The organism is Undibacterium sp. Ji49W (assembly GCF_049340205.1).
GTDB lineage: Bacteria > Pseudomonadota > Gammaproteobacteria > Burkholderiales > Burkholderiaceae_D > Undibacterium.
Window position 1 is genome coordinate 1 of the sequence record NZ_JBMPOW010000010.1, and the last position, 57,671, is coordinate 57,671.

56 protein-coding genes, 1 tRNA gene and 1 pseudogene (1 of these 58 running past the window's edge) are annotated in these 57,671 nt (G+C 51.8%); 7 read left to right on the forward strand and 51 right to left on the reverse strand.

Annotated elements, in window-relative coordinates; all coding sequences use genetic code 11:
• Nucleotides 1–217, reverse strand: a pseudogene (locus ACO0LK_RS13580) (hypothetical protein); the annotation flags it as partial.
• A 484-nt stretch (nt 218–701) separates the two neighbouring features.
• Between ACO0LK_RS13580 and ACO0LK_RS13585 the strand changes: the two are divergent.
• Entirely contained in the window at nt 702–1,553 is an 852-nt protein-coding gene (locus tag ACO0LK_RS13585) for a polysaccharide deacetylase family protein (protein ID WP_422975890.1), read from the forward strand.
• On the opposite strand, the gene ACO0LK_RS13590 is transcribed toward ACO0LK_RS13585, so the two are convergent.
• The 25 genes from ACO0LK_RS13590 to ACO0LK_RS13710 form a co-directional block, all read right to left on the reverse strand.
• The gene (locus ACO0LK_RS13590; RefSeq protein WP_422975892.1) at nt 1,542–2,150 is read right to left on the reverse strand and encodes a 4-phosphopantetheinyl transferase; all 609 of its coding nucleotides are present in this window, start codon (nt 2,148–2,150) and stop codon (nt 1,542–1,544) included. The two genes, ACO0LK_RS13585 and ACO0LK_RS13590, sit on opposite strands and share 12 nt — an antisense overlap.
• A 51-nt stretch (nt 2,151–2,201) precedes the next feature.
• Nucleotides 2,202–2,822 (reverse strand): hypothetical protein, encoded by a 621-nt coding sequence (locus ACO0LK_RS13595; RefSeq protein WP_422975894.1) that lies wholly within the window; start codon nt 2,820–2,822, stop codon nt 2,202–2,204.
• A gap of 168 nt (nt 2,823–2,990) precedes the next feature.
• Nucleotides 2,991–3,440, reverse strand: a complete 450-nt coding sequence (locus ACO0LK_RS13600; protein ID WP_422975896.1) for an excinuclease ATPase subunit — start codon at nt 3,438–3,440, stop codon at nt 2,991–2,993.
• Nucleotides 3,441–3,486: 46 nt separating this feature from the next.
• Nucleotides 3,487–4,731: a beta-ketoacyl-ACP synthase gene (locus ACO0LK_RS13605; protein WP_422975897.1), complete on the reverse strand. Its 1,245-nt coding sequence runs from the start codon at nt 4,729–4,731 to the stop codon at nt 3,487–3,489.
• Between the two features lie 14 nt (nt 4,732–4,745).
• A complete protein-coding gene (fabG, locus tag ACO0LK_RS13610; RefSeq protein ID WP_422975899.1) occupies nt 4,746–5,471 on the reverse strand; it encodes a 3-oxoacyl-ACP reductase FabG in 726 nt (241 codons plus the stop codon).
• A gap of 2 nt (nt 5,472–5,473) precedes the next feature.
• Nucleotides 5,474–5,956 (reverse strand): 3-hydroxylacyl-ACP dehydratase, encoded by a 483-nt coding sequence (locus ACO0LK_RS13615; RefSeq protein ID WP_422975901.1) that lies wholly within the window; start codon nt 5,954–5,956, stop codon nt 5,474–5,476.
• Entirely contained in the window at nt 5,953–7,143 is a 1,191-nt protein-coding gene (locus ACO0LK_RS13620) for a beta-ketoacyl-ACP synthase (protein WP_422975903.1), read from the reverse strand. The genes ACO0LK_RS13615 and ACO0LK_RS13620 overlap by 4 nt, the downstream gene beginning before the upstream one ends.
• 13 nt (nt 7,144–7,156) lie before the next feature.
• Nucleotides 7,157–7,720, reverse strand: a complete 564-nt coding sequence (locus ACO0LK_RS13625) for a DUF3261 domain-containing protein (protein ID WP_422975905.1) — start codon at nt 7,718–7,720, stop codon at nt 7,157–7,159.
• Complete coding sequence (locus ACO0LK_RS13630) at nt 7,698–10,100, reverse strand: MMPL family transporter (RefSeq protein ID WP_422975907.1); 2,403 nt, start codon at nt 10,098–10,100, stop codon at nt 7,698–7,700. Before ACO0LK_RS13630 ends, ACO0LK_RS13625 begins: the two co-directional genes overlap by 23 nt.
• A gap of 67 nt (nt 10,101–10,167) precedes the next feature.
• Nucleotides 10,168–10,749, reverse strand: a complete 582-nt coding sequence (locus tag ACO0LK_RS13635) for an outer membrane lipoprotein carrier protein LolA (protein WP_422976248.1) — start codon at nt 10,747–10,749, stop codon at nt 10,168–10,170.
• A 29-nt stretch (nt 10,750–10,778) separates the two neighbouring features.
• The gene (locus ACO0LK_RS13640) at nt 10,779–11,213 is read right to left on the reverse strand and encodes an acyl-CoA thioesterase (RefSeq protein WP_422975909.1); all 435 of its coding nucleotides are present in this window, start codon (nt 11,211–11,213) and stop codon (nt 10,779–10,781) included.
• Nucleotides 11,206–12,789 carry an HAL/PAL/TAL family ammonia-lyase gene (locus tag ACO0LK_RS13645; protein ID WP_422975911.1) on the reverse strand — a complete coding sequence of 528 codons (1,584 nt, stop codon included), beginning with the start codon at nt 12,787–12,789 and terminating at the stop codon, nt 11,206–11,208. Before ACO0LK_RS13645 ends, ACO0LK_RS13640 begins: the two co-directional genes overlap by 8 nt.
• Nucleotides 12,776–13,732, reverse strand: coding sequence for an acyltransferase (locus ACO0LK_RS13650; protein WP_422975913.1), 957 nt, complete (start codon nt 13,730–13,732; stop codon nt 12,776–12,778). The genes ACO0LK_RS13645 and ACO0LK_RS13650 overlap by 14 nt, the downstream gene beginning before the upstream one ends.
• A complete protein-coding gene (locus ACO0LK_RS13655; RefSeq protein ID WP_422975915.1) occupies nt 13,729–14,475 on the reverse strand; it encodes a glycosyltransferase family 2 protein in 747 nt (248 codons plus the stop codon). Before ACO0LK_RS13655 ends, ACO0LK_RS13650 begins: the two co-directional genes overlap by 4 nt.
• A gap of 1 nt (nt 14,476) precedes the next feature.
• Complete coding sequence (locus ACO0LK_RS13660) at nt 14,477–15,556, reverse strand: class I SAM-dependent methyltransferase (RefSeq protein WP_422975917.1); 1,080 nt, start codon at nt 15,554–15,556, stop codon at nt 14,477–14,479.
• A complete protein-coding gene (locus ACO0LK_RS13665; RefSeq protein ID WP_422975919.1) occupies nt 15,550–17,292 on the reverse strand; it encodes an AMP-binding protein in 1,743 nt (580 codons plus the stop codon). The genes ACO0LK_RS13660 and ACO0LK_RS13665 overlap by 7 nt, the downstream gene beginning before the upstream one ends.
• Nucleotides 17,285–17,815: a hypothetical protein gene (locus ACO0LK_RS13670; protein ID WP_422975921.1), complete on the reverse strand. Its 531-nt coding sequence runs from the start codon at nt 17,813–17,815 to the stop codon at nt 17,285–17,287. Before ACO0LK_RS13670 ends, ACO0LK_RS13665 begins: the two co-directional genes overlap by 8 nt.
• 29 nt (nt 17,816–17,844) lie before the next feature.
• Nucleotides 17,845–18,090, reverse strand: coding sequence for an acyl carrier protein (locus ACO0LK_RS13675; RefSeq protein WP_186949075.1), 246 nt, complete (start codon nt 18,088–18,090; stop codon nt 17,845–17,847).
• Between the two features lie 28 nt (nt 18,091–18,118).
• On the reverse strand, nt 18,119–18,373 hold the full coding sequence (locus ACO0LK_RS13680; RefSeq protein WP_186949074.1) for a phosphopantetheine-binding protein: 255 nt from the start codon (nt 18,371–18,373) through the stop codon (nt 18,119–18,121).
• Entirely contained in the window at nt 18,366–19,139 is a 774-nt protein-coding gene (locus ACO0LK_RS13685) for a lysophospholipid acyltransferase family protein (protein WP_422975923.1), read from the reverse strand. Before ACO0LK_RS13685 ends, ACO0LK_RS13680 begins: the two co-directional genes overlap by 8 nt.
• Complete coding sequence (locus ACO0LK_RS13690) at nt 19,132–19,914, reverse strand: beta-ketoacyl synthase chain length factor (RefSeq protein ID WP_422975925.1); 783 nt, start codon at nt 19,912–19,914, stop codon at nt 19,132–19,134. The genes ACO0LK_RS13685 and ACO0LK_RS13690 overlap by 8 nt, the downstream gene beginning before the upstream one ends.
• 336 nt (nt 19,915–20,250) lie before the next feature.
• Nucleotides 20,251–23,400, reverse strand: coding sequence for an efflux RND transporter permease subunit (locus tag ACO0LK_RS13695; protein ID WP_422975927.1), 3,150 nt, complete (start codon nt 23,398–23,400; stop codon nt 20,251–20,253).
• 9 nt (nt 23,401–23,409) lie between these two features.
• The gene (locus tag ACO0LK_RS13700) at nt 23,410–24,672 is read right to left on the reverse strand and encodes an efflux RND transporter periplasmic adaptor subunit (protein ID WP_422975929.1); all 1,263 of its coding nucleotides are present in this window, start codon (nt 24,670–24,672) and stop codon (nt 23,410–23,412) included.
• A gap of 30 nt (nt 24,673–24,702) precedes the next feature.
• Nucleotides 24,703–26,184 carry an efflux transporter outer membrane subunit gene (locus tag ACO0LK_RS13705; protein ID WP_422975931.1) on the reverse strand — a complete coding sequence of 494 codons (1,482 nt, stop codon included), beginning with the start codon at nt 26,182–26,184 and terminating at the stop codon, nt 24,703–24,705.
• A gap of 8 nt (nt 26,185–26,192) precedes the next feature.
• Nucleotides 26,193–26,948: a CerR family C-terminal domain-containing protein gene (locus ACO0LK_RS13710; protein WP_422975933.1), complete on the reverse strand. Its 756-nt coding sequence runs from the start codon at nt 26,946–26,948 to the stop codon at nt 26,193–26,195.
• 288 nt (nt 26,949–27,236) lie between these two features.
• On the opposite strand from ACO0LK_RS13710, the gene ACO0LK_RS13715 reads away from it, so the two are divergent.
• A complete protein-coding gene (locus ACO0LK_RS13715) occupies nt 27,237–29,225 on the forward strand; it encodes a methyl-accepting chemotaxis protein (RefSeq protein WP_422975935.1) in 1,989 nt (662 codons plus the stop codon).
• 152 nt (nt 29,226–29,377) lie between these two features.
• On the opposite strand, the gene ACO0LK_RS13720 is transcribed toward ACO0LK_RS13715, so the two are convergent.
• From ACO0LK_RS13720 to ACO0LK_RS13760, 9 genes are all read right to left on the reverse strand, one after another.
• On the reverse strand, nt 29,378–29,746 hold the full coding sequence (locus ACO0LK_RS13720) for a MerR family transcriptional regulator (protein ID WP_186949067.1): 369 nt from the start codon (nt 29,744–29,746) through the stop codon (nt 29,378–29,380).
• A gap of 8 nt (nt 29,747–29,754) precedes the next feature.
• Nucleotides 29,755–30,168, reverse strand: a complete 414-nt coding sequence (locus tag ACO0LK_RS13725; protein ID WP_186949066.1) for an integration host factor subunit alpha — start codon at nt 30,166–30,168, stop codon at nt 29,755–29,757.
• Between the two features lie 42 nt (nt 30,169–30,210).
• The gene (gene pheT / locus ACO0LK_RS13730; protein ID WP_422975938.1) at nt 30,211–32,637 is read right to left on the reverse strand and encodes a phenylalanine--tRNA ligase subunit beta; all 2,427 of its coding nucleotides are present in this window, start codon (nt 32,635–32,637) and stop codon (nt 30,211–30,213) included.
• Between the two features lie 74 nt (nt 32,638–32,711).
• A complete protein-coding gene (gene pheS / locus ACO0LK_RS13735) occupies nt 32,712–33,728 on the reverse strand; it encodes a phenylalanine--tRNA ligase subunit alpha (RefSeq protein WP_186949064.1) in 1,017 nt (338 codons plus the stop codon).
• Nucleotides 33,729–33,855: 127 nt separating this feature from the next.
• Nucleotides 33,856–34,215: a 50S ribosomal protein L20 gene (rplT, locus tag ACO0LK_RS13740; protein WP_186949063.1), complete on the reverse strand. Its 360-nt coding sequence runs from the start codon at nt 34,213–34,215 to the stop codon at nt 33,856–33,858.
• Nucleotides 34,216–34,243: 28 nt separating this feature from the next.
• The gene (gene rpmI, locus ACO0LK_RS13745; protein ID WP_110253942.1) at nt 34,244–34,441 is read right to left on the reverse strand and encodes a 50S ribosomal protein L35; all 198 of its coding nucleotides are present in this window, start codon (nt 34,439–34,441) and stop codon (nt 34,244–34,246) included.
• A gap of 185 nt (nt 34,442–34,626) precedes the next feature.
• On the reverse strand, nt 34,627–35,163 hold the full coding sequence (gene infC / locus ACO0LK_RS13750; RefSeq protein ID WP_186949062.1) for a translation initiation factor IF-3: 537 nt from the start codon (nt 35,161–35,163) through the stop codon (nt 34,627–34,629).
• Nucleotides 35,164–35,216: 53 nt separating this feature from the next.
• Nucleotides 35,217–37,124, reverse strand: coding sequence for a threonine--tRNA ligase (gene thrS, locus ACO0LK_RS13755; RefSeq protein ID WP_186949061.1), 1,908 nt, complete (start codon nt 37,122–37,124; stop codon nt 35,217–35,219).
• Nucleotides 37,125–37,360: 236 nt separating this feature from the next.
• A tRNA-Val gene (locus ACO0LK_RS13760) sits at nt 37,361–37,437 on the reverse strand.
• Between the two features lie 295 nt (nt 37,438–37,732).
• On the opposite strand from ACO0LK_RS13760, the gene ACO0LK_RS13765 reads away from it, so the two are divergent.
• Nucleotides 37,733–38,665, forward strand: a complete 933-nt coding sequence (locus tag ACO0LK_RS13765; RefSeq protein WP_422976250.1) for a cation diffusion facilitator family transporter — start codon at nt 37,733–37,735, stop codon at nt 38,663–38,665.
• Nucleotides 38,666–38,713: 48 nt separating this feature from the next.
• On the opposite strand, the gene ACO0LK_RS13770 is transcribed toward ACO0LK_RS13765, so the two are convergent.
• The 3 genes from ACO0LK_RS13770 to ACO0LK_RS13780 are packed head-to-tail and all read right to left on the reverse strand — an operon-like array spanning nt 38,714 to nt 42,185.
• Nucleotides 38,714–40,951, reverse strand: coding sequence for a RelA/SpoT family protein (locus ACO0LK_RS13770; protein WP_422975941.1), 2,238 nt, complete (start codon nt 40,949–40,951; stop codon nt 38,714–38,716).
• Nucleotides 40,952–40,956: 5 nt separating this feature from the next.
• The gene (locus ACO0LK_RS13775; RefSeq protein WP_422975943.1) at nt 40,957–41,307 is read right to left on the reverse strand and encodes a RidA family protein; all 351 of its coding nucleotides are present in this window, start codon (nt 41,305–41,307) and stop codon (nt 40,957–40,959) included.
• 8 nt (nt 41,308–41,315) lie between these two features.
• Nucleotides 41,316–42,185, reverse strand: coding sequence for an alpha/beta fold hydrolase (locus ACO0LK_RS13780; protein WP_422975945.1), 870 nt, complete (start codon nt 42,183–42,185; stop codon nt 41,316–41,318).
• 267 nt (nt 42,186–42,452) lie between these two features.
• Between ACO0LK_RS13780 and ACO0LK_RS13785 the strand changes: the two genes are divergently transcribed.
• Nucleotides 42,453–43,247: a 3-hydroxybutyrate dehydrogenase gene (locus tag ACO0LK_RS13785; protein ID WP_422975947.1), complete on the forward strand. Its 795-nt coding sequence runs from the start codon at nt 42,453–42,455 to the stop codon at nt 43,245–43,247.
• 198 nt (nt 43,248–43,445) lie between these two features.
• Nucleotides 43,446–43,895 (forward strand): DUF3617 domain-containing protein, encoded by a 450-nt coding sequence (locus ACO0LK_RS13790; RefSeq protein ID WP_422975949.1) that lies wholly within the window; start codon nt 43,446–43,448, stop codon nt 43,893–43,895.
• Between the two features lie 99 nt (nt 43,896–43,994).
• Here ACO0LK_RS13790 and ACO0LK_RS13795 read toward each other — a convergent pair whose 3' ends face one another.
• Together ACO0LK_RS13795 and ACO0LK_RS13800 are read right to left on the reverse strand one after the other, a co-directional pair.
• Nucleotides 43,995–44,636 (reverse strand): CoA transferase subunit B, encoded by a 642-nt coding sequence (locus ACO0LK_RS13795; RefSeq protein ID WP_422975951.1) that lies wholly within the window; start codon nt 44,634–44,636, stop codon nt 43,995–43,997.
• A 19-nt stretch (nt 44,637–44,655) separates the two neighbouring features.
• Complete coding sequence (locus ACO0LK_RS13800; RefSeq protein ID WP_186949055.1) at nt 44,656–45,357, reverse strand: CoA transferase subunit A; 702 nt, start codon at nt 45,355–45,357, stop codon at nt 44,656–44,658.
• A gap of 170 nt (nt 45,358–45,527) precedes the next feature.
• On the opposite strand from ACO0LK_RS13800, the gene ACO0LK_RS13805 reads away from it, so the two are divergent.
• Entirely contained in the window at nt 45,528–46,088 is a 561-nt protein-coding gene (locus ACO0LK_RS13805; RefSeq protein ID WP_422975953.1) for a LuxR C-terminal-related transcriptional regulator, read from the forward strand.
• A 44-nt stretch (nt 46,089–46,132) separates the two neighbouring features.
• On the opposite strand, the gene ACO0LK_RS13810 is transcribed toward ACO0LK_RS13805, so the two are convergent.
• Both ACO0LK_RS13810 and ACO0LK_RS13815 read right to left on the reverse strand, forming a co-directional pair.
• Nucleotides 46,133–46,579 (reverse strand): acyl-CoA thioesterase, encoded by a 447-nt coding sequence (locus ACO0LK_RS13810; RefSeq protein WP_422975955.1) that lies wholly within the window; start codon nt 46,577–46,579, stop codon nt 46,133–46,135.
• Nucleotides 46,576–47,352 (reverse strand): SDR family oxidoreductase, encoded by a 777-nt coding sequence (locus tag ACO0LK_RS13815; RefSeq protein ID WP_422975957.1) that lies wholly within the window; start codon nt 47,350–47,352, stop codon nt 46,576–46,578. Before ACO0LK_RS13815 ends, ACO0LK_RS13810 begins: the two co-directional genes overlap by 4 nt.
• Nucleotides 47,353–47,858: 506 nt before the next feature.
• Between ACO0LK_RS13815 and ACO0LK_RS13820 the strand changes: the two genes are divergently transcribed.
• Nucleotides 47,859–49,481 (forward strand): electron transfer flavoprotein-ubiquinone oxidoreductase, encoded by a 1,623-nt coding sequence (locus ACO0LK_RS13820; protein ID WP_422976252.1) that lies wholly within the window; start codon nt 47,859–47,861, stop codon nt 49,479–49,481.
• A 216-nt stretch (nt 49,482–49,697) separates the two neighbouring features.
• On the opposite strand, the gene ACO0LK_RS13825 is transcribed toward ACO0LK_RS13820, so the two are convergent.
• The 9 genes from ACO0LK_RS13825 to nuoH all read right to left on the reverse strand — a co-directional run.
• Complete coding sequence (locus tag ACO0LK_RS13825) at nt 49,698–50,264, reverse strand: NUDIX domain-containing protein (protein ID WP_422975959.1); 567 nt, start codon at nt 50,262–50,264, stop codon at nt 49,698–49,700.
• Nucleotides 50,257–50,568, reverse strand: a complete 312-nt coding sequence (locus tag ACO0LK_RS13830; protein WP_186949051.1) for a DUF2818 family protein — start codon at nt 50,566–50,568, stop codon at nt 50,257–50,259. The genes ACO0LK_RS13825 and ACO0LK_RS13830 overlap by 8 nt, the downstream gene beginning before the upstream one ends.
• 2 nt (nt 50,569–50,570) lie before the next feature.
• Nucleotides 50,571–52,055: an NADH-quinone oxidoreductase subunit NuoN gene (gene nuoN, locus ACO0LK_RS13835; protein ID WP_422975962.1), complete on the reverse strand. Its 1,485-nt coding sequence runs from the start codon at nt 52,053–52,055 to the stop codon at nt 50,571–50,573.
• 71 nt (nt 52,056–52,126) lie between these two features.
• Nucleotides 52,127–53,620, reverse strand: a complete 1,494-nt coding sequence (locus tag ACO0LK_RS13840) for an NADH-quinone oxidoreductase subunit M (RefSeq protein WP_422975964.1) — start codon at nt 53,618–53,620, stop codon at nt 52,127–52,129.
• Between the two features lie 26 nt (nt 53,621–53,646).
• Entirely contained in the window at nt 53,647–55,749 is a 2,103-nt protein-coding gene (gene nuoL, locus ACO0LK_RS13845) for an NADH-quinone oxidoreductase subunit L (protein ID WP_422975966.1), read from the reverse strand.
• A gap of 87 nt (nt 55,750–55,836) precedes the next feature.
• A complete protein-coding gene (nuoK, locus tag ACO0LK_RS13850) occupies nt 55,837–56,151 on the reverse strand; it encodes an NADH-quinone oxidoreductase subunit NuoK (RefSeq protein WP_162041807.1) in 315 nt (104 codons plus the stop codon).
• Complete coding sequence (locus ACO0LK_RS13855; protein ID WP_422976254.1) at nt 56,152–56,799, reverse strand: NADH-quinone oxidoreductase subunit J; 648 nt, start codon at nt 56,797–56,799, stop codon at nt 56,152–56,154. It lies immediately after the preceding gene.
• A gap of 16 nt (nt 56,800–56,815) precedes the next feature.
• Complete coding sequence (gene nuoI / locus ACO0LK_RS13860; RefSeq protein ID WP_422975968.1) at nt 56,816–57,304, reverse strand: NADH-quinone oxidoreductase subunit NuoI; 489 nt, start codon at nt 57,302–57,304, stop codon at nt 56,816–56,818.
• A gap of 12 nt (nt 57,305–57,316) precedes the next feature.
• On the reverse strand, nt 57,317–57,671 hold the end of the coding sequence (gene nuoH / locus ACO0LK_RS13865; RefSeq protein ID WP_222619426.1) for an NADH-quinone oxidoreductase subunit NuoH. It continues 710 nt past the right edge of the window; the window shows 355 of its 1,065 coding nt (coding positions 711–1,065); its start codon lies beyond the right edge, outside the window — the gene reads right to left on this strand; it ends in the stop codon at nt 57,317–57,319.

Here is a 57,671-nt window from a genome sequence, read left to right on the forward strand (position 1 = left end):
CTTCGTGGCCGAACAGGTTTTTGTAGATGGTGTTGACGGTTTGCGCTGTGGTCAGGTTGGCATACGTGTCTGCGTATTCTTTCTGAACGGAGAAGCTTTGCGCGATGTCTTTGAGGGACAGGTTGGATGCTGTCCAGTATGCCAGGCCCAATGGGTCCGCTGGACGGTTGAAATAAGCGATGTAAAGCTTTTGGATGTCTGCAGCGGGGTTGGCCATGAATATCTCTGATTAATTTAAAAATGTTAAATTACAATAGTTACACAATATTACAAATTTTAGCGACGCAAGATTAACACGTCAATCCTGATTTACCTGTGATTCGAATCACAAATACTCTTCCTGCTAAAGACTTGATCAAGAATTTACATTATCGCGATAGTGATCTCAACGTTTTCAGGCCAGGACTGGTAAATTAAACCCCTTTTGCGAGCTTTTTCTGTTGTTTAAGAGGTCATCAGATCAGGCACAAGGAAAACAGAAACAAGGTCTGGCGCTAAGGCTTATCTTTCCGTTATTTCCACATGGAAATAATTGTATTTACCTGGCAGTCATCGCCACCATTACAAGGGCTTGTCAATCATGGACGTCAGCAGGAAGGACAAGAAAAATTCCGGGAGGGCAGATACAATACGGGCCTTCTACCCCAAACGGCATTCCGACTTTGTTTACCTTCTGTAACAGGCAATTCGCTACCCCCTGCTTGCTGGCTCTGCTGTTGGCTGGTTTTTATAATCCCTCTTCAGCGGCCGATACCTGTGTGGGCAATCCTGCGCCGATTCGTTATCTGCTGACCTTTGATGACGGCCCCAGTGCCGTGCAGCCAGACAATCCGACAGAAACAGTATTGCGGACTTTGTCGAAAAACCCGTATCAGTCAGATATCAAGGCGATCTTCTTTACCCAGACACGCGCGGTCAATGGCGGTGGAACCGAGTACGGCCGCAGCCTGTTGAAACATGAAGTGGAAGAAGGTCATTTACTGGCCTTTCATACTGCGACGCCACGGCACTCCAACCACCGCTATCTGAAAGAGGATGAGTTTAATGCTTCACTGGCATCAGGCATTGCTGATCTGACCGGTATCACGGGTATTGCTCCCAAGCTGGTGCGGCCACCGTTCTGGAACTATGATGCACGCACGCTGGATACCTATCATAGCCATGGCTTACAAATGCTGTTGACGGATTTAAGTGCCAATGACGGCATTATTTACGGCATCAATTTCAGCCTGACCAAGCACCGCAACATGCGCAAGCTGTTGTTGGCAGCACGCCCGCACTGGTGCAACAACGAGATGCCTGTTGTGGATGGGGTAACGCCCATCGTCGTGACTTTTCACGATATCAATTCTTACACTGCCAGTCATCTGGAAGAGTATCTGGACATTCTGCTGGATGTCGCCAAAGAGCTGGACATCCCCACCAGTGAAAAACCATTTTACGATAACCGTGAAGAACTGGAACGGGCCGCCCTGGCGAGGGTAGTGAAAGACGCCAGCAATCCGCCAGAGTTGCCGGGTATATGGAACTGGTTCTGGAGTTTATTCCGCTGACAGAAGATCAATGTGCAAAAGTTGCGGTGGAGATGTTAGCTGCCCTGCACTGCACAGCGTGATGGACAATTCTGGATGTGGAAAGTGCAGGCATTCTGCATTTTCCATATTGAGTTTAGCATTAAGTTTTATACGTGCTTCCCTGCTAGTCCATAGCCGATAAAAATCATGCATACGATTGCCAACATCCTGTTGCTGCAACCAGGCATTTTCAACCGCATCAGCGGCATCAAATGCATGTAATGCCAATGCAGGAAAATCGCGATCAGGGTTCAACAATTCAATATCCAGACCGAGCCTGGTGCTGGCACTGAGCGCGCAGGCAACCCAGTTGCCGCTATGCGAAAGGCTGAAGCCAAGATCAGGACAAACCGGAAAATCCAGTTGCGGCGCATTGCCCGGACGCTCGGTCAATTGCAGCACACTGACAGGTACGTCCAGCAATTGGCTCAGACTGTGACGCAACAAAATGCGTCCAAGCAGAAATTGCCGCTGACGCTCTGATCTGACAAAGCGCTGGTAACGCTGTAATTCCGTTGGACCAAGCCATGATGTATAGCAAGCCAGTTCCCTATCTTCGATAAGGGAACTATCCACAAGCCAGATCTTAGCGACTGACATTACCAAGTGACTTGGCTATTTTTAAATTTAATTACCTTGATCAAAGCCTGACAAAATTTTATAAGTGATTTCAGTATTTGTTGCTTTGATTATTTCTATGCGCGCGCCCTTATAACCAAGTATCGACGACTCACCCAAATCGTACGTTACTTCGTTGTTATAGGCTGGTCGCGCATTGTCATTAAAAAACTCTCTGTATGCAAGCGTGATTCGATTTCCTATTTTTCCGTTATAAAATAAAGTTTGTTGAGAGATAGTCCCTGATTTTTTTATAACCTTGTTATTGAGTGAATATTTGATATCTGCACATTGCTCTTTACTAAAGCAAATTTTATTTTCGGCCTTATATAGATAAACTTCTTTTTTATCTTTCACAAACTTAATGCGTGTCGCATTTTCTGCATCGAATGGATACTCACCTTTGAGTAAAGGAATAGCACCAATCAACTCATCTTGTGCAATAACGAGTGATGGCTCCAATTGCCCCATTCCCTGCCTTAATAAACTCTCTCCTACACCTCTTGTCGCAATAGTGCCTATATCCGGATCAGTAAAAAAAGTTATTTCGGGTTTCTTTCTTGAGGCACATCCTGACAGCAAAAGAACCGACACCATCGCCACGGGTAGAATTTTTTTCCAGATACTCATATGGTTTTTCCAATATTAAAGAGTCTTCGACTAATACGTAATTTGTAATTCACAACATCATTTCAGGATGAATAAGTCTGGATCACAACTGAAATACGTTAATCAAATATTTAAATAATTTCAACATCCACAAAGATAACGCATGTGAGAATAAAATTACAATACTTTTTATTTATCATCAATCTTCACAAAATCTGCCTTGAGAACAACGCCAGCCATCAAGGCATTCACATGGCATTCAAATTCTGTTTCACTCGATTTTTCAACATTGTCATAGTTGCTGACGATATTGACCACAGCGTTGGCGCCCGAACTTTCAGCGCGCTTTTTCAGTTGCAACATGGCAGACAGGAATACCCAGTTGCAAGCCTGCTCCGTCGACTTGTTCAGGGCATTTGTTTTTTTATTTGTCTGATCGTTGAGGATTTTTTTCAGCACGGGCGGCGTAGCCTGCGAGCCAAAATAATATTTGACCTTGTCGCCCAGTCTGTACTGCGCATTATTGGTGGCCATCGCGGTTGCGATAGGCAACATCACTACATTGTCAGCAGCCACAGCCGGCAATGCAAATCCAGCCAATGTGGTCAGTGCAATTACAGTAGAAAGCAATTTTTTCATGTTCCATCTCCCGGTTAAAAAAACACGCTATCAGCACACGTGACTATCACGCATATTTTTTGAAAATCAAAGAGGTATTGATGCCGCCAAATGCGAAATTGTTCGACATGACGTATTCGCAATCAATGGCCCTGCCCTCGCCTGTGATGTAATCCAGTTCTGCGCATTGCGGATCAAGCTCCTGCAAATTGATGGTGGGGGCGAACCAGCCTTCACGCATCATTTCTATGCTGATCCAGGCTTCCAGTGCGCCGCATGCACCAAGGGTATGTCCCATATAGCTTTTCAGTGAACTGATGGGTATGGCATTGCCAAACACCTGGGCAGTGGCCTGGGTTTCGGCAATATCACCCTGTTGCGTACCGGTACCATGTGCATTGACATAGGCGATATCGGACGGCTGCAATTGCGCATCTTCCAGTGCCAGTTGCATGGCGATCTTCATGGTTTCTGCATTCGGTTGCGTCACATGGCAGCCGTCACTGTTGGTACCAAAACCGACCAGTTCTGCATAAATTCTTGCACCACGTGCCTGTGCATGTTCCAGCTCTTCCAGTATCAGGCTGCCGGCCCCCTCACCTATCACCAGACCATCACGACCGGCATCAAAGGGGCGTGGTGTATCTTGCGGATTGTCGTTACGCACGCTGGTGGCAAACAGGGTGTCAAACACGGCTGCTTCGGTGGCACATAATTCTTCGGCACCACCGGCAATCATGGCAATTTGCTTGCCGCTGCGTATAGCTTCATAGGCATAGCCTATGCCCTGGCTACCTGAAGTGCAGGCGGATGAAGTCGTGATCACACGACCGGTCAAACCAAAAAACACGCCGATATTGACTGGTGCCGTATGTGCCATCATTTTGATATAGGTGGTCGCATTGATGCCTTTGGTGGTACGTTCTTCCATCATGCGGCCAAAATCCCCGATGGCACTGGGCGTGCCTGCCGATGAACCGAAAGAGATTCCCATCTTCCCGCTGGTCAGCAAGGGGTCATCCAGCAAGCCTGCATCGATCAATGCCATTTCGCTGGCGCGGGTTGCCATCAGGGCGACTCTACCCATGCTGCGGGTGGCTTTGCGGTGGTAGCGTTCATTCAGTTCAAATGGCGCAGCCGGTACGCCCAACTGTGTATTCAGGCCATCATAGTCGCTCCATTCCTGCATGCGCACAACGGCATTGCGGAATTCACCCAATTGCTTGCGGATAGCCGGCCAGTCATTACCCAAAGGGCTGATGCCAGCCATGCCGGTCACGACGACGCGGCGATTCTGTCGATTAATGCTCATACTCATACCCAAACTCATGCCATACCTCCATTAACCGATATCACCTGTCGTGTCACATAAGCGGCATCTTCATGCATGAGAAAACTGACGACGGCGGCCACCTCTTCCGGCTTGCCGACACGACGTGCAGGTATCATTTTCAAGGCTTCTTCCAGTGGTACTTCGCTGATCATGTCGGTTTCTATCAAGCCTGGTGCCACACAGTTGACGGTGATGGCACGCTTGGCCAATTCTACGGCCAGTGCCTTGCTGGCACCGATGATACCCGCCTTGGCGGCGCTATAGTTGACCTGGCCACGATTGCCCACCAGGCCAGACACTGAAGCCATGGTAACGATGCGGCCCGGTTTGCGGCGCTGTACCATGGGCATGACCAGAGGATTGAGCACATTATAAAAACCGTCCAGATTGGTATTGAGGACAATATCCCAGTCTTCGCCCGACATGGCCGGAAAAGCATTATCCCTGGCCACGCCAGCATTGCAGACGACGCCGTAATAGCAACCATGTGCTTCCACATCTGCCAGCAGCAGCGCTGCGGCATTGTCCCGTTCGCTGATATCAAACTGCAATACGCGGGCTGCACGGCCCATGGCAATAATTTCAGCCGCGACAAGCTCAGCCTCTTCACGCTGGGTACGGCAATGCAATACGATATCGTAGCCATCACGGGCCAGACGCAAGGCAATGGCCTTGCCTATGCCGCGTGAAGATCCGGTTACCAGCACACTCTTACTCATCTCTAACTCCGTTGCAGAAATTCTTTGGCATCAGCCGGTTGAAATACCGTGATGGTGGCAACAGCCAGCGACACACCGCTTGCCTGGTCACGGATGGCACACTCAAATGCCCCTAATCCATTGTCCCCTTGCAAGACCCGCTGTATCTGCACTTCCAGCACGCTGCCGGTGGCAAATACCGGCTGGCTGCAATCGTAACGCCGGGTTCCCAGCAAAAAACCGACCTTCACCGGTTCATTGCCCAGGCTGGCAAGATAGCCAGCATGGGCGGCTATCGCCTGCGCCATGTATTCGATACCGACCCAGGCATCCACGCCTTGCGGTTTGCAAAACAGAGTTTCTGGCCGGATAGCCACTTCAGCAGTCAGGGTTTCGGCATCGGCCGCCAGCACCCGGTCCAGCAAGACCATCTCGCCATCATGCGGGACCAGGCTACGAACCGGAGGAAACACCGGCGGAAATACACTTACGTCGGTTTGATTCATTCTGTTTTCCCCAACACCAGGCATGCGTTCGATCCGCCAAAAGCAAAAGAATTGCTGACTATCCAGCGCAAGGGCTTACCTGTCTGCTGCCGTGGTGCCACAATATGCAGGGCAGGCAATTGTGGATCGGCAATGCCATCCCACAGATGCGGCGGCAACAGACCTTGCGGATTATCATCCTGCATTGCCAGCCAGCATAGTGCCGCCTCAATGGCAGCGGCAGCCCCCAGGGCATGTCCGGTAAATGGCTTGGTGGAACTGACAGCAACGGCAGAACCGAATATGTCTTGGATCACGCGTGATTCCATCGCGTCATTTTGCACCGTGGCAGTACCATGCAGGTTGATATAGTCAACCTCGGACGCTGCAATACCGGCACGCTGCAAGGCCTGGTTAATCGCCATACGGGCACCACCACCAGCGGGGTCAGGTGCAGACATGTGGTGCCCATCCGACGATTCACCCCAGCCGCACAGCGCCACGGCACCGGGTGCAGCTTCAGCAGTCATCAGGAAGAAGGCAGCGCCTTCGCCGATATTGATGCCTTTGCGATTGGCACTTAGCGGGTTACAGAATTCCGTACTGACTGATTCGAGCGCAGAAAAACCGGCCACGGTGAATTCGCAAAGGGTATCCACACCGCCGGTCACCACTGCATCACACAAACCCATCCTGATCAGACGGGCAGCACTTGCCATCGCCTTGGCACTGGAAGAACAGGCGCTGGAATGGGTATAGGCTGGTCCACCAGTGCCCAGTTCATGGGCCAGCATGGCTGCCGGTGATCCCATTTCTTGCACCGCATACTGAAACGACGCTGGCAGGCTGCCATGTTCGTAATAAGCCCGCAATGCAGTCTCTGTGCCGGCAATGCCGGACGTACTGGTACCAACGACGATGCCGACACGATCAGCGCCAAAGCGCTGTATTGCAGCATCAACCGCCTGACGTATCTGTGCCAGTGCTGCCAGCGCCAGTTGATTATTGCGGCTGCGCATAGTCACCGGCAAATGGCTGATATCGGGCAAGATAGCGCGCACCTGGCCTACCGGCAATACCCGTCCTGGCGACCAGGCATCAGTCATCTGCAGGCCGGTATTGGCCTCGTCCAGCAATCGGCGCCTGATCTCCTGGTGATTGTCACCCAGGGCACAGACTACGCCACAGTGATGTAAATACAGCTTCATAAATAAAATAGCTTCAAGGTGCCGACTGTATGGTCAGGCGATATTGATAACGCAGATTGTTCAGGACAACCGTGCCGCTCCAGCGCGGCATGCGGCTGTAGTCTATGCTGGTCACCAGTTCATTATCCAGATACAGTGTCCGGCGCAAACCCTGTTCTTCAATGCGCCAGCCTGCCGGCAGAGCCTGGGCAATCGCCTGTACTGGCCACAAACTCAATTGCATATCTTCCAGCACATCTTCGGCTCTGACCTGTGCCGGCAGCATCATGTGACGCCAGGATTTGAGTTCCTTGCCATCATAGCTGAGACTTAACACACGCTGACCAAAAGCCAGACCTACCAGTTCCAGTTGCCCGGCATCCACTTCCAGCGCGGCATCCAGTTCATCGATGCGGCCATTGCGTTCCACCTTCAGATGTTGCTGCACGCTGAAATTTTCACCCAGACTGGCAGGTGCCAGCTTTAAACCCAGGCGGGCCTGCTTGGTGGCTGGTGGCGCACTGGCGCACCCAGACAGTATGGCCAACATCAGCAACACAGATAGCCCGACGATTTTACGATTGAACAGGTGGCGCATGATGGCTTTCTGAAGAGGTAAAACACGGCACGATCAACCAGACCAGGCTGGTACCGATGAGCATGGTCAGTCCAAATGCCTGCAATGCAGGGGTACGGCTCAGGCCCAGCAAACCGAAGGACAAAATGGTATTCGCTGCTGACAAACCCACCGCCAGCCAGGGTGTGGCATTGCGTCGGTCTGCGTGTTCCTGCATAAAAATGCCATAGTCAACCCCGACACCCAACAGCAGCATCAGCGCCAGCACATGGAATAATTGCAGGCTTTGTCCGGTTAGTCCAAACAGTGCCAGCGTGGTCAGGCTGGCGACCATGGTCGGTGCCAATACGCGCCACGCGTGACGGCGATAGCGTGGCCACAACAGCGCAAACACCAGCACATAGGCGGCACAGACTACCCAGCCCATATAGACGCGATAGCGCCCCAATACCGAAGAAATTTCACTGACTTTATCCACCCACTGCACGCCATCCAGACCATCGGCAGTATGTTGTAGGGATGCCAGACCACCGTTGGCATAATTCAAACCACGCAGGGCGACAATGCTGGCATATTCATTACCAATACGGCCCAGCCACAGGTGGCGCCAGGGTTCGCCTGCGGCTGTTTTCAGGAAACTGTCTACGCTCATGCCTTCAGAGGGTCGCAGTAAATGCGTACGGATACCGGCCGCCCAGCTCGCCTCTTCATCCACCTTGATGGCTAGTTGTGACAGGGGGCCGCCATCGGCCAGCAGTTTTTCTTCTATCAACTGACGCCGTGCAGCCTGTGTCTGTGCAGAAGGCACCCAGTTGGACAGCGCCTGATAGCCGGAGATAGTGTGTTTCTCTATCATCGCTTCCAGCTTGCGCTTCAGGATTTCTTCGCGTTGCAACACCATTTCTGTCGAAGCACCACGCACCAGGAAATACTGCACTGGTGTCGGTGCATCCAGCAATTTACCAAGCCTGATCTGGTCTGCTACCAACTGTTTTGGTGGCGTTTGCAAGAGCCTGATATCGTCATTCGCACCCAGTCTGGAACAGGCAAACAGCACCAGCAGTGAAAACCCCACCAGCAAGCCTATACCATAGCGTTTCATGGTCAGGCGCGGCCAATGCCACAATGCTGCACTGTACCAGGCCACCAGTTTGCCACTTTTCAAACTACCGCCACGCACCAGATGCGGAAACCAGCACACCACGGTCAGCCAGGCGAATATCAGGCCCAGGGCAGAAAATGCTGCCATATGTCGCAAGCCGGGGAATGGTGTCAGACCCAGGCCCAGGTAACCGATCACAGCAGCCAGCAAAGTCAGGCCCAGGCCAGGCAACAGGCGCTTCAGCAATTGATGGGAATCGAGTTCAGCATCGGCATTCAGGCGGTTACATAAAAAGTAAATGCCGTAATCCTGCGCCACCCCAATCAGGCTGGCACCAAATACCAGTGTCAGCAAATGGATACCGCCAAACAGCAGCCAGCATACGGACATCGCCCCCAGAAAACCTATGCCTATCGACATCAGGATCAGCAGGATAGGTTTCAGTGAACGAAAACTGAACCACATCAGTAAAATGATACCGGCCAGGGAACCGACGCCAATGGTCGATACTTCTGCATTCGCTTGCTGCCCCGCAGCGGCGGCATGCAATACCACACCAGCGCTGATGATCTGCAAGCCTGGCGTTGCCGGGGTTGCCAGCCTTGCTGCGTCAGCAGCCCTGGTCAGCAGTGGCAGCACAGCTTCCTGTGCGGTCAATGAAAATGCCGCTGGTTTCAGGCTCATGGGCAGCAACACATACTGGTTTTCTGCATCGGCAACAAACAGCATGCCATCACGCGGCCTTACCGGCGTTTCCTGCGCCCTCTCCTGTACCCAGCCAGTGAAAAGACCAAAGGGATCATCCTGAAAAGAACCTAGCTTGGGGCCGGAAAAAGCACCATACATTTTGACCAGCGCTGTATCGGTCCAGAATTGTGCCGGTTGCGTGCGCAATTGCTGCTCTTGCTGCGCAGTCAGCAAACCCAGACTGTTCTTTTGAAAAGCTGCCAGCCAGTCGCTTTGGGTCTGGTCATTGATGGTAGTTGATGTCAACAGATCGGTACGCGTGGCGATCACTGCGTTATAGGCCTGCGCAGCGCGTTTTGCCTGTTCCCAGTCAGGTGCACCGATCAATACCACCACCCTTTGCTGGGCGGTGTCGACCATATGTGCAAAGGATTGCTGTAGTACCGGGTCGCGTTCCTGCACCGGCAACAAAGCCAGGATGTCGGTGTCCGGCGTGATGCGTTTGCCCAGCCACAAATAGGCGTTATGTGCCAATAGCAGGCACACCACCAGAGCCCAGGCAATTGCCAGGACGGTGGCCAGGCTACGCCGGTTTTTCAAGACTTTATCCATTCCATCCCAATTGGTTTTGAGGCTTTAGCAAAAGCAGCATCCTGTTATTCTGTCTGGTACCGGGGCATCAAAACATTGCCAGTTCTTCAGCAGTGATTGCCGTTTCGCCGGTTTTGATATCAGAAAAGATGATGGCAGCACGATCACCACTGGCTTCATCGATATGTATGTTCTTTACATATGCTGCACCATCCAGACTGATCTGCCCTATGGCCTTGGCCAGCGCTGCTTCGCGTGCCTTGAGACTGACTTTCCAGCTACCGGCATCGGCAGTGCCATCAACCTCAAACAGCGATTCCAGCTTGCCCAGATCACCAGACAGCAGGGAAAAAAGTACGCTATTGATCATGCGCACGATGGGTTCTTTTTGCGCATCCAGTCGCATGGCAACGCGGTCACCCTGCATGTGAACAATTTCATCGCGCGTCAGCCGCAAGGTATTCGGGAAAGGCTGCAAGGTGCGCCACAATACGCCCTTGCCATTGATCACGCAAAACCGGCCATTTGAAGCCAGTGGCTTTTTCATGCCCACAAGTTGCTTGGTCTGATCAAAGCGGCCACACAGGACAGCAGGTTTGGCCAGGGTGTTCTGGATTTTTGTAGTCAGTACCGAGGTGGCACTGGCATTAATCGTGAACACCACAGCCATCAGCGCAAACAGGCTGGAAAGTATGCGTTTCATACCGGGGTCACTCCCAATTTTTCGAATAACACGGATGGTGAAACAAAACACATTTCACCACTACTTATTTCTACCGCGACTTGTGTGGTGCTGGCGCGGGTCAGGCGTTTTCCACTGACGGCATCGGTGATCAGGTAATCGATCTTCAAGCGATTTTCCCATTCCACGATGTCGGCACGTAGCTTCAGTTTCTGTCCAAAGCTGGCGGGTGCAACATAGCGCAACTGCATGTCTATCACCGGCCACGCATAGCCCGATTCCTTCATCTGCACATAGTTATACTGAATACTGTCCAGCAGCGCACAACGCGCCACCTCCAGGTATTTGACATAGTTGCCGTGCCAAACTATTTCCATCGGGTCCAGGTCAAAAAACTGTACCTGCATCTCGACTTCGGCAGACCAACGGCTGGGGGCGGCATTCTTACGCATACAGACTCCATTCCTGCTGACGCATGCGTTCCAGCATCAGGCGTAAATCAGGTTCCAGACGACGGTCTTCCTGTATCGGGGCGATATCTGTGGCCAGTGCATCCATCATCTGTGCCAATGCCGGTGAAAGTGATAATTCAGGATGCAGTTGCAGGCGCAGCCATACACCCTGGCGCACGGTAATGAGCAAGGCAGCAACGACTTGTTCGGTCAGTTCCAGCACGCGCAGGCAATCCCTGGCGGCTATCGTACCCATGCTGACCTTGTCCTGGTTATGGCATTCGGTAGAACGTGAAAACACCGAGGCCGGCATGGTCAGCTTCAAGGCCTCTGCAGTCCAGGCCGAAGCACTGATCTGTAAAGCCTTGAGACCATGATTGATGGCCGCCCGTGGTCCCTGCACACCGGACAAGTTGGCAGGCAAGCCCTGGTTGTAACGGCTGTCAACCAGCAGAGCCATTTGCCTGTCAAGCAGATCCGCCAGATTGGCGACGGCATTCTTCATGCCATCCATGGCAAATGCAATATGACCGCCATAGAAATGGCCGCCATGCAGTACACGTTCATTCTCGGCATCAATGATGGGATTGTCATTGGCACTGTTCAATTCATTTTCTATGGACTGCCGGAAAAATGGCAAGGCATCGGCCAGCACACCGATGACATGAGGCGCACAGCGTATCGAATAACGGTCTTGCAAACGCTTGCCATTGCGTTCGACCTGCAATGCCGGTAAATCATGGCGCAGCCATGCTGCCACGCCCTGCATGCCTGCATGTGGCTTGACTGAAAACAGCACTTCATCAAAATGATGGGCATTGCCATCCAGCGCTAAAGAAGCCAGCGCAGTGATACGTGTCGTCAATTGTGTCAGGTAAGCGGCGCGGTCATAGGCCAGGCAGGCCAGTGCTGTCATGACCGCTGTACCATTCATGATGGCCAGGCCTTCTTTCGGGCGCAGACGCAAAGGGGTGATGCCAGCGTCACTCAATGCCTGTGCAGCCGCTACATGCTCGCCCTTGCGCCAGACTTCGCGTTCACCACACAGGACGGCGGCCAGATAAGACAAGGGAGTCAGGTCACCACTGGCCCCCACCGAACCTTCGGATGGAATCATAGGCAACAAGTCATGCTCAAGCAAACTGGCGATCTGCACCAGCAATTCCACACTGACGCCCGAGAAACCTTTCGACAGCGAAGCCAGACGCGTTGCCATGACGGCGCGGGTCTGTGCCGGAGTCAGGTATTCACCCAGGCCACAACCATGATAGGTGTACAGATGATGCGGCAATTCCGCTACCAGATCTGCCGGCACCGTGACCGTACAGGAATCGCCATAACCCGTGGTGACGCCATATATGGTGCCATCTTCACGCAACAGGCGATCGAGGAAATCGGCACCGCGTGCAATCGCCGCCCGAAAGGCAGGGTCAGCCGACAAGACTGCCTGCGCTTTACCCTGTGCAATAGCTACAATATCTTCTATACGCAATCTGTTGCGGTCAAATGCAACGACACGCGACTTGCTGCCGGAGATAGTTGATATAGTTGAGATGGTTGGATCAGCGGGATGCATCTGTTTGTTCCAAATGAGGTATATGCCAAAAATCGTAAAAATTAAACCATTGCAAAGGTGCCTGCACACAATAATGTTCCAGTCGTGCGGCGTAGGCAGCAATCAGTTCCTGCAACAATTCGTCGCGCGCCTTGCGGGGTAGCCTGACTGATTCACGCAACAACTCGAAGCGTACTTGCGGCACGCCTTCTAACTGTAGTGAAAACAATAAATACACCGGGCATTGCAAAATACTGGCAAGTACATAAGGGCCTACCGGGAAAGCGGCATCCTTGCCAAGAAATTTTGCGCAAGCCACTCTGGGCTGCGGTGCCACCGGTATGCGGTCACCGGCAATGACGACGAAGCCGCCCTCTGCAATTTTTTCTGCCAGCAGCATGGCGGTAGCAGGTGTCATTTCAGTCACTTGCAACAAGTCCATCTGACTGTGAGGATCAAGTTGGCCCAGCATGCGATTGAATGCCTGAGCATGTTTGGTGTGCACGAGTATGGTCAACTTTACGTCCGGGAAATCACGGGACAATACCCGGCACATTTCCAGATTACCCTGATGCGAGCATATCAAGACGGCACCGCGCCGGGTAAGCAACTGCGCATGCATCTGTTCTTGCCCGTGATACTGCACCTGCTCAGTCTTGAACAGGCCGCCCCAGAGCAACATTTTATCCAGTATGCTTTCGGCAAACGCACCAAAATGCCAGAATACCCCCAGCCAGCCTTGCCGTACCGTACGGTAAGCATGTATGCGTCGCAAATAATCCAGCGATGCACGGCGTGGTGCCGTGTGCAGCAATACATACCACAGCAATACCGGGTACAGGACGATGCGGAATGGCCAGCGTCCGAAATAACGAAAAATCCAGAACAACAGGCGCATGCCAGCCACAAAGCTGACTTCATTCATGCTGGCCCAATGCCTGCCGGTAGCAGCCTGTTTTGTCATAAGTGGCCCCGCCAGTTACGCAGCAGCAAACGCGGTAAACGCCACAACATGCCAAAGAATAATTGAGTATGCATTTTGGTGATCAGCACATTGTCCAGCCAGACACGGAAGTGCGAAACGCCGTCTGTCGGATATGCGACCCTGGTAGGCAGATTGATGATGCCAGCCCCGTCCCAATACAGTCTGACCAGGATATCGGTATCAAAATTCATGCGCTTACCCAGCGCCTGCTTCGCCATCAGCGCCAGTACAGGAGCTATAGGATAGACCCTGAAACCGCACATGGAATCACGAATCGCAAACGACAGGGTATTGATCCATACCCAGACATGTGTCAGGTAACGGGCATACAGGCGCAGCGCCGGAACTGATTCATCGTAGACAGGGTAGCCAACCACGATAGCCTGCGGGTGGGCCTGTGCCTGTTCAAGAAACCGTGGAATATCGGTGATGCAATGCTGGCCATCGGCATCTACCTGCAACAGGTGGGTGTAGCCAGCCTTTGCCGCATGGACAAACCCTGTCATCACCGCCGCCCCCTTACCCTGATTACTGGCATGACGCAACAGGCTGACCCGCGCCGGGATAGCCGTATGCAGCTCATTCAGCACCGTGGCACAGGTTGGCGAACAGCCGTCATCGACCAGTATGCAATCTACATCCTGCGCCAGGACGGCATGCACTACCGCAGTAATGGCATGTTCATGGTTATAGACAGGGATCAATACACAGGGTTTAAACACTTTACTGCCCTGCCCTCGTAAACCGCAACAGTGAATGGCAATAACCAATGTCGTCACGGGTGGTCAGCAATTGCAGGCCGGCAGCTTCTGCCAGGCGTATATAGTCATTGCTTTCGTAAATTTTGCTATTGCCGCTGGCCATGGATGTGAAATACGGCGAGGTATTGATCAGGCAAAAGGCGGCGATATCATAACGTTGCCTGTCCCAGAAAGTATCCATGATCAGCAACTGCCCCTGAGGGCTGAGCGCCGCAGCCGCACGCTGCAAAATACTGGCGATGGCGGGTTCGGAAAAACAGCTGAGAAACTGGCTCATCCAGATCATATCCATGTTCGCCGGCAATGACATTTCGGCATCCAGCAAATCCACCGGATGAAAATGTGCCCGCTCAGCTACGCCAGCCTTGCGCAGGTTTTCTTCGGCAACCGTCAATTGTTTTGGCAAATCAACCAGATGCATTTCCACTGACGGATTGTAGGCCAGCGCAGCGCAACTGAATTTACCGGTATTCGCACCGATATCCATCAGGCGGCGCGGTGCCGTGGCGAATACATCAGGAAAAATATCCGGGAATGAGGTATCCGAATAATGATGATCAAACGCAAACCAGCTGGTTTTGGCAGGCTCTGGCAATTGCGACAGCCCCTGGTACAGCGTAGGCCAGTCGCCCAGTGCGGTCAGGCCCAATGGCTTTTCCTGATCCAGGGATTCATCCAATCGGAACAAACCTTCATAACAGACATCATGATTGAAATCGAGATTGATCTGGGTAATTGCATCGGTCAATACGCAGTAACCGGTTTTATCGATGACATAGCGCCCCGCACTCAGATACACGACGCCAGCCGACAGACAGGTTTCCAGCACGACCTTCAGTACATATTCAGTCCAGCGCCCGGTAGCGGCAAGTTCTGCTATCGTCAGACCAGTGCCACCAGTATCCGACAGGGCTTGCAGCATGCCACGCTTCCAGGCATAGCGAACGCATTGGAACACGACAGGCCCGAAGGCGATCTTCTGCGCTTCAAAACGGGCAGCAAAAGCACTCTGGCGTTCCGGTGAGAATTTTTTATCTAGCATGCGGTCTTTTCGTTGGTGAATAAGATGCGACCACTGGCGTGTTGCCCGGCGTCGGAAAAATAACGGAATTGCAAACTGCCCTTATGCAGGTCATGAATCATTTCCAGCATGACAGGGGTTTCAGCACGTATCACCTGCTGAAATTTGAGTGCATGAATGGAGATAAAAATGGCCGGTAAATCAAAATACTGACGCGCATATAAAATGGCCCAGTCAACCTGGACCACGCCAGGCAATACCGGCGCAATCGGGAAATGGCCATCGAAATAAAACAGTGATGCCGGTACGGTAATCTCCAATACGACGCGCGCAGCTTCCTGTTCTTGCATATGCACAATCGGCAAGCGTGGTCGCTGGTCTTGATTTTCATTGATCAGGGCCAGCAATTGCGCATGTGTGGTCTTGCCCTGGGCATTGACTGGCATCTGGTCCAGGTAACGCCAGCGACGCGGCAACGCAATCGCATCGACAACGCCTGACAACAAAGTACGCAGACGCTGGTTGAACGCATGTTTATCTGCCGTCGCCAGCAAGGTATGTCCTTGTGCCGTGGGGACCACAAAGGCTGTCAACTTCTGTCGCTGTCCGGCGACTTCTTCATCGACCAGGATACGTACTTCACTCACCAGTTCAGAATTCAGTAAAGCCTGTTCCATGGCATCCAGCGAAATTCTTTTTTCTTCAATTTTGACAATACGGTCGCTGCGTCCCAGCAACAGCAAGTGGCCGTCTTCGGTCATCTGCCCGCGGTCTGTCAATCGCAGCCAGGCATCCTGCATCAGGTGTGGTGAACGTACTTCCAGCAAGCCATCATCCTGATGTATGCGCCATGCTACCCTGGGCAAGGCTTGCCAGGTATCGATATTGCCCGGCTTGCGCTGACGCCAGGCAATGCCGCCAGTTTCAGAACTACCATACACTTCCAGAGGGACTTGCCCCAATAATTTGCCGACTGAAAATGCGACTTCCACTGTCAATGGTCCGCCGGATGAAAACACGGCACGCAGATGTTGCCTGGCAGTCTGCCAGTCCAGATGTTCGGGCAAACGTTTCAGGTGGGCCGGGCTGGCGATCAATACACAATCAGCCTGTCCGGCGAGTTGCTGCAATTGTTCAGGGAAGCTCAGACTGTCTGCATGGATGGCACGACCTGCAGCCAGAGGCCACAAAATCCTGAACAGCAAACCATAGATATGTTGATGCGAGACCGTCGCCAGCACTACGGCATTGCCCAGTCGCGCGCCAAACACTTCTTCCAGACTGGCTACTTCGCTGGTCAGTTGCGATATTTTTTTAGTTACTGCCTGCGCCTGTCCGGTACTACCCGAGGTATGCACCACCAGACCCGGAAAGTCGGGGTCCAGGCTCGTCAACACCGGTATCTGAACAGAAGCAGTACTGGCTTGCAGAGGCTGAAATTCGGCAGGAAAATCACCGGCAAAGGCATCAACAGATTTCGCCATCGCCATGCAACTGCTGCTCAGGGTATCGGCATTCAGCCAGACGGTTTTATCGCACTGCCATGCCGCCAGCAAGGCCGCTGCAAATTCCAGGCTGTCGTTCAGATACAGGGCAAGTTGCCTGCCAGGCAGATGCTGGAAGGCATGTGACCACGCACCTATGCGCTGCATGAAAGCGGAATGAGATAAAGCCACAGAACCGGCACGCAAGCCGATGACGGTATCAGCCGGACGGGATGCCACCGCCAGGCAGGGATCAGAAAAAAATTCAGACATGATGCAAACGCTTGAACCGCAGACGTACCAGATATTCGAGACCGAACAACAATCCCATGAGAACATAGGCAATGACGCCGGTATACAGTGACCATACCTCGGCCGATGCCCACAAGGCTGTGCCCAGGGTGATGGCCCCATTGAATATGAAAAACACGCACCAGACCTGGGTCACGCGCCTGGTATAAGCCACTGCCGCCGGAGGTAAATCCGGCTCGCGCAAACGGGCAAAGCGTTCGACCATGGAAGGTGGAACAGCCAGGCTGAAACCAAATACGGCCAGCAATACGGCATTGACCAGAACTGGATATAATTTAAGCGGCAACAGGGCATTCGCCCAGACTGCGCATGCAGCCAGCGCCAGAGCCGCAAACATGGACCAGCGGGCGATCTGACTGAGTTTGAAGCTGGGGATTCTTGTGGCAGCCGCCAGCAACAATATGGCAGCCATCCAGCGCGGCTCTACCTGCCCCTGACCCAACCAGATCACCAGCGGATAAAGTATTGTAAGGACGACCGCCACTGCGGCCAGTATTCGGCGAAAGATGCTGATTACTCCGCAGTGAGATTGCCCAAGGCTTCCACGACATCCCCGATAGTGCGAATCTTCTTGAACACTTCGGGTTGCAAACGCAGGCCTGTCATTTGTTTAAGCTTGACGGCCAGATCGACGGCATCAATGCTGTCTATATCCAGATCTGCGTATAGATTCGATTCCAGTGTCAATGAAGATTTGTCCAGCTCAAACATCTCGGCCAGCAGATCAACTACCCACACAAACAATTCATCTTTGCTCATTGCACTTACCACAACCATTGCCTGCCCCTTACTTCTTTCTATGTGTTTCAATCAGTGCAGCAAGTGCGCTAACTGATGCGAAATGGCGACGCGTGTCTTCTGAATCAGCAGACAGCGAAATACCGTAGCGTTTTTGCAAAGCTACACCCAGCTCGAGTGCATCAATGGAATCCAGCCCCAGGCCTTCAACAAACAAAGGCGCATTGCTATCTATGTCGGCTGCTGTGATGTCTTCCAGTTGCAGCACTTCAATAATCAGTTCTTTTACTTCTTGTTCAAGCATGACGTTGGTTTTCCTCAGTAAAATAGTGCTGTAGGTAGTCCGTCAGATGACGTGCCGCCATGACGTCCGATTGACCGGCGTCGATAAAACCCTGTATCGGAATATCATTCCTTACTTCTATTCTGAACTGCGCCAATCTGCATGGTACCTGCCACCATTTTTCCCCTTTTCCAAGGGTGGGTGGCTCGCAACGTATCAATACCGGCGTGACCGCACGCACACCACGAACAGCGATATTGGCAGCACCACGCTTGAGACTGATAACACCATCTGCCGGAGTACGCGTACCTTCGGGAAAAATGATCAGGTTATTTCCTGCCCGCAAGCTGGCAATACATGCTTCCAGCAAATCTTGCCCATGTTCATTACTGATATACGCTGCGGCCCTGACCGGTCCACGGGTAAATACATTATTCCGCAGCCGCCCTTTTACTATACAGTCAGCGTGCTTTACAAATGCCATTAAAAACACGGTATCAATCAAGGTAGGATGATTGGCCAGTATTAGCAAGCCACCACGCTCCAGCTTTTCCAGCCCTATTAATTCATAACGCAATACACCCAGCAAGCGCATCAGGCCAACAAAACCACGAAACGTCCAGCGTATGATATGGCGTGCCATCGTCCGGCGTCGCTCCTGTTGCCATACCAGAAGATACAAGGTCGGAAATACCACAGCCCACAGCACTACGCCACCTATGCCGAAAGCCGTGAAACTGATGCCTGTAGCAACGATACGCCAGTAACGATCCAGATGATCAAACATCTCGCGACCAGATCCAGCGGCGGTTTCCAGCCTGCCGGATCAGCTTCGTCTGGGCACCGCATACAAAACGCCATGCCTGCAAGCCGGATGTCATTGTCATTGCCCCCGCAGTTGCCAGTGCAGTTGCCAGCACTTCAGCATCCATATTGTCTTCCTGCCTGTCTGTAACGCTTTCGCATCTCAAGCGGATGACATCATCTTGTGCCGGCACCATCAGCCATGCCCATGCATAAGGCTGTTCATCAGCATCCTGAAACTGTTTCATGAGATCAGGTAAGGGCTGGTCGTAAGCGACCAGCAATACCATGGGCTCGCCATCGGCCAACAAACCACAAGCCTCAATCACGGCATGTTCTATCGTGCTGTCACCTGCGGCCAGGGCAATATGATTCGCCTGATCTTTACGCGCAATTGAAAACAAACCGGCACTGGCATTGTGTACCGCCAGACCAAAACCGGTCGGTGACACGGATTGCTCCTGCACCAGTTCCGTCAGCAAATCAATGGCGCGCGTCACTTCGCCATGACGCGAACAAAACACAGTGGGAATATTGGTACGCCCATCCAGGCATTGATAGGCCACTTCCAGTGCCATCTTGCCAAGGGACCCGGCACGACGGCGCAACATCGGCGGCATCGCAGCCACAGCCGGCTCGGCATCGCCCACAAAAGGAAAAGGCGCTTTTGCCCATTCTTTCCAGGCATCTGGCGTATCGACTCCCGGGGCCCAGGCAGCATGACTTGCAATAGAAAAACGAACCCCATTTTCACGCATTATTTTTATTTTCCACTCAGGCACACCACACCGTTCGCTGATAGCGCAAAAAATCAGTTTTATACAATTTGTAACAAATCAGGCTGGCATTATAACAAAGCGCAATTAGAGCTCACAATCTGATGTGTCTAAATCGTCGTAATTTTTGCACTTCTTTTAACAATTTAGTAATTCAGTACAAAATAAGCATTTCCAAATTGCAATTTACACCCTGAATTGAAATACGGCATTGAAATGTCAAAGGCCCGGGTGCATCTGCATGCACCCGGGCCTTTGTTTTTTACACTGAACAATCAGAGTCAAGAAACGGCGTCTTGAACCTGATTCAGGTATTCATCACGATGTTGCTGCGACCGGCTTGCCTTTCAGCCAGTGCCTGATTTTTCCCAATAAATGTTCGAAATCATCGATGTAGGTAAACACTGCCGGTACCACCAACAAACTCAACAGGGTTGAGGTAATCAGGCCGCCTATCACCGCAATCGCCATCGGTGAACGGAAGCTGGGGTCAGCACCCCAACCCAGAGCCAGCGGCATCATGCCAGCACCCATGGCGATAGTGGTCATGATGATGGGGCGGCTGCGTTTGTGGCAGGCATCCACCAGGGCATCGAAACGACTCATGCCGGCTTCCCTTGCAATGACAGCGTAATCCACCAGCAGGATGGAGTTCTTGGTGACGATACCCATGAGCATGATCAGACCTATCATGGATGGCATGGACAAGGCCCGTCCGGTGACCAGCAAAGCCACGAAAGCACCGCCTATACTCAAAGGCAAGGCGGCCAGGATGGTCACCGGCTGCAAGAAGTCCTTGAACAGCAAGACCAGTACGCCATAAATACACAGCACACCAATCAGCATGGCAATGCCAAAACTGGCGAACAGGGCCTGCATTTCCTGCGCATCACCCAGTTCAGCAATGCTGACCGATGGTGGCAGGTTTTTCATGCTGGGCAAGGCACGTGCTTCTTCATTGACTTCACCCAGTTGACGGTTACCCAGTTCTACATCCAGGGTCACATTGCGCTTGCGGTTCAACCTGTCTATCTGTGCCGGACCGGATTCCATCGTCACGCTGGCTACGCTGCCCAGCATGACGGGGCCATTTTTGCCAGGTACGGTCAGACGTTCTATTTCGGACAGGTCTGCCCTGAAACTATCTGGCAACTTCACGCGGATGGGTACCTGACGTTGTGACAAGTTCAGCTTGGGCAGGGACTGATCATAATCACCGGCCGTTGCCACACGTACAGTTTCACCTATGCTGGAAGCGGTGACACCCAGATCGGCAGCCCGGGCCGAATCAGGACGCACGATAATTTCAGGACGCACCAGCGAAGCACTGGAACTGACATTGCCGATGCCTTTCAGGGTACGCAATTCCCGCTCAACTTTCTGGGCTGCTTCGACCAGTGCCAAAGGATCTTCACTCTGCAAGACCAGTTGCATTTTGACGCCGGTATCCGGTGGCCCTACGGTGAATTTTGCCCCAGAGATATCTGCTACTTCATTGCGGATCTTGGCATCGATATCGCCGATGGAATCCTTGCGCTTATTTCTGTGTACTGCCGTCACGGTCAACACTGCGCGCCGGGCTTCTGCCGCTGCACCCGGTGCAAAGGCATCACCGCTGGAACCACCACCAATGGAACTGAATACATTGATGATGTTCTTGTCGCGCATGATGGCGATCCTGGCCTGCTCTGCCGTGGCACGGGTTTCTGCCAGTGTACTGCCGGGTGGCAGCTCTATATTGACCTGGGTTTGTGCACGATCTGCCGACGGTACAAAACCGGTAGGCAACAAGCCGACCAATGCAATCGAGCATACAAAAAATACGGTCGCAGCGATCATGGTAACCAGGCGATGACGCAAACACCATTGCATGGTTTTCATATAACGCGTCATGAGCCAGCTGTCTTTCTGAATATGCGTGCCTTCTGCATTGACACCGGCCTTGCCTGGTTTTGGCGATTTCATGATGTAAGCCGCCATCATCGGTGTCAGCAAACGCGCCACCACCAGCGAGGCCAGAATTGCAATCACCGCCGTCCAGCCAAACTGCTTGAAGAACAGGCCCGGTACCCCCCCCATAAAAGCAGTTGGCAAAAATACGGCAACCAGTGCAAAGGTCGTGGCAATCACGGCCATACCAATTTCATCGGCCGCTTCCATTGCTGCCTGCATCGGTGTTTTACCCATGTGCAAATGGCGGGCGATATTTTCAATTTCCACAATCGCATCATCCACCAGCACCCCCACTACCAGCGCCAATGACAGCAAGGTCACTGTGTTGAGGGTATAGCCGAAATATTTCAATCCCAGGAAAGTCGGGATCACCGACAAAGGCAGGGCCGCAGCCGCCACCAGAGTGGCACGCCAGTCGCGCAGGAACCAGAACACCACCAGAATGGCCAGCAAGGCACCTTCATACAACAAATCCATGGAGCCATCGAAATTTTCTTCTACAGGCTGGGCATTGTCGATGGCCTGATGAAATTTCATATTCGGATGCGCGGCCTGCAATTCTTCGACTGCAATACGTGAACCCCTGGCTACATCAACCTCGCTCGCGCCCTTGGTACGGAAGACTTCAAAACCGACCACAGGCTTGCCATCCAGCGTTGCTGCAGAACGTGGCTCACTGACGGTATCCAGCACTCTGGCCACCTGATCCAGGCGTATATGACGGCCATCCGGCAAAGGAACATCCAATGTAGCCAGTTCAGCTGCAGTCTTGACGGTAGCAATGGTACGCACCGATTGCTCGGCACCACTGACATCACCACGACCACCCGGTGCTTCCTGCTGTACCAGTTTAAGGCGGCGTGATACATCCACGGCTGCCACATTCAGCGCTGCCATTTTGGCGGTGTCCAGTTCCACCCGTACTTCACGGGTCACACCACCCATGCGTTTGACCGCACCTACACCTGGCACGCTGCGCAGACGTTTTGACACGGTATTGTCAACAAACCAGCTCAGGTCCTGTGCATCCGGCTTACTGTTTTCACCGGCCACTACAGTACTGTTTTTGTCAGGCTCGGTCGCTTCGACGGTATACGTCATGACGACGCGACCGGCTGTCGATGCCTTGGTCACCGTGGGGTCACGCATTTCGCTGGGCAGGTCGGCACGCACGGTTGCCACGGCATCGCGTACTTCATTGACGGCATCAGAAATGACTTTTTCCAGAACAAATTCGACCGTTACTTCAACGTCACCGTCCAGCACCTTGGTATAGACGTTTTTGACGCCCTGCAAGGACGCGACTGCATCTTCTATCTTGCGGGCGACTTCGGTTTCCAATTGTGCAGGTGCTGCACCAGACAAGGGTGCGCTGACTGTGACGATAGGTAGTTCTATATCCGGAAAATCTTGCACGATGGTCGTGCGAAACGACAATATCCCGGCCAGCGTCAGCAACACAAACAGCATGATGGCCGGAATGGGATTCTTGATTGAGAGGGATGAAAAATTCACGTTGGCCCCTTAATTTTTTACGGTTGCCGGCTTGGAAACTGTTACAGTAGCCGCCACAACCTTCACCGCATCACCATCATTCAGAAAGCCCGCGCCGTTGGCGACAATAATGCTATCGGCATTCAACCCCTGGGTCACCTCAACCTGATCGCCCTGCGGCAGACTGACGCGACGGCCCGTCTGCAATTTGATCTGGGTCACGCGACCGTCAGGATTCAGGCGGAAGGCGTAGCTGAAGCCATCCCGCACCACGACCGCCTGCTGGGGAATCGTCAATGCCTGTGAACTGCCCATAACGAATTCGCCTTTGGCAAACATGCCGGGCTTGAATGCCTGCCCATCTGTTTGCGCTGCCACTTGCGATTTGCCCGATAATTTTCCCGATAATTTGTCAGATACAGCGGGGACCGTGGGTAACAGGTCTACATACACCAGGCCCATCCGGGTCTGTGCATCGACAACAGGTGATACTACTCTGACCTTGCCCTTCCATTGTGTGCCGCCGGGGGCGGTGACGACGGCTTCGGTGCCGGGTGTCAATCTGGCCATTTCACTGGCAGTGACTTCAGCCCGCCATTCCAGACGTCCCTGACGTATCATGCGGAACAGTTCAGCCCCATTCGCCACCACGGCACCCAGAGTTGCTGCACGGGCGGTGATGATGCCACTGTCCGGTGCCAGCACACGGGTGTTTTTCATGCGCAGTTGCTGGGCATCGACATTTGCTTTCGCGGCTTCCACTCTGGCTTTGGCGGTCTGCTCGGCAGTCAGGTATTGCCCGACCTGCTGTGCACTCAATGCGCCACTGGATTGCAGGGCACGGGTACGGTCGGCATTGGCGGCGGCATCTGCCAGGTTGGCCTGTGCCTCTGACAGGCTGGCCTGTGCCTGGGCCAGATCAGCCTTCACGGTATCGCTGGAAAAACTCACCAGCAACTGGCCACGCTGCACCTGGTCACCGATATTGGCATGCAGTTCCTGTATGCGCAGACCATTGGCTTCTGAGCCTATCAGGGCTTCCTGCCAGGCAGCCACACTGCCATTGGCTGCCAGCCTGATGGCCAGGTTGCCAGCCACGGCCTTTATGGTGGTGACTGTCAGTGCCGGCTTGGCTGGTGTCGCTGATGTGGCTGCACTTGCACTGGCTGACTTTGAGGTGACATCTGCGGCAAGGGATGTGGAAGAAATCCACAAGCCGCCAGCAGCGACAGCAATAACACCCGCCAGACTCAAGCCCAGGGAAACAGGTTTGCGTGAAATGAATGGGATCATATGAATGAGGCTTTCTATTATTCGTTAAATTCAGGAATTTGGTTTAGCGGTACTGTCATGGGCAAATTGGGTAGATGCAGCAGATGACATCACCGGCGCAACAGGCGTGGTGTTGACTCCGGGCTGCATGTCCCAGCCACCGCCCAGGGCCTTGTACAGCGCGATCCAGGCATTATTTCTTTCAAGTTGCAGACTGATCAGCGACGACTGTGAGGCAAATGCCGTGCGCCTTGCATCTTCCAGTTCCAGCAGACTTGCCATGCCCTGTTTGTAGCGTACCGTGGTTGCCTGCAATGCCTGTGTATAGCCGCGTGCGGCCAGTTCCGAATCCTGGCGCCGGGCATCAGTACTTTGCAGGTTCACCAGTGCTTCTTCCACTTCACGCACAGCCTGTCTGACCTTGCTGGTGTAACTGCTGCTGGCTGCCAGATAGCGTGCCTTTGCCGCATCGATATTGGCCACAGCCTGGCCACCATCAAAGATGGGTAAAGTCAGTGCCAGCGGACCGATGGACCAGGTATCCATACTGCTGTCCACTCCCATGGTGCGGTAACGCATGCTGCCTATCGATCCACTCAGTGTCAGACGTGGATAACGACGTGCTTCGGCCGCACCGATCTGTGCACTGGCCATGCTCACTTCTTTTTCTGCTGCATAGACATCAGGGCGCTGCTGCAACACTTGCGCCGGTACCGTACTGATGCCCAACGGCAGCAAATTCTTTGTCGCTGCATTACGGCTGACGACATCCAGCTTTTGCCGCAGTTCCTGCTCTGGCCTGGCAGTCATGGCAACCAGTGCCTTGATGTCGCGGTCACACTGGGCTGCCTGCTGGATGGCGCGGCTATTTCCTTCAGCCGCACTGGAACGTGTCAGGCTGGCAGTGGAATTGGATGTCATTCCGGCCTGTGCACTAAGTTCGGTCAAACGTGCAGTTTCGGCCCTGGACCGGGCGTCCTGCCAGGTAATATCAGCGACCTGACGGCAACTCAGTACAGAAAAATATAGCTGGGCGACTTCAGCCGCAACCGATATGCGGGCATCATGCCATTGCGCCCTGCTGCCTTCCAGATCGGCCTCTGCTGCCTGATTGGTGGCGCGATTGGCACCGAACAGATCAAGTTCCCACGATGTCTGCAAACCCGCTTGTGCCGTGCTGGCGACCGGAACGCCGATCTGATTTTTTGCCCGGCTGACATTCGCCACCGCATCCAGCGAAGGCAGCAAGGTGGCACCACTGGCAACCCTGGCTGCCCTGGCGGTTTCTATGCGTGACCAGGCTTGCGCAATCGATGGGCTGACTGCTTGCGCCGCATCAATCAACTCCACCAGGGTAGCGTCGCCCTGGGCCTGCCACCAGGACCGCAGTTCAGTATTTTTTTCAGCTACCGGCAAGGCCGCCTGCCATTGTGTTGGCACGGTCGCCATACCCGCCACACCGGTGTTGGTGTTAGCACAGGCAGCAAGCAGAGAAACGCTGCCGGCAGTAAGTATCAAACGTCGAATAATCATATCGCTGCTTATGAAGTTGAGTTATCGGAAGAATCTAAAAGTCGGCGCCGTTTTTCGTCTTCACACATGGCCATGGCGTAATCGACCAGACGGGATGAATAGACATCGATGGCCCTGGGCCTGGCGATCAGTGCCGGTCGTATGACCTGCATCAGATCACGACTCACCATCAGGGAAACTGCCAGGCCTGTAACGGAAAAAGCCAGTCTGTGCACATCATCATCGGCACGCTGGATGCCCAGATAGCGACACAACAAACGTACCAGGCCCTGGTGGGCCGGACGTATCATGGTATCGATTTCTTCCACCCATAAACCGGTGGGCTCCAGCATTTCGCGGAAATGCAGTTTCATGCACTTGTCCACCATTTCGCCCTGCTTCAGGGAATCAGTAAACGAACAAATTAGCGCCGACAAAATATCGCGCAACTGCGTTTCCGGTTGTTCAAAAATAGCCGGATCTACATTGGGATTGCTGCGCGGGTCATTAAACACCGCATGGTACAAACCCGCCTTATCACCAAAGTAATAACTGATGGCAGATATATTCACGTCTGCGGCCCTGGCGATTTCGCGTGTAGATGTCTTGGCATAGCCTCTTTCGGCAAATAATTGCAAGGCACTGTCAAGCAGGCGGGTACGCGCCTCTATGCCGTCCACCCTTAAGGGCTTACCCGCATGGGTTGTGGATGGTGCAATCATTTTTGACTGGATAGACCTGCTGGCGGCTTGGCTGGCGGTTTTTGGCGGGCTGGGTTTTTTCATGAAACGCATCCTAACATAAATCAAACGTTTGATTTAACTATCTCAAGAAAAATGTACCTTTCCTTTATATATGCATCGCCACATCAAAAAACACATCAGCATCCTGTTCCAGCATCACACACCACTACCCTTGCGCTTGATTTATCGTCAAAACCATAAGCTTTTCAACATGCCACACATCAAAAACCGACCCAGAATATTTCCAAAAGACAAGTCAACTGTCACGGCATAGTCATATTGACGGATTAGGCTCTCAAAAATTGTATTTCTCATGATTGGTGCCTAAAAGTGAACCTATTCAGCCTCCCCGCCATTCGTCTGATGCGCCGCTTCAAGATCGCTCAGAAATTCAGTTTTGTCGCTCTGGCATTCGGCATCCCCCTGCTGGCTGTACTCTTTCTGCTGTTTCAGGACATGAGAAAAGACATCGTACAAATTGAAGCCAAGCAGACTGCGATCAAGACCATTGCAGAAAGAGGCAAGCTGCGCGTACTGCTGCAAAAACAGCGCGCCTTGCAGCATATGCGCTTGCAGGGCAACAGACAAACCGGCAATGCACTGGCTGACAATCAGGGGAAAATCGATAAATCGCTGGAGCAACTGGACAACAAGGACACCCTGAAAGCGCAATGGGCCGCCATACTTTCCAAACAAAACAGCTTCAAGGCACCCGAGAGTTTTGCCGAACACAGCAAACTGATACAGACCATCGATAATGAAGTCACGACTATCGCCCATACCTCCAAACTGACACTGGACAGCGATTTGAAAACGCATCAACTGGCGAACGCCTATGTCAGCACCCTGCCCCAGATCGAAGAAAAACTGGCCGTGATTGCAGGACGTGGAGCCGCCTATATCGACAGCGGGCTGTTTGAAGCGGGGGAAGATGTCATGTTGAATTCCATGCATATGCTGGCGCGCCATGAACTGAGCAACCTGGCTCAGCTCATACAAGGCATCAGCCAGCATGAACCGCAATACGGGGTGGCACAAGCGACCATACAGCAACAAATCGATGATGCAAAAAAATTCCTGGTCCGTTCACAGGATGAAGTTCTGGCCTCGGTCAATCAAAGTTCCGGTGATGCCTTTTTGCTGGCGGGTATGGGCACCATAGAAAAACTGACGCAATCCGAAACGACCTTCGCCACACTGATCAACCAGAATCTGAATGCCGAGATAGAACGTGTGAATCAGCGTTCGTGGAAAATGTCAGCCAGTATCATTGCGCTGCTGATGATTGCCACCTATTTCCTGATCGCTATTTATTTGGCATTGACCAGCGACTTGAAACTGCTGACTCAGGCCATTGCCGAAACTGCTGCCGGCAACCTGCAAAATCGCGTGCATAGCAAGGGCAAGGATGAACTGGCCCAATTGATCAATGCCGTCGGTGCAATGAACAAAGACTTGTGTGACATGGTGACGAATATCCGCAATGGTGCCCTCACCGTAGATGTGATTGCCAGAGAAATCCATGATGAAAATACTGACCTTGCCAGCCGCACTGAAAGCCAGGCTGAAGCATTGCAACAAACTACCAGTGCCATTGATGAACTGACCGCCACCATCACGGAAAATGCAGGCAACCTGGCGCAGGCCAACAGCCTGATTCATAGCTCAGCCGAAAGAGTGCAGCAAGGCTTGCGCGTCATGGACAGCACCATCCTGTCCATGCAAACCGTCAGCGCCAGCTCCAGAAAAATTACAGAAATTATTGGCGTCATGGATGGCATTGCCTTCCAGACCAATATCCTGGCACTGAATGCCGCAGTGGAAGCTGCCCGCGCCGGCCAGGAAGGACGTGGCTTTGCCGTCGTCGCAGCCGAGGTAAGAAATCTGGCGCAACGCAGTGCCAGCGCAGCCAAAGAAATCAAGGCCCTGATCGCTGCATCCGGCAAGGCGGTGGAAGCAGGCAGCACCATGATCAATACTGCGGGTAAAACCATGCAGGACATTGCCGAAAACGTGGATGTAGTGACCGAACTGATACGTCAGATTGCACAAGCCAGCCAGGATCAAAGCGAGGGTATTTCTCACGTCAACCAGGCCATTGCCGACATAGACCAGATCACCCAGGACAATACCTGTCTGGTAGAGCAGGCCAGCGAATCAACCGCCAAACTGGAACAGCAGGCCGCCTTGCTAAGCGCCGCTGTCAGCGTCTTTAAAACCCAGGCACCCGCCACGGAAAATCAGCACCTGCATCTGGCAAGCAGCAGCGCGCATGACTATCTGCCAGCCAAGCCTGCCACACGCAAATTGGCTGCATAAACTATCAGTTCAGTCAGCGCAGGAGCAATACAGGACCAGTACCGGCAGCACCAAAAACAAAACCACCTCGCGGTGGTTTTGTTTTTTGTTCCGAGCTGAGTGTAGCTAAGCTGAACTAAACTAATCAGTTGATCGATCAATATCTGCCGACATCACACTTTCAGCAAAGTCAGTATCGACAGTAACTCGTCTCTGATCTGATGCAGGTTGACTGGTTCAGCTTCCTGCACGGCGACTTCTGCCGGACCGCCATTCACATTCAGCTTGTTTCTGGCGCCGTTGATGGTAAAGCCCTGCTCATATAATAATTCGCGAATACGGCGTATCAACAACACTTCATGATGTTGATAATAGCGACGGTTACCGCGCCGTTTTACCGGTTTGAGTTGTGAAAACTCCTGCTCCCAATAACGCAGAACATGGGGCTTGACGCCACATAGCTCACCAACTTCGCCTATCGTAAAGTACCGCTTGGCCGGAATAGGCGGCAGCACAAAAGACTCAATCTTGATTTCTGTCATGGAAAATATCAGGCAGCGTGGGCCAGAGGTTGACTGCCGACATCATCGACCATGCCTTTGAGCTTCTGACTGGCGTGGAAAGTAACGACACGACGAGCAGTAATAGGAATTTCTTCCCCAGTTTTTGGATTACGACCAGGGCGTTGCGGCTTGTCACGCAACTGGAAATTGCCAAAGCCGGACAACTTAACGGCCTCGCCTCTTTCCAGTGCATCACGGATTTCATCGAAAAAAGTTTCTACCATGTCCTTGGCTTCGCGCTTGTTCAAGCCTACATGCTCAAACAGCAGCTCGGCCAATTCTGCCTTGGTCAAGGTCGGTAACTCTTTTTCCGCCTGTGAGCGCGCTCTGGCTTCCAGCATCGCACGATTCAAATCAGCATCCAGCACCGACTGAAATTCAGCGGAAATAACGTCATTCATTTTGAAACTCTTCCCAAGTAAATCTAACAGGTTCAGGCAAACTTAACGCAGACGGGCAGCAAATTGCTGACCGGCGGCTGCCACCAGTGCATTCATGGCAGCTTCTACTTTATCATCTTGCAGGGTACTTTGAGTATCTTGCAAGCTAAAGCGGAAAGCAAGACTTTTCTCATCAGTTTCCAAACCCTTGCCACGATATTCATCAAACAAAACAACGGCTTGCACTATTTTGCAGGCTTCATTCTGACGGATTTCAGTCTGGAATACGTCTAGCAAATTTTGCACCATTACTGCCTGTTTGACAACAAGCGCCAGATCACGGGTCACCGCCTGGAATTTGGAAATTTCCTGGTACATCGGTACGTTCACATTTTGCAATGCAGCGACATCCACTTCAAACAATACAGGTGCCAAAGGCAATTCGTATTTCTGTTGCAGGCGCGGATGCAATTCACCAATATAACCGATGTGTTTACCATCACATTCTATGCTGGCGCTGCGGCCAGGATGCAGGGCAACATGCTCCTGCTTGATGAAGCGCAATGTTTTTGGTGCAAATAAGGCTTCCAGATCGGCTTTGACATCAAAGAAATCCACATTGCGTGTTTCCTGCCCCCACTGCTCTTCAGCAACCGGACCATAAGCCAGTGCGGCCAGGCGTTTTGGCTGCTGATAACCGGCGACTTCCAGCGGACCATCCTGCACATTGGCGTCCTGCAAATAGATAGCACCGATTTCAAAAATACGGACACGATTGAGCTTGCGATTCAGGTTATAGCGCGTATTCGCCACCAGACTACCTATCATGCTGGTGCGCATGACACTCATCTGGCTGGCAATCGGATTCAACAAGCGCACAGGCTGGGAATTGCCGGAAAAATCCTGCTCCCAGGCTTCTTCGACAAAACTGTAATTGACGACTTCCTGATAATCCTGGTCAGCAACCAGACGACGCACGGCAAACAGCGAACGCTGGTTTTCTGGCGCGATCAGCATCGCATTGGCAGCCACTGGCGGCAATGCAGGAATGTTTTCAAAGCCATACACGCGCGCTACTTCTTCGATCAGATCTTCTTCGATTTCTATATCGAAACGATAGGACGGCGGCGTCACCATGAATTCGCCTGGCAGTTGGGTGAACTGCAAACCCAGGCGGGTGAAAATGTCGGCAATCTTTGCATCATCCAGTGCAACACCAACCACCTTGACGGCACGTGCAGTACGCAGCTTGACAGGCGGACGCTGTGGCAGATTGATGATCTGGTCATCGACAGGACCCAGTTTGACCTGGCTGGCACCACCACAGATTTCAACGATCAGGGCACTGATACGCTCTATGTGTTCGACGATGGAAGCAAAGTCGACACCACGTTCAAAACGATGCGCCGCATCAGTAGAAAAATTGAAGCGACGGGCGCGGCCCTGTATCGCCTGTGGCCACCAGAATGCGGCTTCCAGATAAATATTTTGCGTGTCCAGCGTCACAGCAGTGGAATCACCACCCATGATACCGGCCAGAGATTCAATTTCTTTTTCATCAGAAATAACACCAACCCAGTCATCCACCTCGACCGTATTACCGTTCAACAGTTTCAGCGATTCACCAGCCCTACCCCAGCGTACATCCAGGCTGCCGTGGATCTTGTCCAGATCAAACACGTGCGATGGACGACCGAGTTCCAGCATGACATAGTTAGAGATATCCACCAGCGCAGAAATCGGACGCTGACCGCTGCGTTCCAGTCTTTGTTTCATCCATTCTGGCGTCGCGGCACGGGCATTCACGCCACGGATAACACGACCGGCAAAACGACCACATAGATCAGGTGCACTGACTTTAACAGGCAAAGTTTCTTGCAAAGTCACCGGCAGCACGACCACTTCCGGCAATTGCATAGGTGTACCAGTCAAGGCAGAGACTTCACGCGCCACGCCAAGTACGGACAGGCAGTCGGCCTTGTTCGGTGTCAGCTTGATGGTAAATTTCAGGTCATTGAGTTGATAGTAATCACGGAAATTCTGACCCACTGGCGCGTCAGATGGCAAGTCCATCAAGCCACCGTGATCTTCCGACAGTTTCAATTCACGGGCTGAGCACAGCATGCCGTAGGATTCGACACCGCGCAGCTTGCCTATCTTGATTTCAAATGGTTTGCCGTCTGCACCAGGTGGCAGGATGGCACCGACCATGGCGCATGGTACTTTCATGCCTACGCGTACATTCGGCGCGCCACAGACGATATTCAAGAGGCTGCCTGTGCCTACATCCACCTGACAGACATTGAGTTTGTCGGCATCGGGATGTTTGGCGATTTCGCGGATTTCCGCGACCACGACATTATTAAATGGCGGAGCAACCGGCTCCACCTCTTCGACTTCCAATCCCGACATGGTGAGCAGATGGGACAACTCATCCGAAGTCATCTTCGGATCAACCATGGTACGTAGCCAGTTTTCAGAAAATTGCATAATTCAGCCGTCTAATGTTGGATACAGGGCGCGATGCGCCACGCAAAATTTCAGGGATGCGCTGTGGAATTCTTTTAGTTGAATTGCTTCAGGAAGCGCAAATCGCCTTCGTAGAACAGGCGCAAATCGTTGACGCCATAACGCAGCATGGTCAGGCGTTCAAGACCGGAACCAAAGGCAAAGCCTATGTATTTTTCCGGGTCCAGACCCATGTTGCGCACTACGCTAGGGTGCACCTGGCCAGAGCCGGATACTTCCAGCCAGCGGCCTTTCAAAGGGCCACTACCAAAGGCGATATCGATTTCGGCAGATGGTTCAGTGAACGGAAAATACGATGGGCGGAAACGCACCTGCAAATCGTCAGTCTCAAAGAAGGCTTTGACAAAATTCAGATACACACCCTTGAGATCGGCAAAGCTGATGTCTTCGGCGATCCACAAACCTTCAACCTGATGGAACATCGGGGAATGCGTGGCATCGCTGTCAACGCGATAAGTGCGACCAGGTGCAATGACCTTGATCGGCGGTTTGTTCATGCGCGCATAACGTACCTGCATCGGGCTGGTATGGGTGCGCAACAATAATTGTTTGCCCTGGCTATCTTTGCCATCGACATAAAAGGTGTCCTGCATCGAGCGTGCAGGATGGTTTTCCGGACTGTTCAAGGCCGTAAAATTGGTCCAGTCTGTTTCGATTTCGGGGCCGTCTGCCACGTCAAAACCGATGGAACGGAAGATTTCTTCAACGCGCTGCCAGGTGCGCATGACGGGGTGTATGCCACCCACGCTGCGGCCACGACCAGGCAAGCTGACGTCGATCGCTTCTGCATTCAAACGTGTCTGCATTTGTGCATTGGCCAGCGCATCACGGCGCTCGGTCAAGGCGGTTTCAATCTGGACTTTGGCTGCATTGATGACTGCGCCCTGAACCTTCTTTTCCTCTGGTGGCAATTTACCCAGACTTTTCATCTGTTCGGTAATCTGTCCACTCTTACCAAGGTAAAGCGCTTTTGCGTTCTCTAAAGCGGCAGCGTCACTGGCTGCCAGAAAATCAGCACGTGCCTGGCTGACGATTTGATCTAAAGGGTTCATGCCTTGTTCCCGCTTACCATGAAGCTGAAATAATGATCTGAAAACAAAACGGGGCATAGGATTCAACCTCTGCCCCGCTTGATATTTGCGACTGAATGCTATCAGTCGCTACGACTACCGTCTGCTATTAAGCAGCCAGGTTAACCTTGACTTGATTAACAATCGCAGCAAATGCTGGTTTGTCAGTCACAGCCATGTCAGCCAGTACTTTACGGTCGAGTTCAATTGCGGCTTTTTTCAGGCCGTTCATAAACACGCTGTAAGTCAGGCCATGCTGGCGAGCCGCTGCATTGATACGTGTGATCCACAAAGCGCGGAATACACGTTTCTTGTTGCGGCGATCGCGGTATGCATATTGACCAGCGCGCATAACTGCTTGCTTGGCAATACGGAATACCTTACTGCGACGACCACGGTAACCTTTGGCAAGGTTGAGAACTTTCTTATGACGGGCACGAGCTGTAACCCCACGTTTTACTCTAGGCATAATAACTCCTTAAATAATGAGTATGAGGTTAAGCTGTTGGCATCATGCGCATTACGGATACCATATTGGTGTCATGAACACCTACAGAACCGCGCAATTGACGTTTGTTTTTGGTAGTTTTCTTGGTCAGAATGTGACGTTTGAAAGCTTGACCGCGTTTAACGGTACCACCTGGACGGACGCGGAAGCGCTTCTTGGCGCTGCTTTTCGTCTTCATTTTTGGCATAGTACTATCTGTCTATTAAGACAGCTCCACTTTTATATGATGGTAGGTGGCAGCAACGATCGCTACTCTTGGATGCCTACTTCTCACTTATTGTGACCCAGCTTTTGGCTGGGTCTATCGTAATGCCCGCTAATGCGTGCCTCACAAAACCTGCTTTTGCTTTTTCGTTTCAGATAAGCTGAAACTTATTTTTTCTTCTTCGGTGCCAGGATCATGATCATCTGGCGACCTTCCATCTTCGGAAACTGTTCAACCTGGCCATACTGTTCCAGATCAAGCTTCAAACGCTCCAGCATACGCATACCGATTTCCTGATGCGCCATTTCGCGACCACGGAAACGCAGGGTAATTTTGGTCTTGTCGCCATCATCCAGGAACTTGATCAGATTACGCAATTTGATATTGTAATCACCATCATCTGTACCCGGACGGAATTTGACTTCCTTGACCAGTATCACTTTCTGCTTGAGCTTGGCTTCGTGAGCTTTTTTCTGCTCCTGGTATTTGAATTTGCCGTAATCCATCAAACGGCAAACCGGTGGCTGCGCCGTCGGCGCTATTTCCACCAAATCCACGTTGGCTTCTTCAGCCAAACGGAAGGCTTCACTCAGTTTCACGATGCCCAGAGGCTCATTCTCAACGCCGGATAAGCGCACTTCAGGCGCTGTAATTTCACCGTTGATGCGATGTGACTTGTCAGTAGCTATTGCAGTTTCCTTCAAAAATAATAATAAAAGCTATGCAACCCTGTTAAAACAGGGTCGCTGCTAATCTGTTAAACCTTGGTTTCAACTTCGTTTTTCAAACGAGCTATAAAGGCGTCCAGAGGCATTACCCCCAGATCCAGATTGCCACGCGTACGCACAGCCACTGTATTGGCATCCCTCTCTTTATCGCCTATCACGAGGATATATGGCAGTTTTTGAATGGAATGCTCGCGTATTTTATAGGTAATTTTCTCATTACGCAAATCTGTATTCACTCTAAACCCTTGTTTCTTCAGGATTTCTGCAACAGATTGTGAATATTCAGCCTGCGATTCCGAGATATTCAAGACGGAAACCTGCACCGGTGCCAGCCACAACGGCAAGGCAGCAGCATGATTTTCTATCAAGATACCGATGAAACGCTCCATCGAGCCCACAATCGCACGATGCAACATGATAGGCACTTTTCGGCTGTTGTCATCCGCCACATATTCAGCACCCAGGCGACCCGGCATGAAGAAATCAACCTGCATGGTACCAACCTGCCACGGGCGACCCAGGCTGTCTTTCAGGTGATATTCAATTTTAGGACCGTAAAAAGCACCCTCACCCGGCAATTCTTCCCACTCAACGCCGCAAGAACTCAGCGCAGTACGCAGGGTAGCTTCTGCCTTATCCCAGATTTCATCGCTGCCGATGCGGTTTTCAGGGCGCAAGGCCAGCTTGATGAAGATTTTTTCAAAGCCAAAGTCTTCATACACTTTCATCGCTTGCGGATGAAAAGCCATGACCTCATCCTGGATTTGCTCTTCAGTACAGAAGATATGACCATCATCCTGGGTAAAGCCACGCACACGCATGATGCCATGCAAGGCACCGGATGGCTCATTGCGGTGACATTGACCAAATTCACCAAAGCGCAAAGGCAGATCGCGATAGCTTTTCATGCCGGAATTGAAAATCTGCACATGGCCGGGGCAATTCATCGGTTTCAAGGCATATTCACGGTTCTCGGACTCAGTGACAAACATATTGTCTTTGTAATTATCCCAGTGACCAGTCTTACCCCACAGGCTTTTATCCAGAATTTGCGGCCCTTTAACCTCTTGATAACCACAGTCCTGATAAACCTTGCGCATGTATTGCTCCACCTGTTGCCAGATAGTCCAGCCCTTGGCATGCCAGAACACCAGACCAGGCGCCTCATCCTGGAAGTGGAACAGGTCCAGCGCCTTGCCCAGCTTGCGGTGATCACGTTTTTCTGCCTCTTCCAGCATGTGCAGATAGGCTTCCTGATCTTCCTTCTTGGCAAAAGCAGTGCCGTAGACACGTTGCAGCATCTCGTTTTTGGAGTCGCCACGCCAGTAAGCACCGGCCAGCTTCATCAGTTTGAATACTTTCAGCTTGCCAGTCGATGGCACGTGCGGACCACGGCACAAATCAGTGAAATTGCCTTCTGTGTACAAGGACACATCCTGATCAGCGGGAATGGATTCGATGATCTCGGCCTTATAGGCTTCGCCTATGGACTTGAAGTAGGCAACAGCCTCATCACGCGGCAGCACTTTGCGTGTGACTGGCTCGTCTTTTTTCGCCAGTTCAGCCATTTTCTTTTCTATCGCCACCAGATCATCTGGTGTAAATGGGCGCTTGTAAGAAAAGTCATAGTAAAAACCGTTTTCAATGACAGGACCGATAGTGACTTGCGCATCTGGATACAATTCCTTGACGGCATAGGCCAGCAAGTGAGCAGTCGAGTGACGTATCACTTCCAGACCATCCGCATCCTTGTCGGTGACGATGGCCAGATCCGCGTCAGCATCAATCAGATGCGAGGTATCGACCAGCTTGCCATTGACGCGCCCAGCCAGAGCAGCTTTTGCCAGGCCAGCACCGATGCTGGCAGCAACTTGTGCCACCGTTACCGGCGCATCGAATTGTCGTTGCGAACCATCAGGAAGTTTTACTGAAACCATGTCACTCTCCAAAGCGGAAAAATACAAAAATAATTGAGATAATTGAGATAAAAGATGAGTCTAAAAAACGCAGACGAAAAAAAAGCACGGCTAGCCGTGCTTTTTCAGTTTGTTACAAACGAAAAGTATCCTCGACTAGAGTCGCTCCCAAACCAGTTTCGTGGTAGTTCGCGGTGTCATAACCAGGGATGCCTTTCTCGCTCTTAACTATAATGTTTTAATAATTTTAAAATCTTTGGTAGGCACGATTGGACTCGAACCAACGACCCCTACCATGTCAAGGTAGTGCTCTAACCAGCTGAGCTACGCGCCTAAAGAAACGAGAGTATAGCAGAGACTTTCGGGAAATTGCTAGTCCCCTGCCTTAAAAAAATTACAGCAATAAAAAATCAAGACCAGAATCCGGCCCTTAATATAAGTTCCCTGCAAGTTTTCTGCAAGTTCACTGGCATGTCATTGAGTACGATGACGTATCATTACACATCAATCAAGCACGCCAGACATTTCCTGGGAGCCCGACTCCCTGCATTCGGCTACACTATAGTGTAACCAAGATTCAATATTCAGTATTGAAGATTCAATATTTTACCAAGCAAGCCATCATAGACATGCCACATCACGCCCACTCTCAAAGCGACCATTTGCACGACCACCGACGTGGCGATGCCGAACACCGGCATTATTTTGAAAACCGCAGTCAAAAAATCCTGGCCTGGGCACTTGGCCTGACCCTGAGCTTTGCCGGGGTGGAAGTGGCTTTTGGATTTCTATCGAATTCGCTGGCTCTGATATCCGATGCTGGTCACATGGTGACCGATGCAGCAGCACTGGGCCTGGCGCTGCTGGCGCAGATCATTGCAAAACGACCTCCCACAGCAAAGAATTCATTTGGCTTTGGCCGCGCTGAAGCACTTGCAGCCTTTGTTAATGGCCTGGTCATGCTGGGTGTGATTATCTGGATCGCAAAAGAAGCGATACAACGCTTTTCCACACCAGAAACAGTGCAAGGTGGTACCGTCATGTTGGTGGCAGGCATAGGCCTGGCCATCAATATCGTCGTCGCCTGGGTCTTGTCGCACGACAAGGAAAGTGTCAACACCAAGGCCGCCCTGGTACATGTCATGGGAGATTTGCTGGGATCAGTAGCTGCCATCGTATCAGGCGCAGTGATCTACCTGACTGGCTGGATGCAGATCGATCCGCTGCTGTCGATTTTTGTCTCCCTGCTGATCCTGAAATCTACCCTGTCTGTATTGAGCGAGTCTTACCACTTCCTGATGGAAGGCGTGCCACACAATATCGATTATGTGCAAATTGGTGCCGACCTGGAAGAAATCAATGGCGTGCTGTCCGTGCATGACCTGCACGTATGGGAAATGTCGCCCGGCTTCCCGGCCCTGATAGGCCACCTGGAAATAGAAGACCTGAGCGCCTGGCCGCGCATACTGGAAAGCGTCAAGGCCATGCTGCTGAGCAAACATAAAATTGACCACATCACCTTGCAGGCGGAAGTGGCCGACTCTGAAGAATTTCAGGATTAACAGATACCAAGCTGGATACTTCAGTATATGAAGCATCCAGCATATGCTTTAATTCCTTCGCACTTCCAGCACACCGCTGACTTCATGCAACACCGTCAGCGCTTTTTGCAACTGGGTGGTGCCGCCGATTTCAACCGTGAATGACATCCTGGCCTGTGACTTGGCGCTCTGGGTATTAACGCCTATCACATTGATTTTTTCGCGGGAAAATACTTCGGAAATATCACGCAGCAAACCCTGTCGATCTTGTGCCAGCACGAAGATATCAACGGGATATACCGTGTCTTTGCCATGCTCACCCCAGGTGGTCTGGATCACCCGTTCGGGCGCCTTGTTGCGCATTTCTGCAAAATTCTTGCAACTCAGGCGGTGGATGGAAATACCTTTGCCACGCGTCACAAAGCCGACGATATCGTCCGGCGGTGCTGGCTTGCAGCAGCGCGCCAGTTGCGTCATCAAACCTTCAGTACCCACCACCAGCACGCCAGATTTGGCGCCCTGCGTCACGCTGGATGCACGGCTCTTGTTGGTAAAACTGGCTTCGTCCGGTTCTACCTCGACGACATTTTCACGCAAGACGGTTTCGATCTGGCGCAGACTGAATTCATCTTTACCAACCGACAAAAACAGCTCATTGACGTCCGCGAAGCCCAGCTTGCGCGCCAGCTCTTCCAGATTGACTGCTGTCTTGCCTTCGCGCTGCAAGGTCTTTTCAACCAGGGCACGGCCTGAAGACAGGGTTTCTTCCTGATCGATGGCATTGAACCAGGCGCGAATCTTGGTGCGTGTACGCGTGCTGGCAGAATATTCAGAAGTCAGCCAGTCACGCGAAGGGCCTGTCTGTGGCGAGCCAACTTTCAGGGTAATGATTTCTACCGTCTGACCATTCTTCAAGGGCGTATTCAATGGCACCATGACATTATCGACCCGTGCACCCCGACAGCGGTGCCCGACATCCGTATGTAGGTGATAGGCAAAATCCACCGGGGTGGAATTGCATGGCAATTCGATGACCCTGGCCTGCGGTGTCAAGACATAGATCCGGTCATCCAGGCTGGCGGCCTTGAGTTTTTCCACCCATTCACGTTGCAATTGTTCATGCTCGACGACCACGTCGGCAACATCGGTTTTCCAGGCCAGCAATTGCCTGAGCCAGGCAATTTTTTCATCATATTCCTGCGCAGAAAAATTCGAGCCGCCCGACTCCTTGTAGCGCCAGTGGGCGGCCACGCCGTATTCGGCAAACTGATGCATTTCGCGGGTACGTATCTGCACTTCCAGCGGCCGGCCATCTTCCACTACCACGACTGTGTGCAAGGACTTGTAGCCATTCGGTTTGGGGCGCGAAATATAATCGTCAAATTCTTTGGGTATCGGCGTCCAGGCATTGTGGACGATGCCCAGAACGGTATAGCAATCCTTGATGTCATCGACGATCACGCGAAAAGCACGGACGTCATACAGTTCGTCAAAATCAACGGACTTGCCTTTCATCTTTTTCCAGATGCTGTAAATATGCTTGGGGCGTCCCGTGACTTCGGCCTTGACGCCCGTTGCCTGCAACTCCTTGTTCAGCCTGGCGATGGCATTGACGACAAAGCTTTCGCGCTCCAGTCGCTTTTCTTCCAGCATTTTGGCAATACGCTTGTACTGCTGCGGCTCAAGAAAACGGAAAGACAGGTCTTCCAGTTCCCACTTCAATTGCCAGACACCGAGACGATTCGCCAGTGGCGCATACAAATCCATGGTTTCGCTGGCGTATTGCTGGGCGGCGCCATCTTCGCGTTTGCATTCAGCAAAATAACGCAGGGTAGTCACGCGCGATGCCAGACGTACCAGAACGACGCGCATATCGGTAGCCATGGCCAGCACCATCTTGCGCAGGGTTTCCATCTGGGTGGCGGCTTTTTCTGCGGCGTCCTTGCCACGCCCGACATCATGCTGGGTCAGGGCGGCTTCGCGCAATTTCATGAGGCGGCGAATGCCCGTCACCAGGTCGGCAATTTCCTTGCCGAAGCGAATTTCTATCTGTTCGGCGGCAATCGGATTCAGTTCCGGCAATTCAAACAGAATGGCAGCAATGCGGGTATCAACGTCGGTACGCAGCATCGCCAGCGTGGCTACCACCCCACTGACAAACTGCAAGGCATTCTGCTCTGTCACTACGCATTTATTCGCATACAGGGGCGTGACATATTCCAGCGCGGCGATGACCCGCTCTGCATCTGCATCTGACAAACCTTCGAGCAGCGCTGCTTCGGAAGCTGTGGTCGAAATTGATACCATATGAATTATTTCTGTGCTGCGGTGACGACAATCTCGATCAGCCATTCGGGCTTTGCCAGCTTGGCCTCCACCGTCGCGCGTGGCGGTGAATTGCCTTTGGCTACCCAGTTATCCCACACCTGGTTCATGGCCGTAATCAGTGCAATGTCGGACAAAAATATCTGGCAACTCAAAATACGTGTCTTGTCGCTGCCGGCTTCTGCCAGCAAACGGTCTACGTGGGCCAGCACTTGTTCAGTCTGGCCTGCTATTCCCTGCGTGGCATCATCCGGCACCTGGCCAGCAAGATAGACGACACGATTGAAGACGGCAGTTTCTGACAAACGCGGACCTACATGAAATCTCTGGATACTCATTTTTATACTCAAACCTGGTTCAACAAAAAATCAACAGCAACGGCAATCTGATCCGCCTGCACAAACGTCGGCGCATGTCCTACTCCCGGAAATTCCACCAGCTTTGCTCGCGGGCCGCGCTGTGTCATGGCAGCGGCTGACTCGGCTGTCAGCAAATCCGATTCGCTACCACGCACCAGCAAAGTCGGGCATTGTATTGCATCATACGCTGCCCACAGCATAGTCTGGGCAATGGCAGCCATTTCCGGCGTGCTGGCCTTGATCGGTTGTGCCAGGCCGAGGTCGTAGTGTCGCACCCATTGTCCCTGTTCATTTTGACGCAGCACATCCCGTGCCAGCTTTTCCCACTGTTCTGGTGTATGCGGGCCAAAAGAAATGGATATGGCCTTGATATAGGTTTGCGCTTCTTCAAATGTCGCAAAGCGCACGTCCTGGCCTATGTAATCACCTATCCTGGCCAGAGCATCAGGATTCAACACCGGCCCCACATCGTTTAGAATCAGTTTGCTGACCGGGTTATCCGGCAGGCTCGCCAGACTCATGCCTATCAGCCCCCCCATGGAGGTACCAAACCAGTGTACCGTTTCCGCATCCAGCTTTGCCAGCAGGGTCACCATATCACTGACGTATTGCGGAATCTGGTAATGCATGGGGTTGCGCAGATGGCCGGAATAGCCGCGCCCGACCACGTCCGGGCACACTACCCGGTAATGCTGGCACAATTCGGCGGCCAGGGAATCAAAGTCATCGGCGACACGGGTCACGCCGTGCACGCAAACTAATACTCTGGAATTCTGCGGATCGCCCCACTCTTTGTAGGACATGGTGTGCAAGCCGGTAGGCGAGATACATTGCACTGATTTGCGTCTTGCCTGCATGATTTATTCCTGTGAACTGTATTAACAGTATTTTTACTATCGAAGATGGCCTCCATTTTACCGTTCGTTACGCTTAAAATCATTGTTAACTGTGCAAAGGCATGTTTTTTTAACAAAATATAGCTTGTACTTACCACTGGTAACACAAACTATTCGTGACAAAGATGATTTTTTGGAATTAGCTTGTCCGGTATTTTGTCCGGTATTTTGCCCAGAATTGCTTCACTCTCAGCCATCTATATCCCTACTTATACTTTAGGAGTCCGCATGCATACATTGTCACTTAAAGGCAAAACCGCTCTGGTAACTGGTTCCACTTCCGGCATAGGACTGGGGATTGCCCGTTCACTGGCCGCAGAAGGGGCAAATATCGTTTTCAACGGTTTTGGCGACATCAAGGAAATCCAGGCCCTGCAAACCGCGGTCGAAACCGAGTTTGGTGTGCAGACAGCCTATCACAATGCCGACATGAGCAAGGCTGGCGAGATAGAAGCCATGATGCAGTTTGCCGCCAGCAAATTCGGTGGTGTGGACATCCTGGTCAACAATGCCGGCATCCAGTATGTAGCCAATATTGAAGACTTCCCGGTAGAAAAATGGGATGCCATCATCGCCATCAACCTGACATCCAGTTTTCACACCACACGCCTGGCACTGCCTTACATGAAGCAAAAAAACTGGGGTCGCATCATCAATCTGGCATCGGTACATGGGCTGGTGGCATCAGCGCAAAAATCGGCGTATGTTGCAGCCAAGCATGGCCTGATCGGGTTTACCAAAACGACGGCGCTGGAAACTGCACAAACCGGCATTACCTGCAATGCCATCTGCCCAGGCTGGGTATTGACGCCCCTGGTACAAAAACAGGTGGATGACCGTGCAGCCAAAGAAGGCGTGGACAATGACACGGCAAAAAAACGCCTGCTGGCAGAAAAACAGCCTTCCGGTGAATTTGTAACGCCAGAACAACTGGGTGCATTGGCCGTGTTCTTCTGCAGTGAAGCTGGCCAGCAGATACGCGGCGTTGCCTGGAATATGGATGGTGGCTGGGTCGCACAATAATTCCACGGCCCGGTAGTTGGCCAGTATGCGTAGGGGCAAAGATGCGACAGCTTGTATTTTTTGCTTTCACCACCTTTTTTTCGGATGTATAGTGCGATAACACTTTCGGAACGGGAGCCCCTCATGCACGTTTTTGTACGCCTGGCAGGCATTTCTGCCCTTCTCATCACAAGCGCTAGCTGCCTTGCTGCAGACAAAATGAAACCCGGCCTGTGGGAAATGACGATGAAGTCAGATGCCATGAAAGCCATGCCTAAAATCCCGCCTGAACAGCTGGAAAAAATGAAGCAGATGGGTATTAAAATGCCCGACATGAAAAATGGTGCCATGTTACACAAAGTCTGCTTTACCAAAGAAATGGTGGACCAGGACAAACCGCCTTCAGGTGGTCGTGAACAGCAATGCCAGAACAAGAATTTTTCTCGTTCTGGCAATAGCTATTCATCAGAAATCGTCTGTGACATGCCGGAAATGAAGGGCACCGGTAATGTGAAAGGCAGCTTTACACCGGACAGTCTGACTTCCGTTTATGATTTTAAGGGAGTCTCCCACGGCCAACCGGTTTCGCAACATATGGAAACCACGGGCAAGTGGGTAGGCAGTGATTGTGGCGATGTCAAACCGCCTGTCATGCCGCAGAAAAAATAAATTCGCAGCCATGCTGCATACAAACAAAAAGCCGATGTGTCTGACATCGGCTTTTTGTTTCAGGGGTGCTGTCTTTTACAGCCAGACACCGACACGGGTTCAGGCTATGGCACTGACATCCAGTGCAGCTTCGGTTTTAGCAATGATTTCTTCCTTGCTGACACCCGTTGCCAGTTCTACCAGTTTCAAACCAGCAGGGGTAACATCAATCACCCCCAGGTCAGTAATGATGCGATTGACTACGGCGACACCGGTCAAAGGCAGATTGCAGGCTTTCAAAATCTTGTGAGCGTCACCCTTGGCAACATGCTCCATCAATACCACGACGCGGCCCACACCAGCCACCAGATCCATCGCACCGCCCATGCCCTTGACCATTTTTCCCGGAATCATCCAGTTGGCCAGGTCACCATGTTCGCTGACCTGCATCGCCCCCAGGATGGCCAGGTTGATCTTGCCGCCACGTATCATGGCGAAAGAATCAGCCGAGCTGAATATCGATGAACCAGGCAAGGTCGTTACCGTCTGCTTGCCAGCATTGATCATGTCGGGGTCTACTTCTTCTTCAGTCGGGAAAGGGCCTATGCCCAGCAAGCCGTTTTCGGACTGCAACCAGACTTCCATGCCTTCGGGTACATGGTTGGCGACCATGGTCGGCAAACCTATACCCAGATTGACGTAAAAACCGTCTTGCAATTCCTGTGCTGCACGTGCAGCCATTTCATCACGATTCCATGCCATGTCTTGTCTCCTGCTGTGTTTATTTCGAAGGGCGTACGGTACGCTGTTCTATACGTTTTTCCGGATTGGCATTAACGACGATGCGCTGTACGAAAATACCCGGTGTGTGGACTTCATCCGGATCCAGTTCACCGATTTCGACCAGCACTTCGACCTCTGCCACTGTGATCTTGCCTGCCATCGCTACATTGGGATTGAAATTGCGCGCAGTCTTGCGATACACCAGATTACCCGCCTTGTCAGCCTTCCAGGCTTTAACCAGAGACACGTCGGATACCAGCGCACGTTCCATCACGTATTTTTGACCATCAAATTCACGGATTTCCTTGCCATCGGCCACAATGGTGCCGACACCGGTTTTGGTGAAGAAGGCCGGGATACCGGCACCACCGGCACGCAGCTTTTCTGCCAGCGTACCTTGCGGGGTAAATTCCAGTTCCAGCTCACCGGCCAGGTACTGGCGTTCAAATTCCTTGTTTTCACCGACATAGGATGAAATCATTTTCTTGATCTGGCGGGTGGTCAACAACTGCCCCAGACCAAAGCCATCCACACCGGCATTATTCGAAATGGCGGTCAGTTCCTTGACGCCAGAATCACGCAAGGCAGCGATCAGTGCCTCGGGTATGCCACACAGGCCAAAACCGCCTACGGCGATGGTCTGACCGTCCTTGATCACACCTGCCAGCGCGCTGGCAGCGTCAGGATAAACTTTGTCCATAATGTCCTCTCTCCAAGTATTAAGTCAGTTTTTCTTTTATCAAATGGCTGTCCGCAACACGCCATAAACAGCAATACCATTCATTAGCCTTACAGGATATGATGCTGCGTTATACTGCGCAATACCGTAAAAATACGCCTTTACTACAACCCTGTCAGCGGATCGTGGAAATGAATGTTGTACAGCCCATAGATTTTGAATCCATATTTCAACATGCGCCTGTCGGTATGTGCGTGTCGCAGAATCGTATCATTCATGCGTGCAACAATGATCTGGCGAAAATGTTTGGCTATCAGAACGACGAATTGCTGGGCCAGTCTTTCCTGGTACTGTACCCCAGCCCTGACGAATTTGAGCGTACCGGTGCCCGTATTACCCCCATCATGAATGCCAGAGGCTATTACTCGGATGAACGCATCATGAAACGCGCCAATCAGGAACTGTTCTGGTGTCATGTATCAGGACGGGGCTTGAACAAGGACAACCCACACGCCGCCGGTATCTGGACTTTTGAAGATCTTAGCGCCAAACGCCCGGTGACTGCCGAACTGACTCCGCGTGAACGTGAAATTGCAGCCTTGCTGGTAGAGGGCAAAACCAGCAAGTTGATTGCACGCCAGATTGACCTCAGCCCACGGACAGTAGAAATGCACAGGGCAAAACTGATGCGCAAGTTCAATTCAGCAACATCCAGTGAGCTGGTACACAAGCTGCTGGGCATCATGCGCTGAACCAGTGCACCTGAAACAGGCTGCGCACAATAACGCTGCCCATCTCATTTTTTGCGTTTTGCCACCTTGATTTCACTCAGTTTCTGCTTGATTGATTCCGGCAGACTGACGGACTTGCCAGTCTCTGCCGCTACCCACACTACCTTGGCACCACCTTCTGCATACAGGGCGTAGCCGTCACCGACCGAGCGCATTTCCTGCATGGTTTCAAAACTGCTGCGCCCTGCTGCACCGATATAGGTACAGACTTCAACCTGGTCAGGATATTTCAGCGGCTTCTTGAAGGTGCAATAGGCATTCACGATGACGGGGCCATTGCCTTCTTCATCAGGCAGACAGCCCATCATGCTCAGCCACTCTATACGCGCCTGCTCCATGTAGCGAAAGTACACGGTATTGTTGACGTGGCCCATGGCATCCATATCTCCCCAGCGTATGGGAATGGTGACGGTATAGACCAGCTTCTTTTCCGTTACCTTGTTCTCTATCATTGCACGCTCATGCCATCATCGGCAGTGACGATGGCACCATTCAGGAAGCGTGATTCTTCCGCCGCCAGCAAAAGCAGCAGGCCATCCAGATCCTCTGGTGTGCCTACGCGTTTTCTTGGCAGCATATCGACCAGTTTCTGGCCAGCTTCGGTCGCAAAATAGTCTGAATTGATTTCTGTAGAAATATAACCCGGACAAATCGCATTCACATTGATGCCATACTTGCCCCACTCTACTGCCATGGCCTTGGTCATGTGCACGACTGCCGCCTTGCTCATGCAGTAAATGCCTATCTGTGGCAATACCCGCAAACCTGCGACCGAGGCAATATTGATGATGCGGTGCTGTTTTTTAGGATCACCCTTGTGACGGGCGATCATGCGCTTGGCAGCTTCCTGTGCCACGAAAAAAGCACCGCGCTGGTTGGTGTCCATAACATAGGCATAGTCATCCGGTGTTACATCGACCAGACGTTGCGTAGTCGACACACCCGAATTATTGATCAGGATATCAATCGGACCGGCCTCTGTCTCGGCATGGGCAATCGCTGATTTGATACTGCCATAGTCGGTCACATCCAGTGCCACCACATGGGCGGCACCGCCTTCGGATTCGATTTCTGCACGCAATTCTTTCAGCCTGTCTATACGGCGCGATGCCAGCACGACCTGCGCACCAGCCTGTGCCAGAATTTTGGCAAACCGTGCACCAAGACCGCTGGAAGCGCCAGTTATCAACGCTATTTTGCCTTCAAAATTGACTTCTATGCCCATCTGATTCTCCGCAATATTTGGAATAAATTCACTAATCTATAAGACTCTATGATGACATAGAGATTATGCTTGTGTTGTATGGATTTGAATTAGTTAAAGATTTTTACAGAAATTTTCCTGCCATTTCACATGATCTTGATGCATCCCAAAGTTGGCTCTGCGATAATCCGGTGTATTTCGTGCGCCAATAAGAACCTGTTTACGATCTGTAGCGAGCGAGCGTCAGCGGGGTCAGGGTAACCAAGTGCAGCGCAAAAAGCGGAATGTACTCAAGTACATGAGCATTTTGAGCAGCACATGAGCCCCGCGCAGACTCCGATTGCGCTCGCGCAGTAAGATCGCAAACAGGTTCTAAGAGCAATTTTTGGAGTACACCCTCGCTTGCGAAATACATCTACAGCAGATAACATGCTGAAAACAAATAAGCACGCTCGTTCGAAAATCTTCAGAAAGTGAAAATAGCCATGACACAAAGCATACTTGAACAGTACGGTCCTCGCGACGCAATGGAATATGATGTCGTCGTCGTCGGTGGTGGCCCTGCTGGTTTGTCGGCGGCCATCAAGCTGAAGCAACTGGCTGCCGAAAAAGGTACGGAAGTATCAGTCTGCGTGCTGGAAAAAGGTGGAGAACCGGGTGCACACATCCTGTCAGGTGCCGTCATGGATCCCAAGGCGCTGACTGAACTCTTTCCCAACTGGAAGGAAATGGGTGCGCCGCTGAATACAGCAGTTACCGAAGACCGCGTCCTGGTCCTGACTGAGACCAAAGCCTACCGCACCCCTAACTGGATGCTGCCAGCCTGTTTTGAAAATCATGGCAACTACATCGTTTCGCTGGCCAATGTAACGCGCTGGCTGGGTCAGCAGGCCGAGGCACTGGGCGTGGAAGTCTTCCCCGGTTTTGCTGCGGCAGAAGTTTTGTATAACGACGACGGCTCAGTTAAAGGTGTGGCTACAGGCAATATGGGCGTGGACCGCCATGGTCAACCAAGCTCCTCTTTCCAGCTAGGCATGGAATTACACGCGAAATACACCCTGTTTGCGGAAGGCGCACGCGGCCATCTTGGCAAACAGGTCATCGCCAAATACGACTTGAACAAAGGTAAAGACCCGCAATCCTATGGCATAGGCATCAAGGAGTTGTGGGAAATCGATCCCAAACAACATCAACCGGGTCTGGTCGTACATACCACAGGCTGGCCTTTGATGGATCAGTACAGTGGTTCTTTCCTTTACCATCTGGAAGACAATCTGGTGGCGGTTGGTTATGTCGTCGGCCTGGCCTACGAAAACCCTTACCTGTCTCCTTACGAAGAATTCCAGCGCTTCAAGACCCACCCTTCTATCCGCACTTTCTTTGAAGGTGGCAAGCGCGTGTCTTATGGTGCACGGGCAATCACTGCCGGTGGCTTGCAATCCCTGCCTAAACTGGTGTTCCCGGGTGGTGCATTGATAGGCTGCGATGCCGGCTTCCTGAACATGAGCCGTATCAAAGGTAGCCATGCTGCAATTAAGACCGGCATGCTGGCTGCAACAGCAGCCTTTGAAGCGGTATCTGCCAACCGTCAGCATGATGAACTGAGCAGCTATTCAACTGCGTTTGAACAATCCTGGCTGCATGAAGAGTTGTACACTGCCCGCAACGTCAAACCTTTGCTCAAGCGCGGTACATATGGCTCACCGCTGGTGTGGCTGGATCAGGTGGTATTGCGCGGCAAGGCACCCTGGACGTTGCGTCATAACAAGGCTGATCACGAATGCCTGCGCCCTGCTTCGGAATTTACACCTATTGTCTACCCCAAGCCAGACGGCAAATTGACCTTTGACCGGCTGTCATCGGTATTCATTTCTAATACCAACCATGCGGAAGACCAGCCTATCCATCTGACCTTGAAGAATGCCGATGTACCCGTATCGGTCAATCTGGCAAAATTCGCCGGACCAGAGGCGCGCTATTGCCCGGCAGGTGTGTATGAATTCGTGAAAACCGAAGCTGGTGCAGACCGCCTGCAAATCAACGCGCAAAACTGCGTGCATTGCAAGACCTGTGATATCAAGGACCCGACTCAGAACATCGTCTGGGTGACGCCTGAAGGTGGGGGGGGACCCAATTATCCAAACATGTAGCCGAAGGCCTGATTAAGCTACTGCGCAACGCAATTTTGAGCCAGCGATGCTCGTCGTACGTTCGTACGACTGCGCTTCTTAACTCAAACTTGCGTCGCTCGCTACGCTTACTCAGGCCTTCTTGGACACTGCTGTTTGCAATGAAGTTCTAATGCGAAAAAGCCGCTGATCAGCGGCTTTTTTGTTTTCAATATTTTTTGTGGCTCTGATCTGCAATCACCACTTGCCGGCCAGGATTTTCTCCAGCCAGAATGTACCAATGATGGTTTTTACGTCGGTGATATGGCCGGATTTGATCCAGTTCAGCATCTCTGGCAATGTCGCGGTGAAGACTTCCAGGAATTCTTCTTCATCCAGTGCTGCCTTGCCTGCTGTCAGGCCTTTGGCCAGGTAGATGTCCAGGTGCTCGTCAGAATACGCGATGGCATTGTGTATGGTACAGACGAAGGACCAGTCTGTCGCGGTATAGCCTGTCTCTTCGCGCAGCTCGCGCTGGGCACAGATCAGCGGGTCTTCACCGGGATCAATCTTACCGGCGGGGAACTCGATGAAAATACGATCCAGTGGATAGCGGAACTGCTTTTCCAGCAAGATACGGCCATCATCAAACAAGGGAATAATAACTACTGCACCTGGATGGCGTATGTATTCTCTGGTTGCAGTCTGGCCATCAGGCAGGGACACCACATCTTTGTCGACCTTGAGAAAACTGCCCGCATATACCAGCTCTGTACTGAGCCGGGTTTCTTGCAGATTCAGTTTGCTGGTGACTTTTTCAGTCATGTTTGCGTTTCAGGTAACGATAGACAAAACCGGGGAAAGCCAGCACCAGGAATAGACAGCCGTTAATGGCATAAAATTCCCAGCCCTGAGGGAAAGGATTGCCTGCACCTGACTCCAGCGCATGCGCAATAAAGCCGAGACAAAAATACAGGACAATCAATTCCAGCAGACGTGCCCATAAAGGCTTGGCAACAGCAAACCATTTAAGGCTGATCACTGCAAAACAGCGCTCATTGACAAACGGCGTATTGGCAGCCAGAACTGCCAATACGATCACCAGCCAGACTGATGCAGAATTACCCACTGTTAATACTTAAGCGTATTCGAAATAGCGTTGGCACATGCCGACATCAGGGAACCTGGCAACAGGCCCATGACCAATACCGCCAGGCCATTAATACTCAGGATGACGCGCATGTCAGTGCTGACAACGATAGGGCTATTATCCAGCGGTTCATCAAAATACATGAGTTTGACGACGCGCAGGTAGTAGAAAGTACCGATCAGCGAGAACAGTACGGCAACCAGTGCCAGCCACAACTGGCCTGTAGACAATACTGCCTGCAATACCGACAGCTTGGCATAGAAACCCATCATAGGTGGAATACCTGCCAGCGAGAACATCAGCAACAGCATGACCAGCGCAAACCATGGATTACGCTTGTTCAGACCTTTCAGGTCTTCCAGATTTTCTGCTTCAAAACCAGTACGTGCCAGCAGCATGATGACACCGAAGGTACCCAATGTCGTCAGCACATAGGTAATGCTGTAGAACATGGATGCACTGTAGGCATCAACCGCCAGATCAGCATTACCATTGGCAACACCAGACAACAGGCCCAGCAACATGAAGCCCATTTGTGAAATGGTAGAGTACGCCAGCATACGTTTCAGATTGGTCTGTGCGATCGCGGTCAGGTTACCTAAGGCCATCGATAACACTGCCAGTACCACCAGCATCTGCTGCCAATCCACCGCTAGCGGGAACAGCCCTTCTACCAGCAAACGGAAGGTAATCGCAAACGCTGCCAGTTTAGGTGCGCCACCCAGCAACAGGGTAACAGCTGTCGGTGCACCCTGATACACGTCAGGTACCCACATATGGAAAGGAACCACACCGAGTTTGAACGCCAGACCAGCGACCAGGAACACGATACCAAACACCAGGATTGTTTTATTGGCAGTTGCCGTCGCCGCTACCTTGACCACTTCGCTCAATTGCAAAGAGCCGGTCGCACCGTACAGCATGGAAATACCGTACAGCATGAAACCGGATGCCAGCGCGCCAAGGATGAAATACTTCATCGCGGCTTCAGTCGATACCGTGTGGTCACGACGCAAGGCAACCAGTGCATACAACGACAGGGACATCAATTCCAGGCCCAGGTAAATAACGAGGAAGTTGTTACCGGAAATCATCACCATCTGACCCAGCAGGGCGAACAGTGCCAATACATAATACTCACCACCCAGATGGGTATTGGTCATGCCACGGTCACTCACGTACTGACGTGAATAAATCAGCGTGACGCCCACTGCCAGGTAAGAGAACAGTTTCAGCAAATTGGACATAGGGTCAGAAACAAACATGTTGTTACTGACGTACACCGACATCACCGTATCAGAATTGGCCGCAGTCAAGGCACCACACACGGCCAGGCTCAACAAGCTCAGCACATAAGTGACATTGCGCTTGTTATCTGCCAGAAACATATCTATCAGCAATATGACGCAAATCGCCGATAGCAAAAAGATTTCAGGATAAAGTGGTATCAGGTTCATATTATTCATTTTTACAAGCATTGATCTGCCGCCACGTGAGAACTGCTCTCAGTACGTGGCTCGCGCATCCATATCCTCTATCAAGGCATCACTTTTGACACTGCCACATGTTTCAACAGATCAGTTACCGAGACCTGCATTGCATCTGTAAATGGCGCCGGGTACAGACCCATTACCAGTACCGCAATGGCCAGCACACCCAGCATGAAAAATTCACGTTTGTTGATATCGGTCAGGTGTGCCACATGTTCATTCGTGATGTTGCCGAAAATCACACGTTTTACCATCCACAGCGAATAGGCTGCGCCAAAAATAAGTGCCGTTGCTGCCAGCATGCCTATCCAGAAATTGAACTGGACTGCACCCAGAATCACCATGAATTCACCAACGAAACCGGATGTTGCCGGCAAACCGCAGTTAGCCATGGAAAACAGCACGAACAAGGCAGCAAACTTGGGCATTTTGTTGACGACGCCACCGTAGTCGGCGATTTCGCGGGAATGTACGCGGTCATACAGTACGCCGATACACAGGAACATCGCGCCGGAGATAAAGCCGTGGGAAATCATCTGTACGATAGCGCCCTGCACCGACATGTCATTGAACATGAAGAAACCGAGCGTCACAAAGCCCATGTGTGCAATCGAAGAATACGCCACCAGCTTTTTCATGTCCTTTTGCACCAAAGCCACCAGACCGATATAAATAACGGCGGTCAGCGACAGCGTAATCATGAAACCGGCCATGTAATGGCTGGCATCCGGCGCGATAGGCAAAGAAAAACGCAGGAAACCGTAGGCACCCAGTTTCAACATGATCGCTGCCAGTACTACGGAACCACCGGTAGGTGCTTCAACGTGGGCATCTGGCAACCAGGTATGCACTGGCCACATTGGCACCTTGACAGCAAATGCCATCAGGAAGGCACAGAAAATCATGATCTGTGTCGTCAGAGGCAACGGCAGTTTATGCCATACCAGGATGTCGAAAGAATGACCGGCTTTCAGGTACAGATAAATAATGGCAACCAGCGTCAGCAAGGAACCCAGCAAGGTGTACAGGAAGAACTTGAAGGCCGCATACACGCGATTCGGGCCACCCCAGACACCGACGATAATGTACATCGGGATCAGCGTCGCTTCGAAGAACACATAGAACAGCATGCCATCTGTCGCGCAGAACACACCTATCATCAAACCGGACAATATCAGGAAGGCACCCATGTATTGGGCGACCTGCTTCTCAACTACTTCCCATGCAGCGATGACCACGATGACAGTGATAAATGCCGTCAAAGGTATGAGCCACAAAGAAATACCATCTATACCCAGTGAGTAAAAAATGTTGAAGCGTTCTATCCATGAAAACTTTTCGACAAACTGCATGCCGTGCGCAGCATTGTCAAAATTCTTGATCAGTGGAATCGTGACCAGAAAACTGACCAGGGAGCCGATAAGAGAAACACCGCGCACCAGGCCAGGATTATTGTCGCGACCAAATGCGAGGACGAAAATGCCGAACGCAATCGGACACCAGATCGCGAGGCTAAGTAGAGTAGAAGTTGACTGCATCATGATTATATTTTTATAGCCGTGGTCACTTATTTAGCGAAGGGGAACAGCACTGTGTAAGCCAGGAATGCCATTACGCCGAGTATCATTACAAACGCGTAGTGATAGATATAACCACTTTGCAACTGGCGTATCACTTTGGAGAACCAGCCAACCAGTTTCGCGCTGCCGTTCACCACCAGGCCATCAATCAGGCCCTTGTCACCGATATTCCACAAACCGCCACCCAGCAAGCGTGCGCCGCCAGCAAATACGATCTCGTTGAAACGATCCATGTAGTACTTGTTGTCCAGCAGCGTATAAATGGCACTTGCCTTTTCCTTGATTGCAGCAGGAATCGCAGGCTTGACCATGTAGAACACATAGGAAGTCACGACACCAGCCAGCGCCAGCCAGAATGGTGGCGTCATCAAGGCATGCAGGGCCATGGCGAATGGGGAATGGAACTCATGCCTGAGTTCTTCCATCGCATGGTGGGCTTCATTGACGAAAATAACATTGTCAAAGAATTTGCCAAACAACATGGGCTCGATAGAGAAGAAGCCAATGATCACCGAAGGTATTGCCAGCAAAACCAGCGGCAACCACACTACCAGTGGTGATTCATGCGGTTTTTGTCCTGGTGCCAGTCCATGGTGGTGCGCATCGTGGTCATCATGCGCATCATCTGCGTGTGCATCATGGCTATGGGTATCCTTCGCATGTGCATCTTTTGCATGTGCGTCGTGAGCATGATGATCATCATGGGCATGGCCAAAGTTTTCCTTGCCGTGGAAGACCAGGAAATACATGCGGAAAGAATAGAAGGCAGTCACAAACACACCTGCCAGCACGGCAAACTGGGCAAAGCCTGCGCCTGGCAAATGACTCGCCTGCACGGCTTCAATAATGCTGTCCTTGGAATAAAAGCCAGAAAAGAACGGCGTGCCAATCAGTGCCAACGAACCCAGCAAGGAAGTAATCCAGGTAATTGGCATGTATTTACGCAAACCACCCATATTACGGATGTCCTGGTCATGATGCATACCGATGATCACGGAACCTGCCGCCAGGAACAGCAATGCTTTAAAGAAGGCGTGCGTCATCAAATGGAATACCGCTACCGAATAGGCAGATGCACCCAGCGCCACGGTCATGTAACCAAGCTGCGACAGCGTCGAATACGCCACCACGCGCTTGATGTCGTTCTGGATAATCCCCAGGAAACCCATGAACAAGGCCGTAATCGAACCGATCACCATGATGAACGACAAGGCGGTATCAGACAATTCAAACAGTGGTGACATGCGCGATACCATGAAGATACCGGCCGTCACCATGGTTGCCGCGTGAATCAGTGCAGAAATCGGTGTCGGACCTTCCATCGAATCAGGCAACCATACATGCAGCGGGAATTGCGCAGATTTACCCATAGCACCGATAAACAGGCAGATACAGGCAACCGTGATCAGCATCCAGTCAGTATGTGGCAACAGCATGGCTGCCAATTCATTCTTCTTTGCGAACACTTCAACATAGTTCATGGAACCAGCATTTGCCACCAGCAAACCGATACCGAGGATGAAGCCAAAGTCACCTACGCGGTTAACCAGGAAGGCTTTCATGTTGGCGTAAATCGCGGTTGGCTTGGTGTACCAGAAACCGATCAGCAGATAAGACACCAGACCCACAGCTTCCCAGCCAAAGAACAATTGCAGGAAGTTGTTGCTCATGACCAGCATCAACATCGAAAAGGTGAACAGCGAGATGTATGAGAAGAAACGATTGTAACCTTCGTCTTCAGCCATATAGCCAATGGTATAGATATGTACCATCAGCGACACAAAGGTCACGACGCACATCATCATGGCCGTCAGGCTGTCAACCATAAAGCCGACTTCCAGCTTCAGGCCACCAACATTCATCCATTGATACAGGGTGGCGTTATAAGTAGCGCCATCCATCACGGCAGACAAAGTCATGCAAGAAATGACGAAGGCAATCAGCACGCCCAGTATGGTCGCGGTATGCGACACTTTTCGTCCGACCACATTGCCAAAAAACTTCGTTCCTAGCAAACCTGCGATAGCAGACCCTGCCAGAGGCGCCAGAGGTACTGCCAATAATAATTGTGGGTTAAGTTGCCCCGCCATGATGACCCTTTGTTAGCTTATTACTTTTCTTAAATCGCCAGCGTATGCCGGACTGTCGCTATGCAACAGCCCGCAGCATTATCCTTGTTAACCTTTTAATGCATCCAGGTCTTCGACATTGATCGTGTCCAGATTACGGAACAACACAACCAGTATTGCCAGACCAATCGCAGATTCAGCGGCGGCCACGGTCAATATGAAGAAGACGAATACCTGACCAGCGGCATCACCCAAATAATGAGAAAAAGCGATGAAATTAATATTCACTGCCAACAACATCAACTCGATCGCCATCAACAACACAATGATGTTTTTACGATTGAGGAAAATACCGACGATGGAAATCGCAAACAGGATTGCGCCCAATATCAGGTAGTGCGTCAAACTCAAAGTCAAAGCCATTTAAACCTCCTGCTTTACGGTCGCTGCCGCAGCGGCTGCGTTGCTGTCTGCACGATCAGATTCGGCCTTCATGCTGACGATACGGATACGGTCCTTGGCCTTCACTTTTACCGCAGCTGCCGGATCAAAGTATTTGCTGTCTTTGCGGCGACGCAAAGTCAGGGCAACAGCTGCCACAATCGCCAGCAACAAGATCGCTGCTGCTACCTCAAAGGCAAACTGATAATGCGTGAAAATTTCTATACCCAGGTACTTGGTATTGCCGATTTTGTCGGACAAGGCAGGTACATGATTGTCCGGACGCAAAAAACCGCGCCACAAAACGGCGGCCATTTCCAGCACGATGATACCGCCAACAGCGGCTGCCAACGGGAAATGACTCCAGAACCCTTCCCTGAGCTTGTCCAGATTGATGTCGAGCATCATCACGACAAACAGGAACAGCACCATGACCGCACCGACATATACCAGCACCAGCACAATCGCCAGGAACTCGGCCTTCAACAACATCCAGATACCGGCAGCGTTGAAGAAGGTCAGAACCAAAAACAAGGCGGCATGCACAGGATTGCGCGCAGAAATGACCTGAATCGCAGCGACTATCATGATCGCTGAGAAAACATAAAATAAAACGGTAGTAAATTCCATATCGAACCAGGTCCAGTTAGCGGTATGCGGCATCAGCGCTACGCGCTGCTGCAATTTGTGTCTCGTAACGATCACCTACGGCCAGCAGCATCTCTTTGGTGAAATACAGATCGCCGCGTTTTTCACCGTGGTATTCCAGTACATGGGTTTCCACAATCGAATCGACCGGGCAGGATTCTTCGCAGAAACCGCAGAAGATACACTTGGTCAGATCGATGTCATAACGGGTAGTACGACGGCTGCCATCAGCGCGCTGATCAGATTCGATCGTGATCGCCATGGCCGGGCACACTGCTTCACACAATTTACAGGCGATGCAGCGCTCTTCCCCATTCGGGTAACGGCGCAAGGCATGCAGACCACGGAAACGTGGAGATTGCGGTGTCTTTTCTTCCGGAAATTGCACCGTGATCTTGCGGGCAAACATATAGCGACCGGTCAGGGCCAGGCCCTTGATCAGCTCGCGCAGCATCAGGCTGCCAAAAAAATCCTTGATTGCTTCCATTTTTTTAGCCTCTTACTTCCAAATATTCCATGGAGTTTGTATCCATGCTGCGACGATCACCAGATACACCAGGGTCAACGGGATAAATACTTTCCAGCCCAGACGCATGATCTGGTCATAGCGATACCGCGGGAAAGAAGCACGTGCCCAGATGAACAGCGAAACCACAAAGAATGTCTTGATGCCAAGCCAGATCCAGCCCGGGATGAAATCCAGGAAACTGAATGGTGCTGACCAGCCGCCAAGGAACATCAGGGACGCCATCGCAGAAATCAAAATCATGTTGGCGTATTCAGCCAGGAAGAACATCGCGAACGACATGCCCGAATATTCAACCATGTGGCCGGCAACGATCTCGGATTCACCT

Bases quoted from the DNA above. Each gene is read 5' to 3' on its own strand.
- ACO0LK_RS13700 (WP_422975929.1), bottom strand. From the start codon at position 24,672: ATGATCCCATTCATTTCACGCAAACCTGTTTCCCTGGGCTTGAGTCTG.
- fabG (WP_422975899.1), bottom strand. From the start codon at position 5,471: ATGAGTAAGAGTGTGCTGGTAACCGGATCTTCACGCGGCATAGGCAAG.
- ACO0LK_RS13825 (WP_422975959.1), bottom strand. From the start codon at position 50,264: ATGACTGAAAAAGTCACCAGCAAACTGAATCTGCAAGAAACCCGGCTC.
- ACO0LK_RS13660 (WP_422975917.1), bottom strand. From the start codon at position 15,556: ATGCTAGATAAAAAATTCTCACCGGAACGCCAGAGTGCTTTTGCTGCC.
- rpmI (WP_110253942.1), bottom strand. From the start codon at position 34,441: ATGCCAAAAATGAAGACGAAAAGCAGCGCCAAGAAGCGCTTCCGCGTC.
- ACO0LK_RS13795 (WP_422975951.1), bottom strand. From the start codon at position 44,636: ATGGCATGGAATCGTGATGAAATGGCTGCACGTGCAGCACAGGAATTG.
- ACO0LK_RS13705 (WP_422975931.1), bottom strand. From the start codon at position 26,184: ATGATTATTCGACGTTTGATACTTACTGCCGGCAGCGTTTCTCTGCTT.
- ACO0LK_RS13720 (WP_186949067.1), bottom strand. From the start codon at position 29,746: ATGACAGAAATCAAGATTGAGTCTTTTGTGCTGCCGCCTATTCCGGCC.
- ACO0LK_RS13815 (WP_422975957.1), bottom strand. From the start codon at position 47,352: ATGGGCATAGAAGTCAATTTTGAAGGCAAAATAGCGTTGATAACTGGC.
- nuoL (WP_422975966.1), bottom strand. From the start codon at position 55,749: ATGGCGGGGCAACTTAACCCACAATTATTATTGGCAGTACCTCTGGCG.
- ACO0LK_RS13785 (WP_422975947.1), top strand. From the start codon at position 42,453: ATGCATACATTGTCACTTAAAGGCAAAACCGCTCTGGTAACTGGTTCC.
- ACO0LK_RS13725 (WP_186949066.1), bottom strand. From the start codon at position 30,168: ATGAATGACGTTATTTCCGCTGAATTTCAGTCGGTGCTGGATGCTGAT.
- pheT (WP_422975938.1), bottom strand. From the start codon at position 32,637: ATGCAATTTTCTGAAAACTGGCTACGTACCATGGTTGATCCGAAGATG.
- ACO0LK_RS13680 (WP_186949074.1), bottom strand. From the start codon at position 18,373: ATGCTTGAACAAGAAGTAAAAGAACTGATTATTGAAGTGCTGCAACTG.
- ACO0LK_RS13595 (WP_422975894.1), bottom strand. From the start codon at position 2,822: ATGAGTATCTGGAAAAAAATTCTACCCGTGGCGATGGTGTCGGTTCTT.
- ACO0LK_RS13600 (WP_422975896.1), bottom strand. From the start codon at position 3,440: ATGAAAAAATTGCTTTCTACTGTAATTGCACTGACCACATTGGCTGGA.
- ACO0LK_RS13605 (WP_422975897.1), bottom strand. From the start codon at position 4,731: ATGAGCATTAATCGACAGAATCGCCGCGTCGTCGTGACCGGCATGGCT.
- ACO0LK_RS13765 (WP_422976250.1), top strand. From the start codon at position 37,733: ATGCCACATCACGCCCACTCTCAAAGCGACCATTTGCACGACCACCGA.
- ACO0LK_RS13690 (WP_422975925.1), bottom strand. From the start codon at position 19,914: ATGCGTGAAAATGGGGTTCGTTTTTCTATTGCAAGTCATGCTGCCTGG.
- ACO0LK_RS13800 (WP_186949055.1), bottom strand. From the start codon at position 45,357: ATGGACAAAGTTTATCCTGACGCTGCCAGCGCGCTGGCAGGTGTGATC.
- ACO0LK_RS13615 (WP_422975901.1), bottom strand. From the start codon at position 5,956: ATGAATCAAACCGACGTAAGTGTATTTCCGCCGGTGTTTCCTCCGGTT.
- ACO0LK_RS13780 (WP_422975945.1), bottom strand. From the start codon at position 42,185: ATGCAGGCAAGACGCAAATCAGTGCAATGTATCTCGCCTACCGGCTTG.
- nuoN (WP_422975962.1), bottom strand. From the start codon at position 52,055: ATGAATAATATGAACCTGATACCACTTTATCCTGAAATCTTTTTGCTA.
- pheS (WP_186949064.1), bottom strand. From the start codon at position 33,728: ATGAACCCTTTAGATCAAATCGTCAGCCAGGCACGTGCTGATTTTCTG.
- ACO0LK_RS13685 (WP_422975923.1), bottom strand. From the start codon at position 19,139: ATGTTTGATCATCTGGATCGTTACTGGCGTATCGTTGCTACAGGCATC.
- ACO0LK_RS13710 (WP_422975933.1), bottom strand. From the start codon at position 26,948: ATGAAAAAACCCAGCCCGCCAAAAACCGCCAGCCAAGCCGCCAGCAGG.
- ACO0LK_RS13625 (WP_422975905.1), bottom strand. From the start codon at position 7,720: ATGCGCCACCTGTTCAATCGTAAAATCGTCGGGCTATCTGTGTTGCTG.
- ACO0LK_RS13620 (WP_422975903.1), bottom strand. From the start codon at position 7,143: ATGAAGCTGTATTTACATCACTGTGGCGTAGTCTGTGCCCTGGGTGAC.
- ACO0LK_RS13645 (WP_422975911.1), bottom strand. From the start codon at position 12,789: ATGCATCCCGCTGATCCAACCATCTCAACTATATCAACTATCTCCGGC.
- ACO0LK_RS13775 (WP_422975943.1), bottom strand. From the start codon at position 41,307: ATGAGTATCCAGAGATTTCATGTAGGTCCGCGTTTGTCAGAAACTGCC.
- ACO0LK_RS13805 (WP_422975953.1), top strand. From the start codon at position 45,528: ATGAATGTTGTACAGCCCATAGATTTTGAATCCATATTTCAACATGCG.
- ACO0LK_RS13675 (WP_186949075.1), bottom strand. From the start codon at position 18,090: ATGAGCAAAGATGAATTGTTTGTGTGGGTAGTTGATCTGCTGGCCGAG.
- ACO0LK_RS13790 (WP_422975949.1), top strand. From the start codon at position 43,446: ATGAAACCCGGCCTGTGGGAAATGACGATGAAGTCAGATGCCATGAAA.
- ACO0LK_RS13665 (WP_422975919.1), bottom strand. From the start codon at position 17,292: ATGTCTGAATTTTTTTCTGATCCCTGCCTGGCGGTGGCATCCCGTCCG.
- rplT (WP_186949063.1), bottom strand. From the start codon at position 34,215: ATGCCTAGAGTAAAACGTGGGGTTACAGCTCGTGCCCGTCATAAGAAA.
- ACO0LK_RS13820 (WP_422976252.1), top strand. From the start codon at position 47,859: ATGGAATATGATGTCGTCGTCGTCGGTGGTGGCCCTGCTGGTTTGTCG.
- ACO0LK_RS13840 (WP_422975964.1), bottom strand. From the start codon at position 53,620: ATGATGCAGTCAACTTCTACTCTACTTAGCCTCGCGATCTGGTGTCCG.
- thrS (WP_186949061.1), bottom strand. From the start codon at position 37,124: ATGGTTTCAGTAAAACTTCCTGATGGTTCGCAACGACAATTCGATGCG.
- ACO0LK_RS13630 (WP_422975907.1), bottom strand. From the start codon at position 10,100: ATGGATAAAGTCTTGAAAAACCGGCGTAGCCTGGCCACCGTCCTGGCA.
- ACO0LK_RS13650 (WP_422975913.1), bottom strand. From the start codon at position 13,732: ATGACAAAACAGGCTGCTACCGGCAGGCATTGGGCCAGCATGAATGAA.
- ACO0LK_RS13635 (WP_422976248.1), bottom strand. From the start codon at position 10,749: ATGGCTGTGGTGTTCACGATTAATGCCAGTGCCACCTCGGTACTGACT.
- ACO0LK_RS13770 (WP_422975941.1), bottom strand. From the start codon at position 40,951: ATGGTATCAATTTCGACCACAGCTTCCGAAGCAGCGCTGCTCGAAGGT.
- nuoK (WP_162041807.1), bottom strand. From the start codon at position 56,151: ATGGCTTTGACTTTGAGTTTGACGCACTACCTGATATTGGGCGCAATC.
- nuoI (WP_422975968.1), bottom strand. From the start codon at position 57,304: ATGGAAGCAATCAAGGATTTTTTTGGCAGCCTGATGCTGCGCGAGCTG.
- ACO0LK_RS13640 (WP_422975909.1), bottom strand. From the start codon at position 11,213: ATGCGTAAGAATGCCGCCCCCAGCCGTTGGTCTGCCGAAGTCGAGATG.
- ACO0LK_RS13855 (WP_422976254.1), bottom strand. From the start codon at position 56,799: ATGGAATTTACTACCGTTTTATTTTATGTTTTCTCAGCGATCATGATA.
- ACO0LK_RS13810 (WP_422975955.1), bottom strand. From the start codon at position 46,579: ATGATAGAGAACAAGGTAACGGAAAAGAAGCTGGTCTATACCGTCACC.